This is a genomic window from Modestobacter sp. URMC 112 (assembly GCF_053502575.1).
The window spans coordinates 4641885-4699555 of sequence record NZ_CP199957.1 but is presented as its reverse complement, the minus strand read 5'-3'; the positions used below and the strand labels follow the sequence as shown (position 1 = coordinate 4699555).

The 57671-nt window shown below is 70.2% G+C and carries 49 protein-coding genes (2 of these 49 cut by a window edge); 24 read left to right on the top strand and 25 right to left on the bottom strand.

The genetic code is table 11. The features are described from left to right. The 3 genes from ACWIX6_RS22340 to ACWIX6_RS22330 all read right to left on the bottom strand — a co-directional run. Positions 1-747 carry the 5' portion of a glycosyltransferase family 2 protein gene (locus ACWIX6_RS22340; protein WP_448614639.1) on the bottom strand. Its footprint begins 81 nt before the window's first position, so 747 of the gene's 828 nt are visible here — the first part of the coding sequence; its start codon is at positions 745-747; its stop codon lies off the left edge, out of view. A gap of 1440 nt (positions 748-2187) precedes the next feature. Further along, positions 2188-2703, bottom strand: a complete 516-nt coding sequence (locus tag ACWIX6_RS22335) for a diguanylate cyclase domain-containing protein (RefSeq protein ID WP_448614638.1) — start codon at positions 2701-2703, stop codon at positions 2188-2190. Between the two features lie 130 nt (positions 2704-2833). Next, a complete protein-coding gene (locus ACWIX6_RS22330) occupies positions 2834-3514 on the bottom strand; it encodes a hypothetical protein (protein ID WP_448614637.1) in 681 nt (226 codons plus the stop codon). A 485-nt stretch (positions 3515-3999) separates the two neighbouring features. Here ACWIX6_RS22330 and ACWIX6_RS22325 point away from each other — a divergent pair, with 485 nt between their 5' ends. Then, entirely contained in the window at positions 4000-4614 is a 615-nt protein-coding gene (locus ACWIX6_RS22325; protein WP_448614636.1) for a dTDP-4-dehydrorhamnose 3,5-epimerase family protein, read from the top strand. Here ACWIX6_RS22325 and ACWIX6_RS22320 read toward each other — a convergent pair. The 4 genes from ACWIX6_RS22320 to galE form a co-directional block, all read right to left on the bottom strand. Next, positions 4608-6122 (bottom strand): sugar transferase, encoded by a 1515-nt coding sequence (locus ACWIX6_RS22320; protein ID WP_448614635.1) that lies wholly within the window; start codon positions 6120-6122, stop codon positions 4608-4610. The two genes, ACWIX6_RS22325 and ACWIX6_RS22320, sit on opposite strands and share 7 nt — an antisense overlap. 204 nt (positions 6123-6326) lie before the next feature. Further along, on the bottom strand, positions 6327-7214 hold the full coding sequence (gene rfbD / locus ACWIX6_RS22315) for a dTDP-4-dehydrorhamnose reductase (protein WP_448614634.1): 888 nt from the start codon (positions 7212-7214) through the stop codon (positions 6327-6329). Next, the gene (gene rfbB, locus ACWIX6_RS22310) at positions 7211-8206 is read right to left on the bottom strand and encodes a dTDP-glucose 4,6-dehydratase (protein WP_448614633.1); all 996 of its coding nucleotides are present in this window, start codon (positions 8204-8206) and stop codon (positions 7211-7213) included. The genes rfbD and rfbB overlap by 4 nt, the downstream gene beginning before the upstream one ends. A 121-nt stretch (positions 8207-8327) precedes the next feature. After that, positions 8328-9290: a UDP-glucose 4-epimerase GalE gene (gene galE / locus ACWIX6_RS22305; protein WP_448614632.1), complete on the bottom strand. Its 963-nt coding sequence runs from the start codon at positions 9288-9290 to the stop codon at positions 8328-8330. A 140-nt stretch (positions 9291-9430) separates the two neighbouring features. Between galE and ACWIX6_RS22300 the strand changes: the two genes are divergently transcribed. The 4 genes from ACWIX6_RS22300 (at position 9431) to ACWIX6_RS22285 (ending at position 13584) form a co-directional block, all read left to right on the top strand. Further along, on the top strand, positions 9431-10402 hold the full coding sequence (locus ACWIX6_RS22300; protein WP_448614631.1) for a UDP-glucuronic acid decarboxylase family protein: 972 nt from the start codon (positions 9431-9433) through the stop codon (positions 10400-10402). After that, entirely contained in the window at positions 10399-11235 is an 837-nt protein-coding gene (locus ACWIX6_RS22295) for an ABC transporter permease (protein WP_448614630.1), read from the top strand. Before ACWIX6_RS22300 ends, ACWIX6_RS22295 begins: the two co-directional genes overlap by 4 nt. 208 nt (positions 11236-11443) lie before the next feature. Further along, complete coding sequence (locus ACWIX6_RS22290; RefSeq protein WP_448614629.1) at positions 11444-12637, top strand: ABC transporter ATP-binding protein; 1194 nt, start codon at positions 11444-11446, stop codon at positions 12635-12637. Then, positions 12634-13584, top strand: coding sequence for a glycosyltransferase family 2 protein (locus ACWIX6_RS22285; protein ID WP_448614628.1), 951 nt, complete (start codon positions 12634-12636; stop codon positions 13582-13584). Before ACWIX6_RS22290 ends, ACWIX6_RS22285 begins: the two co-directional genes overlap by 4 nt. Here the strand turns inward: ACWIX6_RS22285 and ACWIX6_RS22280 are convergent. Together ACWIX6_RS22280 and ACWIX6_RS22275 are read right to left on the bottom strand one after the other, a co-directional pair. Next, on the bottom strand, positions 13561-15396 hold the full coding sequence (locus ACWIX6_RS22280; protein ID WP_448614627.1) for a glycosyltransferase: 1836 nt from the start codon (positions 15394-15396) through the stop codon (positions 13561-13563). The genes ACWIX6_RS22285 and ACWIX6_RS22280 overlap by 24 nt on opposite strands. Then, positions 15393-15956, bottom strand: a complete 564-nt coding sequence (locus ACWIX6_RS22275; RefSeq protein ID WP_448614626.1) for a class I SAM-dependent methyltransferase — start codon at positions 15954-15956, stop codon at positions 15393-15395. Before ACWIX6_RS22275 ends, ACWIX6_RS22280 begins: the two co-directional genes overlap by 4 nt. Before the next feature lie 291 nt (positions 15957-16247). Here ACWIX6_RS22275 and ACWIX6_RS22270 point away from each other — a divergent pair, with 291 nt between their 5' ends. The 4 genes from ACWIX6_RS22270 to ACWIX6_RS22255 all read left to right on the top strand — a co-directional run bounded on the left by ACWIX6_RS22270 (position 16248) and on the right by ACWIX6_RS22255 (position 21578). Continuing rightward, entirely contained in the window at positions 16248-16934 is a 687-nt protein-coding gene (locus tag ACWIX6_RS22270; RefSeq protein WP_448614625.1) for a polysaccharide deacetylase family protein, read from the top strand. Beyond that, positions 16931-18547, top strand: a complete 1617-nt coding sequence (locus ACWIX6_RS22265) for a glycosyltransferase (protein WP_448614624.1) — start codon at positions 16931-16933, stop codon at positions 18545-18547. Before ACWIX6_RS22270 ends, ACWIX6_RS22265 begins: the two co-directional genes overlap by 4 nt. Positions 18548-19045: 498 nt before the next feature. Beyond that, the gene (locus ACWIX6_RS22260; RefSeq protein WP_448614623.1) at positions 19046-19723 is read left to right on the top strand and encodes a glycosyltransferase family 2 protein; all 678 of its coding nucleotides are present in this window, start codon (positions 19046-19048) and stop codon (positions 19721-19723) included. A 397-nt stretch (positions 19724-20120) separates the two neighbouring features. Beyond that, positions 20121-21578, top strand: coding sequence for a flippase (locus ACWIX6_RS22255; RefSeq protein ID WP_448614622.1), 1458 nt, complete (start codon positions 20121-20123; stop codon positions 21576-21578). Positions 21579-21597: 19 nt separating this feature from the next. On the opposite strand, the gene ACWIX6_RS22250 is transcribed toward ACWIX6_RS22255, so the two are convergent. Then, positions 21598-22527: a glycosyltransferase gene (locus ACWIX6_RS22250; RefSeq protein ID WP_448614621.1), complete on the bottom strand. Its 930-nt coding sequence runs from the start codon at positions 22525-22527 to the stop codon at positions 21598-21600. Between the two features lie 162 nt (positions 22528-22689). Here ACWIX6_RS22250 and ACWIX6_RS22245 point away from each other — a divergent pair, with 162 nt between their 5' ends. From ACWIX6_RS22245 to ACWIX6_RS22230, 4 genes are read left to right on the top strand one after another with little or no spacing between them, the layout of a single operon-like run. Then, positions 22690-23718, top strand: a complete 1029-nt coding sequence (locus ACWIX6_RS22245; protein ID WP_448614620.1) for a glycosyltransferase family 4 protein — start codon at positions 22690-22692, stop codon at positions 23716-23718. Beyond that, a complete protein-coding gene (locus ACWIX6_RS22240; RefSeq protein WP_448614619.1) occupies positions 23706-24749 on the top strand; it encodes a glycosyltransferase in 1044 nt (347 codons plus the stop codon). The genes ACWIX6_RS22245 and ACWIX6_RS22240 overlap by 13 nt, the downstream gene beginning before the upstream one ends. After that, a complete protein-coding gene (locus ACWIX6_RS22235) occupies positions 24743-25810 on the top strand; it encodes a glycosyltransferase family 4 protein (protein WP_448614618.1) in 1068 nt (355 codons plus the stop codon). Before ACWIX6_RS22240 ends, ACWIX6_RS22235 begins: the two co-directional genes overlap by 7 nt. 29 nt (positions 25811-25839) lie before the next feature. Further along, the gene (locus ACWIX6_RS22230) at positions 25840-26655 is read left to right on the top strand and encodes a glycosyltransferase (protein ID WP_448614617.1); all 816 of its coding nucleotides are present in this window, start codon (positions 25840-25842) and stop codon (positions 26653-26655) included. A 451-nt stretch (positions 26656-27106) separates the two neighbouring features. On the opposite strand, the gene ACWIX6_RS22225 is transcribed toward ACWIX6_RS22230, so the two are convergent. From ACWIX6_RS22225 to ACWIX6_RS22215, 3 genes are all read right to left on the bottom strand, one after another. Continuing rightward, positions 27107-28483, bottom strand: a complete 1377-nt coding sequence (locus ACWIX6_RS22225; protein ID WP_448617018.1) for a polysaccharide biosynthesis tyrosine autokinase — start codon at positions 28481-28483, stop codon at positions 27107-27109. A gap of 190 nt (positions 28484-28673) precedes the next feature. Further along, positions 28674-30236: an O-antigen ligase family protein gene (locus ACWIX6_RS22220; protein ID WP_448614616.1), complete on the bottom strand. Its 1563-nt coding sequence runs from the start codon at positions 30234-30236 to the stop codon at positions 28674-28676. Next, the gene (locus ACWIX6_RS22215) at positions 30233-30778 is read right to left on the bottom strand and encodes a class I SAM-dependent methyltransferase (protein ID WP_448614615.1); all 546 of its coding nucleotides are present in this window, start codon (positions 30776-30778) and stop codon (positions 30233-30235) included. The genes ACWIX6_RS22220 and ACWIX6_RS22215 overlap by 4 nt, the downstream gene beginning before the upstream one ends. 800 nt (positions 30779-31578) lie before the next feature. Between ACWIX6_RS22215 and ACWIX6_RS22210 the strand changes: the two genes are divergently transcribed. Then, on the top strand, positions 31579-32214 hold the full coding sequence (locus ACWIX6_RS22210; protein WP_448614614.1) for an arsenate reductase/protein-tyrosine-phosphatase family protein: 636 nt from the start codon (positions 31579-31581) through the stop codon (positions 32212-32214). A 28-nt stretch (positions 32215-32242) separates the two neighbouring features. Here the strand turns inward: ACWIX6_RS22210 and ACWIX6_RS22205 are convergent, their stop codons facing one another. Further along, complete coding sequence (locus ACWIX6_RS22205; RefSeq protein ID WP_448614613.1) at positions 32243-32842, bottom strand: arsenate reductase/protein-tyrosine-phosphatase family protein; 600 nt, start codon at positions 32840-32842, stop codon at positions 32243-32245. A gap of 146 nt (positions 32843-32988) precedes the next feature. Here ACWIX6_RS22205 and ACWIX6_RS22200 point away from each other — a divergent pair, with 146 nt between their 5' ends. Next, on the top strand, positions 32989-33759 hold the full coding sequence (locus ACWIX6_RS22200; protein ID WP_448614612.1) for an SGNH/GDSL hydrolase family protein: 771 nt from the start codon (positions 32989-32991) through the stop codon (positions 33757-33759). Positions 33760-33792: 33 nt separating this feature from the next. Here the strand turns inward: ACWIX6_RS22200 and ACWIX6_RS22195 are convergent, their stop codons facing one another. From ACWIX6_RS22195 to ACWIX6_RS22180, 4 genes are all read right to left on the bottom strand, one after another. Further along, positions 33793-35403: a glycosyltransferase gene (locus ACWIX6_RS22195; RefSeq protein WP_448614611.1), complete on the bottom strand. Its 1611-nt coding sequence runs from the start codon at positions 35401-35403 to the stop codon at positions 33793-33795. A 3-nt stretch (positions 35404-35406) separates the two neighbouring features. Further along, positions 35407-36579, bottom strand: coding sequence for a glycosyltransferase family 2 protein (locus ACWIX6_RS22190; protein WP_448614610.1), 1173 nt, complete (start codon positions 36577-36579; stop codon positions 35407-35409). 18 nt (positions 36580-36597) lie between these two features. Next, positions 36598-37608: a glycosyltransferase gene (locus ACWIX6_RS22185; RefSeq protein ID WP_448614609.1), complete on the bottom strand. Its 1011-nt coding sequence runs from the start codon at positions 37606-37608 to the stop codon at positions 36598-36600. A 96-nt stretch (positions 37609-37704) separates the two neighbouring features. After that, positions 37705-37878: a hypothetical protein gene (locus ACWIX6_RS22180; RefSeq protein ID WP_448614608.1), complete on the bottom strand. Its 174-nt coding sequence runs from the start codon at positions 37876-37878 to the stop codon at positions 37705-37707. Positions 37879-38045: 167 nt separating this feature from the next. On the opposite strand from ACWIX6_RS22180, the gene ACWIX6_RS22175 reads away from it, so the two are divergent. The 3 genes from ACWIX6_RS22175 to ACWIX6_RS22165 all read left to right on the top strand — a co-directional run bounded on the left by ACWIX6_RS22175 (position 38046) and on the right by ACWIX6_RS22165 (position 39837). Beyond that, positions 38046-38789 carry a 3'(2'),5'-bisphosphate nucleotidase CysQ gene (locus ACWIX6_RS22175; RefSeq protein ID WP_448614607.1) on the top strand — a complete coding sequence of 248 codons (744 nt, stop codon included), beginning with the start codon at positions 38046-38048 and terminating at the stop codon, positions 38787-38789. A gap of 501 nt (positions 38790-39290) precedes the next feature. After that, on the top strand, positions 39291-39443 hold the full coding sequence (locus ACWIX6_RS22170) for a hypothetical protein (RefSeq protein WP_448614606.1): 153 nt from the start codon (positions 39291-39293) through the stop codon (positions 39441-39443). 160 nt (positions 39444-39603) lie between these two features. Next, on the top strand, positions 39604-39837 hold the full coding sequence (locus tag ACWIX6_RS22165) for a hypothetical protein (RefSeq protein WP_448614605.1): 234 nt from the start codon (positions 39604-39606) through the stop codon (positions 39835-39837). Here the strand turns inward: ACWIX6_RS22165 and ACWIX6_RS22160 are convergent. Further along, on the bottom strand, positions 39827-40933 hold the full coding sequence (locus tag ACWIX6_RS22160) for an LCP family protein (protein ID WP_448614604.1): 1107 nt from the start codon (positions 40931-40933) through the stop codon (positions 39827-39829). The genes ACWIX6_RS22165 and ACWIX6_RS22160 overlap by 11 nt on opposite strands. 481 nt (positions 40934-41414) lie before the next feature. Here ACWIX6_RS22160 and ACWIX6_RS22155 point away from each other — a divergent pair, with 481 nt between their 5' ends. Next, positions 41415-42992, top strand: a complete 1578-nt coding sequence (locus ACWIX6_RS22155; protein ID WP_448614603.1) for a sugar transferase — start codon at positions 41415-41417, stop codon at positions 42990-42992. 5 nt (positions 42993-42997) lie between these two features. Continuing rightward, positions 42998-44053, top strand: coding sequence for a glycosyltransferase family 2 protein (locus tag ACWIX6_RS22150; RefSeq protein WP_448614602.1), 1056 nt, complete (start codon positions 42998-43000; stop codon positions 44051-44053). A 76-nt stretch (positions 44054-44129) separates the two neighbouring features. On the opposite strand, the gene ACWIX6_RS22145 is transcribed toward ACWIX6_RS22150, so the two are convergent. Together ACWIX6_RS22145 and ACWIX6_RS22140 are read right to left on the bottom strand one after the other, a co-directional pair. Then, positions 44130-45458, bottom strand: coding sequence for a hypothetical protein (locus ACWIX6_RS22145; protein WP_448614601.1), 1329 nt, complete (start codon positions 45456-45458; stop codon positions 44130-44132). Positions 45459-46470: 1012 nt separating this feature from the next. Next, entirely contained in the window at positions 46471-47814 is a 1344-nt protein-coding gene (locus tag ACWIX6_RS22140) for a hypothetical protein (protein WP_448614600.1), read from the bottom strand. Positions 47815-48166: 352 nt separating this feature from the next. Here ACWIX6_RS22140 and ACWIX6_RS22135 point away from each other — a divergent pair, with 352 nt between their 5' ends. From ACWIX6_RS22135 to ACWIX6_RS22120, 4 genes are all read left to right on the top strand, one after another. Next, entirely contained in the window at positions 48167-49297 is a 1131-nt protein-coding gene (locus ACWIX6_RS22135) for a glycosyltransferase family 4 protein (protein WP_448614599.1), read from the top strand. Continuing rightward, the gene (locus ACWIX6_RS22130) at positions 49294-50448 is read left to right on the top strand and encodes a glycosyltransferase family 4 protein (RefSeq protein ID WP_448614598.1); all 1155 of its coding nucleotides are present in this window, start codon (positions 49294-49296) and stop codon (positions 50446-50448) included. The genes ACWIX6_RS22135 and ACWIX6_RS22130 overlap by 4 nt, the downstream gene beginning before the upstream one ends. Beyond that, the gene (locus tag ACWIX6_RS22125) at positions 50435-51556 is read left to right on the top strand and encodes a hypothetical protein (RefSeq protein WP_448614597.1); all 1122 of its coding nucleotides are present in this window, start codon (positions 50435-50437) and stop codon (positions 51554-51556) included. Before ACWIX6_RS22130 ends, ACWIX6_RS22125 begins: the two co-directional genes overlap by 14 nt. A gap of 110 nt (positions 51557-51666) precedes the next feature. Beyond that, positions 51667-52425: a hypothetical protein gene (locus ACWIX6_RS22120; protein ID WP_448614596.1), complete on the top strand. Its 759-nt coding sequence runs from the start codon at positions 51667-51669 to the stop codon at positions 52423-52425. A gap of 60 nt (positions 52426-52485) precedes the next feature. On the opposite strand, the gene ACWIX6_RS22115 is transcribed toward ACWIX6_RS22120, so the two are convergent. The 4 genes from ACWIX6_RS22115 to ACWIX6_RS22100 all read right to left on the bottom strand — a co-directional run. Further along, positions 52486-53814: an O-antigen ligase family protein gene (locus ACWIX6_RS22115; protein WP_448614595.1), complete on the bottom strand. Its 1329-nt coding sequence runs from the start codon at positions 53812-53814 to the stop codon at positions 52486-52488. A gap of 220 nt (positions 53815-54034) precedes the next feature. Continuing rightward, positions 54035-55240, bottom strand: coding sequence for a hypothetical protein (locus ACWIX6_RS22110; RefSeq protein ID WP_448614594.1), 1206 nt, complete (start codon positions 55238-55240; stop codon positions 54035-54037). Further along, a complete protein-coding gene (locus tag ACWIX6_RS22105; RefSeq protein ID WP_448614593.1) occupies positions 55237-56340 on the bottom strand; it encodes a hypothetical protein in 1104 nt (367 codons plus the stop codon). Before ACWIX6_RS22105 ends, ACWIX6_RS22110 begins: the two co-directional genes overlap by 4 nt. A 67-nt stretch (positions 56341-56407) precedes the next feature. Then, on the bottom strand, positions 56408-57671 hold the 3' portion of the coding sequence (locus ACWIX6_RS22100; RefSeq protein WP_448614592.1) for a fibronectin type III domain-containing protein. 1163 nt of this gene lie beyond the right edge of the window; 1264 of the gene's 2427 nt are visible here — the last part of the coding sequence; the start codon falls outside the window, past its right edge; the stop codon is at positions 56408-56410.

The window sequence follows — 57671 nt, the reverse complement described above, 5'->3', positions numbered from 1 at the left end:
CGGGGGGATCTGATGGCTGGCGCTCCAACGTCGCGGCGGGGCGGTGTTGTGCATGCCCACCCCGTTCACGCGTTCCACGAGCAGTGCGCCGAGCACCCGGACGCCGTCTCGCCAGGTGTTGAGGTTGCTCTGCCCGTAGATCCGCTGGGACTCGAAGCTCGGCACCTCGGTGATGGTGAGCTTCGCCTTGGCCACCCGCGTGTTGATGATGGTCTCGATCTCGAACCCGTCCCCCCACCGCTTGGCCGTCTGGTCGCGGTCGCCGACCTGGAGCGCCAGCAGTGGCAGGCAGTGTGCCCAGAATGCGTTGTAGCCGTAGCACAGGTCGGTGTACCGGGTCCCGAAGAGGCCGTTCACCGTCTTGTTCAGCCAGCGATTTCCCCACGCACGAGTTCGCGTGATGTCGTTGCTCCCGCCACCGCGGGCGAAGCGGGTGCCCTTGGCGAAGTCCGCGCCCTGGGTCAGCGCGGCCACGAAGGAGGGGATCTCGCGGGGGTCGGCGGAGCCGTCGGCGTCGAGCATCACCACGATGTCGCCCGTGACCACGGCGAAGCCGCATGCCATGGCGTTGCCCTTGCCGCGGCGGTTCTGCATGACGATGCGAGCGTCGGGGCGCAGCTCACTGGCGACCTCGACCGTCCGGTCGACGCTGTGACCGTCGACGACGATGACCTCGAACAGGCCCTCCGGGAGCCGGCCGAACACGTACGGCAGGTTCTTCGCCTCGTTGTACGTCGGGATGACCACACTGACGCGCGGCGGGTCGCTCGCCGTCGGAGCAACCGCGAGGGGAGCGACCTGCACGGGCGTCGGGCTCGGTGCGTGATCCCGGCGGGGGGCCGTCCTCCGGGGGCGGAGTCCGACCAGTCTGAAGCTGGACATGGGCGTTCCTCAGGTCATGTCGCTCGAGACGGGGTCGGTTTCGCCTCTGCTCACCGCTGGGCTGTGGCGACCAGGATCGCCCGGCGGATCATCGCTCGCCCGTGTTGATTTCCTCGTGCGACGGGCGCTCGGCCCGTCGCACGGTGGACAGTCACGCGACCACTGCTCACGGATCAGATGTGCGAACTCCCCCCGTGACCGTTCCCAGTCGCAATTCACCCGCCCATCGTCGCGGAGGCCACGACGTGGAGGATGATCTTCATTTGCTTCACCTTTGATGGAGCGCGTGATGTCTACCGCAGTTCCCGTACGGTTGTCCACCACTTCGTTGAGCTTCTTCTCGTAGCCGGCAATGGTGCGATCCGGGCCGATTCGTTAGGTTGACGAGCCGCTACTCAGTGTCATTCTCACGAGCACCAGCGCTGGTCCACCGGGCGGACGGGTCGTCCCGACCTGCGCAAGGGCGGAGGGTCACGGTTGCATCGGGGGTCGAACTCGGGCGGTGTGACGCCTCCTGGACATCGCATGGCTGCCTCTGCGTCAGCAAGCAACCGCATAGGGCGATCGGGAAGACCGACGTGGCTGCCGGACCGCCGACCGTGACGACGAACACGCACGGAGGACGGACACCCGCGCTGACTGGACGGTTGCCCTCTCAGTCGCGCGACCGAAGACGGAGGGCCGAGACGAAGGTCCGCACCACAACCAGGCCATCGGAAATCCCGTCCGGATTGCGGTCGAGGAACCATTCCGACCTCATGGCCGGAGCGCTGTTCCCAAATTTCGAGGGTGTCGTCGAACCCATCTCCCACGTCGAGGAAGAAGCGAGTCGGAGGATCCTCGATGTTCCTCACATGGCAGGCGAAATGGCGGGAAGATGGCTGCCCGACGGGCTGAGAGCGAAAACGTCTCGTGCAGGACGGTCACTTTCCCGCCCGCAGCCGATCATGCTGTCGTCGTCCTCCCCCGCGGGGTCCTGGGCGGAGCGCTGGCATCTGACCTGTGGGTACGTGATGAGCGGCTGCACGAGCGGGTCCGGTCAAGCTGGCCGAGTCGTTGCGTGTGGCTCGGCGGGCTCAGCCGCCCTCGGTGCGGTGCGCCTCCCGGCCGAGGACGCGCCGTCGGGTGATCCCCCGGAAAAGGCTCACCTCCGTCACCGTGGCCATGTTGCGCTCATGTGACGAGAGTCCGTTCGAGGGTCCTGACGACTGGTCAGGACATCTGCCCGAAGCCTCGCGATCTCGGATCTCTGCTCGCTCGAGGTCCGGTCCCGGCCCGCCGCGCTGCCGCAGGCGGGCCGGGAGGTCAGCGGGTCCCGCGGTAGCGGATGACCGCACCGGCGCCCACGCTGCGGGCGGCGGTGAGACAGAGGTTGGCCCGGCGGTGCATCTCGCCAGCGCTGACCCCGGGCTCGAGCGTGGCGATGCCCGCGGCGGCGGCCAGCCCGGCGATGCCGGTCTGCGCGACGCTGGCAGCCAGCCGGAAGGCGGCCGTCTCGGCGCTGTCGGCGCTGCCGTTCAGCACGAGGGCGAACTCGCCGGTCCCGGAGCGGGCCAGCCAGTCGTCGCCACGCAGCGATCGGGCGATCAGCGAGGTCACCTCGCCGAGCGTGCTGCCCGGGGTCGGCCAGCCGTCGTCCTTGCGCAGCAGGCCGAGCAGGACCAGGGAGACCGGGGACCGGCCGGCAGCGGCGAGCTCGTCGAGGCGGAGGAACAGGTCGGCCCGGGTGGGCAGCAGCGTGGCCGCGTCGACGAGCGACTCCTCGCTGGTGCGCGGCTGCGGGAGCCCGAGCGCGTCGCGGACGGTGGCGGCGAAGGGCATGGGCAGGGGATCGGCTCGATCCGGGGCGGTGGTGAGGCCCGCGCCGGGTGGTCTCCCCCCAGCGGGGGACGGCGGTCCTCGCGCGGGTCAGGCGCAGGTCAGGCCGCCGGGCGACTCCGGCTCGGGCGGTTCAGCGGGAGAAGACGTCGCAGAGCTCGGGCAGCAGGTCGGCGCAGGTGGGCACCGCTGCCGTGGAGGAGGCCCTCGACTCCTCGTCGTCGTCCTCGTCGTGGTCCGACTTCGGTCCGGCTGACGGGGAACCGGCCGTCGGGGACCCGGGGGCTGTGGTCTCCGGGGTGGGCCGGGTGGGCGGAGTCGGGCTCGGCGGGGCGGACGACGTGGGGGCGGTCGACGGCGCCTCCGCGGCCGTCGCCGTCCCGGCCTCGGTGGCGGCGCCCGGTGCGGACGCGGCCGGGGCGTCCGGGTCGGCCGGCGCGGTGCCCTGCGGCGCGGTCTCCTGCGGCGCGGGGTCGGTGGTCGCCGGCGCGTCGTCGGCGGTCGCCGGTGCGGTGTCCTCCGCCGTCCGGCCGGCGGCGGGACCGGGGGACACCGGCTGGTCCACGACGGGGGCCGGCTCGTCGGTCCCGGCCGACGGGGAGGCGGGCGGGGGAGCGGACGGCGGGTCGGCCGGCGTCGTGGGCGACGGACCGGCCGCTCCCGCGGGGGTGTCGCTGGGTCCGGAGCCGGTCGGGAGCCCGCCGTCCGGCTCCGGCCCGGCGGTGAACTGGGCGGCCAGGGAGTCGGGGAGGCCCAGCTTGCCGGTGGACTGGGCGACGACCGGGCCACCGACGACGGCGACCAGGGCGAGCACCGCCAAGACGAGGCGCAGGTGCCGGTGCGGCGCCGGGACGGACCGGGAGCCGTGCCGCCGCCGGCCGGAGGAGGCCGCGGGACGGTCGGCCGCCGGGCGGGCGGCGTGACGACGGCGGTCGGACGGGGCCGCAGGGCGGTCGGCCGCCGGGCGGGCGGCGTGCCGACGGCGAGCCGGCTGCGCGGTCTCCTCGGCAGGGGCGACCGGCGGAGCGACGCTCGGCAGGGGCCGCGTCAGTGGGGGGACAGGGGGTCGGGAGGTGATCAACTGCGGCATGCGATGCCGGCCGACCGTGTCCGGCCCAGGTCCTGCGTGGTGCACTCGTACCCCCGTTGTCGCGCCGGCTCGGTCGCCGGCCTCAGGCAAGGTAGTTCGCGTAGTCGGATGTGCACAGAGCGCCACCGCGTGTCCCAGGGCGACACGCCGGGGATCGCTCGGTCCCTCGTCGTCCGAAGGGGGAACCGCACTCCACTACCGTCCCCTGGGTGAAGATCCGCGAGCTGGCCGTCCCCGACAGCTACGTCCTGGACCTGGTGCCGCACGGGGACTCCCGGGGTCGGTTCACCGAGTGGTACCGGGCCGACGTGCTCGCCGAGGCGACGGGCTTCCCGCTGACGCTGGCGCAGGCCAACCACAGCGTCTCCGGCCGCGGGTCGCTGCGGGGGGTGCACTTCGCGCTGGTCCCGCCCGGGCAGGCCAAGTACGTGTACTGCCCGGCGGGGAAGGTGCTGGACGTGGTGGTGGACGTCCGGGTCGGGTCGCCGAGCTTCGGCGTGCACGACTCGGTGCTGCTGGACAGCGAGCGGCCGCGCGCGGTCTACCTGTCCGAGGGGCTCGGGCACGCGTTCCTGTCGCTGACCGACGGCAGCTCGGTCACCTACCTGGTGTCGTCGGGGTACTCACCCGGCCGCGAGTTCGGCGTCCACCCGCTGGACCCGGCGCTGGACCTGCCGTGGCCCAGGGACGTCGAATTCGAGCTGTCCGCCAAGGACCTGGCCGCGCCGACCCTTCAGCAGGCCGCGGACCTGGGCATGCTGCCGACGATGGAGCAGTGTGCGGCCCGCTACGCGGAGCACCGCGCACGCGCAGCCGGTCAGTAGGCCCCGGAGCCGCGCACGACGGCACGGACGGTCTTGACCAGGATCGAGACGTCCAGGGCCAGCGACCAGTTCTCCACGTAGCGGACGTCGGCGCGGACGGTGTCGTCCCAGGAGAGCTCGGAGCGGCCGGTCACCTGCCACAGGCCGGTTAACCCGGGCTTGACCAGGAACCGCCGGTGCATGTCCCGGCCGTAGCGCTCGACCTCGCTGCCCAGCGGCGGGCGGGGGCCGACCAGCGACATCTCACCCCGGACGACGTTGATCAGTTGCGGCAGCTCGTCGAGCGAGTAGCGCCGCAGGAACCGGCCGACGCGGGTGACGCGCGGGTCGTTGCGCATTTTGAACAGGACGTCGTTGCCATCGCTCCCTGCGGCCAGGTCACGCACCATGTTGTGGGCGCCGGGGACCATGCTGCGGAACTTCAGCATGGTGAAGCCCCTGCCGCAGTGGCCGACGCGTTCCTGGCGGAAGAGCACCGGCCCCGGGCTGGTCACCTTCACCGCGACCGCGATGCTGAGGAGCACCGGCGCGAGCAGGACCAAGCCAAGAATGGCGGCGGTGCGGTCCACCAAGCCCTTGGTGAACCGGCGCAGTCCGGTCAGCTCCGGGCGTTCCATGTGCAGCAGCGGTAGGCCCGCCACCGGGCGGATGTGCACCCGCGGACCGACGACGTCCGTGATCGCCGGCGCCACCAGCAGCTCTGCCTCGGTGTCCTCCAGTTGCCAACCCAGGTCCCGCAGCACCCGACCGTCGAGTTCCTCGCTCGGCAGGACTGCCACCGTGTCCACCCCGAACCGGGTGACCACATCCGCGACGTCGTCGACCCCGCCGAGCACCGGCAGGCCGTTGAAGGCGTCGAACACCCGGGACTGCTGATCTGAGGGGAGGCAACAGCCGATGACCCGGTAGCCCCGGTCGGCCGCCCGGTGCAGTTGCTCGTCCAGTGCAGCGACAGCGCGGCAGTGCCCGACGAGGAGCGTCGTCTGCTGGTACCTGCCTCGGCGCCGTTGGAGGTGGAGCCAACGCCGGTGGCCCCACCGCTGCACCAGGGTGAGGAACGTGGCGAGAGGCAGGGAGAGGACGACGAAGCCGCGGGCCGGGGCCAGGTGGAAGGCCAGCGACACGGTGCCCACGGCGGCGAGCAGCAGAACGGCGGCGGAGAGCACCCGGCGGTACTCCTCCACCCCGACCCAGAGGAACCGCTGCTCGTAGGCGCGGGCCAGCAGCATGGCGAGCACCCAGACCAAGGGCAGTGCGAGCATGATCCAGAAAGGTGGCCCCGGCGCGCTGTCGACGCGTGGACCGAAGAAGAGGGTGTGCCCGATGAGTGCAGCCACCGCGGCGCAAACGAGGTCGAAGAACGCAGCCCGACGCACGTACCGCGGTCTCCACGCCCGCCGAGCTTCCGTCCCCTCGCCACGGATGGAGGCCGCGAAAGGTTGCCAGCCGTCGCCCGCCGATCCGGCACCGGAGGATCCCGGCCGGTCGATCAGGTCGATCGAACCCATGTATCAGTTCCCTGACTGCTCGCGTCACAGGTCGGGGTGAGCGCGCGCGTAGACAGCCAGAACTGTCACCCGCCGGCCCCCCGTCGGCGGCTGAATGGTCTCACGCCGCATCCATCTGGAACATGTCGTTCAGCGCCGCATCAAAGAGTTTGCCCGGCCGGACAGTTGCTGTCGGCACGTCTGCGACGTGCAGTTCGTGGTCGGTCACCCAGCGCTCAACTGCGCCACACAGAGGCGCAGTGACTCCTGCCAGCTCGGCAGGGGCGTCAGGCCTGCGGCGAGCCAGCTGGCCGAGTCCAGCACGGAGTACGCCGGCCGGGGCGCCGGCCGCGGGAAGGCGTCGGTCGTCGTAGCCAGCACCCGCTCCGGGTCGGCGCCGGCCGCCTCGAAGACGAGTCGGGCGAGGCCGTGCCAGGTCGTCTGCCCGGCGTTGGTGGCGTGCAGCACGCCGTGCGCGGGGGAGAGGGCTGCCTCCACGAGCCCGCGGGCCAGGTCGCGGGACCAGGTCGGGGTGCCGGTCTGGTCCGCGACCACGGAGACGGTGTCCCGCTCGCGTTCGAGCCGCAGCATGGTGCGGACGAAGTTGGTGCCGTGGGCGGCATAGACCCAGGCGGTGCGGACGACGACGGCGTCGTCGTCGACCTGGGCGATGGCGCGCTCGCCGGCGAGCTTGGTGCGTCCGTAGGCGGTGCGCGGGGCGGGGGCGTCGTCGACGCCGTAGGGCCGGGTGGCGGTGCCGGCGAAGACGTAGTCGGTGGAGACGTGCACCAGTCGGCCGCGGCCGGCCAGCTCCTGGGCCAGCCAGCCGGGAGCGGCACCGTTGACCACCCGAGCCGTGTCCTCGTCGGTCTCCGCGGCGTCCACCGCGGTGTAGGCGGCGGCGTTGAGCACCACCGGTCGGGCACCGCGGGCCTCGGCGCCGGCCAGCCACTGCCGGACGACGATGCGGACGCCGTCCTCGTGGGTGAGGTCGACGTCTGCCCGGGTCAGCCCGGTGACGTCGTCGTCTCCGCGTCCGGCCAGGACGGTGAGCAGGTCGGTGCCCAGCTGGCCGGCAGCGCCGGTGACCAGCCAGGCGGTGGGCCCGGTCATGCGCGGGCGGTGGCCGCCGCGGCCTTGAGCGGTTCCCACCAGGCGCGGTTGTCCCGGTACCACTGCACGGTGAGGGCGAGACCGTCCTCGAAGGCCATCCGCGGGGCGTAGCCGAGAGCCGCCGTCTTGGAGTAGTCGACGGAGTACCGGAGGTCGTGGCCGCCCCCGCGGGGGTCGACGATGTTGTCCACGTAAGACCAGTCACGGCCGGTGGCCTCGAGCAGCTTCTCGGTGAGCTCCTTGTTGGACAGCTCCCGGCCGCCGCCGATGTTGTAGTACTCGCCCGGCTCGCCCCGCTCGACCACGAGCTGGATGCCGCGGCAGTGGTCGTCGACGAACAGCCAGTCGCGGACGTTGGCGCCCTCGCCGTAGAGCGGCACCTTGTGCCCGTCGAGCAGGTTGGTGACGAACAGCGGGATGACCTTCTCGGGGAAGTGGTACGGCCCGTAGTTGTTGCTGCACCGGGTGACGGAGATGTCCAGCCCGTAGGTCTTGGCGTAGGCGCGCGCGATCAGGTCGCTGCCGGCCTTGGCGGCGGAGTACGGGGAGTTCGGCTCGAGGAGGTGGTCCTCGGTCCAGGAGCCCTCGTCGATGGAGCCGTAGACCTCGTCGGTCGAGACGTGCACGACGCGGCGGACCCCGTGCCTGAGGGCGGCTTCGAAGACCTGCTGGGCCCCGAGGACGTTCGTCAGGACGAAACCCGCGGCGCCGGTGATGGAGCGGTCGACGTGCGACTCGGCGGCGAAGTTGACCACCACGTCATGGCCGGGGAGGGCGGCGTCCAGGTCGGCGGGAGCGCAGATGTCCCCCTGGACGAAGCGGTAGCGCGGGCTGTCGGCGACCGGGGCGAGGTTGGCCAGGTTGCCGGCGTAGGTGAGCTTGTCGAAGACCGTCACCTCGGCGTCCTCGTAGCCCGGGTAGCCGCCGGTGAGCATGGTGCGGACGTAGTGCGAGCCGATGAAGCCCGCGCCGCCAGTGACCAGGACGCGCATGTGACGGAACGCTAGCCAACTCCAAGCGCCACGGGGGTCTGCCGGGCCGAAGCTCCTACCGCCGGGTGAGTCCCCGCGACGGCCGCGCACCGGTCCGACCAGCGGACGGCTGGGATGATGGTCAGCCGGGTTCGGCGGCCCAGGCGCTGCGGACCATGTCCAGGAGGTCGTGTCGCGCTCGCCAACCCAGTTCCTTCTCGATGCGGTCCACGCGCCCGACGATGGCGGCCGGATCCCCGGGTCGCCTTCCGTGGACCTCGTGGGTGAGCGGTCTGCCGGTCACCGTGCGGACTGCCTCCAGCACCTCGAGCACGCTGCTGCCGGTACCGCGCCCGACGTTGTAGGTGGCCGTCATCGCGTCCGACTCCAGCGCCGCGGCGGCCCGGACGTGGGCGTCGGCGAGGTCGCGGACGTCGACGTAGTCGCGCACGCACGTGCCGTCCGGGGTGGGGTAGTCGTCGCCGAACACCCGCGCTGGCTCTCCGTCGCGGAGCGCGCGGAAGACGAGCGGTACGAGGTTGTACGCGCCGCGGTCCCGCAGCTCGCGATCGGCGGCGCCCACGACGTTGAAGTAGCGCAGGTTGATGACGCTGACGCCATGGGCCCGTGCAGTCGCGGTCAGCACCCGCTCGCCGTAGAGCTTCGACTCGCCGTACGGGCTCTCGGGGACGGTGGGCGCCTCCTCGTCCACGAGCTGGTCGACCGGGGTGCCGTAGACCGAGCAGCTCGAGGAGAAGACGATGCGGGAGCAGTCGGTCCGCCGCATGGCCTCCAGCAGGCTGACCACGCCGCCGACGTTCTCCCGGGCGTAGAGCAGGGGGTCGGACATCGACTCGGTGGGCGACTTCTTCGCCGCCAGGTGGACGATCCCAGTGGGGCGGAGACGCTCGAGGGCCAAGGTGAGCGCGCTGGTGTCCAGCACACTGTGGTCCAGGAGCTCGACGTCGGCAGGGAGCCGTGACGGGAGCCCGGTGGAGAGGTCGTCCAGCACGACTGGCGTCCGGCCGGCGTCGAGCAGCGCTCGGACGACGTGGGCGCCGATGTAGCCGGCCCCCCCGGTCACCACCCACTGCTCTCCGGACATGGCGTGGACTCTAGAAGGCGCCCACCGTCATCGTGGGTGGATCCTCGTGTCCGAACTTGCTGGTGGGCGACGGCACTACCCACAATGAGCGCCGCTCGACACTCGGAGACAACGCCGACCCGGCACGAGAGGCTCTTGCGATGCGAGTGGTGGTGACCGGCGGCGCCGGGTTCTTGGGGTCCCACCTGTGTGAACGGCTGCTCGAAGACGGGTTGGACGTCATCGCGATTGACAACCTCCTGACCGGCAACAAGGCCAACCTCGAGCACCTCGTCGCCGAGCCGGGATTCCGGCTCGTCGAGTACGACGTCACCAACTACGTGCACATCCCCGAGGACGTCGACTTCGTGCTGCACTTCGCCAGCCCGGCGTCCCCGGTCGACTACCTGCGGCTGCCCATCGAGACGTTGAAGGTCGGGAGCATCGGCACCCTGCATGCACTGGGCCTGGCGCGGGAGAAGCGGGCACGGTTCCTCCTGGCGTCGACCAGCGAGACGTACGGGGACCCGAAGGTGCACCCACAGCCGGAGACGTACTGGGGGCACGTCAACCCCGTAGGCCCACGTGGGGTGTACGACGAGGCCAAGCGCTACGCAGAGGCCCTGACGACGGCTTACCGCTCCTTCCACGGCGTGAACACCGCGATCGTCCGGATCTTCAACACCTTCGGTCCGCGGATGCGGCCTGATGACGGCCGAGCGATCCCGACGTTCATCCGGCAGGCGCTCGCCGTAGAGCCGCTGACCGTGGCCGGCGACGGGAGCCAGACCCGGTCGGTCTGCTACGTCAGCGACCTCGTGGAGGGGATCGTCCGGCTCCTGCACTCGGGACATCCCGGGCCGATGAACATCGGCAACCCGGGGGAGATGTCGGTCCTGGCGCTGGCCGAACTGGTGTTGGAGGTGACCGGCTCGTCTTCTGCCATCACGTTCGTGGAGCGCCCCCAGGACGATCCCCACGTGCGGCAGCCGGACATCTCCCTCGCCCGCGACCTGCTCGGCTGGGAGCCCAAGGTGCCAGTCCGGGACGGCATGGCCCGCACGGTGCAGTGGTTCCGCGACGTGCTCGACCCGGGAACCCCGTACTCGTCCCCATCCCGGACCGCGCCATGAACGTCGAGGACGAGCAGATCCCATGGCGGACGAACTCTCCCCAGGGCGTCGCGGGACAGCGCAGCTGGAGGGCGCTGTGGGACTCCCGGGAACTCATCGCCTACTTCGCGCTCCGCGACCTGCGGCTCCGGTACCGCCAGGCCGTGCTCGGCGTCGTCTGGGTGCTCGCCCAGCCCCTCGCGAGTGTCGCCGTCTTCACCTTCGTGTTCAGCCGGTTGGCCGGAGTGGACAGCGAAGGTGTGCCCTACCCGCTGTTCGCCCTCGTCGGCATGGTGACGTGGACCTACTTCTCCAGTGCGGTTTCGTCTGCAAGCGGGGCGCTGGCGTCCAACGTGAACCTGGTGACGAAGGTGTACTTCCCGCGGATTGCTGCTCCGGCCGCCTCGATGGTCCCGCCGGCTGTCGACCTCGCGGCCTCCCTCGTGCTCGTCGCCGCCGCAGCGCTGTACTACCAGGTGGGATCCGGCGTGCGGCTCCTCGCCGTCCCGCTCTGGCTGCTCGCTCTGGTGATGACGGGTTTCGGTGTCGCACTGTGGCTGTCCGCTCTGAACGTCCGTTACCGCGACGTCCAGCACGCCGTGACACCTCTGTTGCAGCTGTGGCTGTTCGCCAGTCCCATCGCCTACCCGGCGAGTGCCCTCTCTGGATGGCAGGAGATGGTGTACTCGCTCAACCCCGTGGTAGGCGTCGTCGAACTCGGCCGATGGGCGCTGCTGGGCACGCCGTGGCCGGGCTGGTCACTGGTGGTCTCGATGGGGGCGGCGTCCGTGGTCCTGCTGAGCGGGCTCGTCTACTTCAGTCGGGCCCAGCGCACGTTCGCCGACGTCATCTGAGCGGATGGTGTCGTGCGGTCAGGGATCGCTGTCGAGGACGACGCCAGAGCGCCGGAACAGACGGGTCCGCGACGTCAGCATCCGGCACGAGGCTGGGATACTACCTTCCGTGATCACCGTCGGGTCGGCAGGCCAGGGAGAACGGGTGCTGGGCTCGCTGGGCTGTCACCGCTGCCGCCTCGCGTCCGAAAGTCATGGTCGTTGACCCGTGGACCGTGTGCAGCTCGAGAGCGTCAGCAAGCGGTACGTGCTGGGACACCACCTCAACGCGCGCGAGGCGCTCCACGCGGCGGCGCGCAAGCTGGTGGGACAGCAGCGCGAGGACCCGCAGGTCCTGTGGTCGCTGCGAGACGTCACCTTCTCGGTCGGGGATGGTGAGGCTCTCGGGATCGTGGGCAGGAACGGGGCCGGGAAGAGCACCGTCCTCAAGATCCTCGCGGGGATCACCTCACCGACCAGCGGTATCGCGAGGACGCGTGGCCGGGTGGCCGCACTACTCGAGGTGGGGACGGGCTTCCACGCCGAGCTCACCGGACGGGAGAACGTGTACCTCAACGGTGCCATCCTGGGGATGTCCCGGCGGGACATCGTCGCCCGGTTCGACCAGATCGTGGACTTCGCCGGCACCGAACGCTTTCTCGACACACCCGTCAAGCGATACTCCAGCGGGATGCACCTGCGACTGGCCTTTGCCGTGGCAGCGCACCTGGAGCCCGACGTACTGGTCGTGGACGAGGTCCTCGCGGTCGGCGACGCGGAGTTCCAGCGGAAGTGCATCGGGCGGATGGCGGAAGCTGAGGAGGAGGGGCGGACGGTCGTCTTCGTCAGCCACGACCTCGAGACGCTGACGCGGATCTGCCGCCGTGCGTTGTGGCTGGAACAGGGCCAGACCCGTCAGTCCGGCCCCACCCGCGACGTCGTCCATGCATATCTGGCGTCGGGGTTGTCGTCGGCGTCCTCCGGCTCCCTCCTGAGTGGCGGTCCCGTCACGGTGAGCGCCGTCCGCGTCGTCTCCGACGAGGGTGGCCCCGGTCGGGCCCTCATCCGCGACGTGCCACTGCGGATCCAGGTGGACTTCACGCTCGATGCAGAGGTGCCCGGCTTGGACATGGCCGTCTACCTCACCACCCGGAACGGAGTCAGGATTTTCGACGAGGCGTTGAGCGACCGCGGGGTCACGAGCCTCAGCCCAGGCTCCTACTGCGCGGAGTTGTCCGTGCCGGCGGTGCTGAACGTGGGCGAGTACACCGTTGGCCTGTGGATCGGCACGGTTCACGAGGACCTGGTGAACGAGCCGGCCGCCGTCTCGTTCACCCTCAGTGGCGCGGAGCAAGACCGTCCGGACCGGCTGTTGGCCCTCGGGCTCCCCTTCGTGGTCCGACCCGTCACGACGGCTCCATGACAACCCGGCAGGCCGCGCCGCTCATCACGGTGATCATGATCTTCCTCAACGGTGAGGAGTACATGGACGAAGCGATTGCCAGCGTCGTGGCCCAGGAGGGCATGGACCACTTCGAACTTCTGCTGTGTGACGACGGTTCCTACGACCGGAGCACCGCGATCGCTCAGAGCTGGGTGGCGCGTGATCCCTCTCGCGTGAAGTACCTGGAGCATGAGGACCACGCCAATCGCGGCATGAGTGCCACCCGCAATCTGGGCATCGCCGCCGCGGAAGGTGAGTACATCGCCTTCATCGACGCCGACGACGTCTGGCGGCCGAGGAAATTGGCCGAGCAGGTCACGCTCATGGACCGCTTTCCCGAGGTGGGGATGGTCTGCGGCACCGTCCGGTACTGGCGCTCGTGGGCCGGCGGGCTGGACGACATCGTGCCCACCGGTCACGTGCAGGGAAGAGTCGTGCACCCCCCGGAAGCGTCTTTGGCCCTGTACCCGCTGGGACGGGCGGCTGCTCCCTGTCCCTCGGACGTCCTGGTACGCCGTCGTGCCGTCGAGTCACTGGGCGGGTTCGAGGAACACTTCACCGGCCCTAGGCAGGCCTACGAGGACCAGGGGTTCTTCGCCAAGCTGTACCTGGCCTGGCCGGTGTACTTCGCGGACGAGGTGTGGCTGGACTACCGCCAGCACGGCGACTCCATCGGTGCGACGGTCGGTCGCGCCGGCCAATACCACGACGTCCGCCGCTACTTCCTCGACTGGTTCGAGGGCTACCTGGACCAGCTACCGGATCAGCCGCCTGCAGCTGTCCGTGCTGCCGTCGCGCGGGAGCTGCAGCCCTACCGCAGACCCAGGGCGTATGCGCTGTCGTCCTTCGCCCGTCGGCTCGTGCGGAAGACCCGTTCGGGCGTTGGATGGCTCGGCAAGGGGCTACGCAGACTCGGGGGCGCTTGAGTTCCTCAATCCGCGGATCCCGCGGGGGATGGCCCTCACGAACCGGCCGCCCCTGCTCCGTGCGCGCCGTCCTGTGGTCACGACGCGCCGATGTGCGGCCACGGTCCTGGCATGGGCTCGAGGCGCGAGCAACTTGATGAGAAAGAGCAGGCCCCGATCGGAACGGAGGACCTCCACCCGAGGGACGCGCATGAGGTCCGTCTTGGAGTTCGTCAGGCCGGGGTCGATGGCGAATGCGGCGGTGAAACCGAAGGCCCGAGCCCGGGCTCGTACCTGTTCGTCGTGCTCCCCGTACGGGTATGCGAAGAAGCGGATCGGACCAAGGCCCTCGGCCTCGAGGTCGTCGACGCAACCTCCCATCTCGTCCTCGAGCACTTCGCCCGGCTTCCCGGCCAAGGACTGGTGGGTGCGCGAATGGCCACCGATCTCAACGCCTGCCGCACGCAGGTGCGCCAGGCCGGCTGCCCCGAGGAGCGCTCGGGGAGGCCCGCCGTAGTGGCTGTCCCATTCGTTCGTCCGGCCGAGGAGATGACTGACGGCGAACGCCAGGGCACGGTGACCCTCGGCGCGCAGCAGCTCGCCCGCCTGTCGGAGGTCGGCGTAACAGTCGTCGAAGGTCAGCAGCACGGCACGACGCGGGAGTCCCTGGCGGCGCTCGACGAAGCCGGCGAACTCCTCCGGGGTGATCAGCGTGAAGCCGTGCGAGCGGAGGACTGCCAGCTGGCGTCGGAACCGGTCGAGGGGCACCCCATAAGGCCGCAGGACCGGAGGGTCCTGCACGTCGGAGATGGCGTGGTAGGCCAGTACCCGGACAGTCGTGCCCGTGGGGATGCCGCCCGCCTCGTGGACGCCCCGCCAGTACTCCAACGACCGGGCCCGGAAGAAGACGAACCCGGGCATGCGTCCGCGCCGGTCGCCGACGAGCACAGCGAGGGACCGTGCGGGCCAGGTGATCGCGGACCAAGCGGGGACGGCTGCCAAGGGGCGGGCAACCCGCTGGGCGAACGGAGTGTGCAGCCCATTCAGCTCGAACAGGTCGAGAGCTTCCGGCGGGTGCTTGCGGGCGAAGCGGACGTCTGCGCTGCCTGCCTGACGCCATTGCCGCAGGTGCTGTCGGGGTGTGACGACGTACCGCTGATGGCTGACCGCGGCTGGGTTGAACCGGATGTCGTAGTTGCCTCGCAGCAATCGGTGGCCGAAGTCGACGTCCTCGTTGCCGAAAGACCCGCCGTGCGTGAAGGCGGCATCGAAGCCGCCGATGTCGCGGAAGACGGCCGTCGACACAGAAAGCTGCCCGGTCAGGAGGTCGTGCAGGGTCAGGACCGCGCCCGGCTGGGACAGCCGGACCAAGCGCTCGAGGGACCAGCTCTGCACGGCGTCACTGATGGTCGTCCGCGCCGACTCGGGGTGCAGGGGCATGTGACCAAGCACGGCGTCCGCGCCCTCCCGGTGCACACGGTCGTGCTCCGCGAGCAGGTGCGGGTCGGCCTCCATGTCGTCGTCCAGGAAGAGCACGATGTCGCCGCGAGCTTGATGGGCTCCGGCGTTCCGGGCTGCGGCTGCTCCGGCGTTCGCCTGCTCGAGCACGGTCAGTGGGAACGGGAGCTGCATAGCCCGTAGGGCCTCGGCGGTGCCGTCGGTGGACCCGTCGACGACGACGATGACCTCGTAGGCCTGGTCGTACACCTGGTCGGCGAGTGCCCGCAGGGCATCGGACACCACGTCCCGCCGCTGGTACGTGGGCAGGACGACGCTGATCCTGGGGTCGGCGCCTCCCGGAGGGCCGAGCCAGGGATCACGGGTGGGGGTCACGGGCGCCCGGACGGGTGGAGCACCTTGATGGTCCACAGGTACCCACGCTGGGTGGAGACCTTGGCGTGTGCGCGCGTCTGGTAATGGGCGTGGAGCCACTTCCAGATCCGGCGGGTGCGCGCGGTGTCGAGGCCGGCGAACATGGAGACGATTACGGAGCCGCCGGGCTCGAGGTACTGGTCGTATCGACGCACCAGCGCCAGCGGGTCGTCGAAGTACTCGAGCACCTCGTTGAAGACGATCACGTCGAACCGTCGTTCGGGGACGTAGGACTCGGCATCCGCACAGCGGAATGTCGTCTTCGCGTCGGCCAGCGCCTGTGCGCGCTCGATGGCCACGGCGGAGATGTCGATGCCCTCGAAAGAACTGAACGCCTCGTGCGCGAGGTGCTCGGAGAGGAAGCCCTCGCCGCAGCCGACCTCTAGGATGGACCCGCGCGGTGCTACGAGCCGGCAGTAGGACGCTACGACCCCGAACCGCGGAGCCTCGCCAAACGAACGGAGGTAGTCCCATTCCGCCGAGGCGTACTGCTCGTCGAGCAGTACCCCACCCTGGCCCATCGGCCGGTAGGGCTGGACGTAAGAGAGGAGTTTGCGTCCTCGGCGGTCGACCGCGGTGACCGCGCGCCTCACTCTCGCCTCCAACATCTCGACACTCCCCGCGATGCTCGGTGACGCGACGACCGTGGCGTCGAACGACAGTGGAAGCGCACGCTACCTCCATCCCGACGTCGGCAGCGGAGTACGAGGTCCTCCGCAGCGTTACCGTGTGCCCCGCACTGTTGCCGGACCACCGGCTCACCGCTGCTCACTCCGACATCGCCCAGCGGACGCCGTTGCTTGGAGGGACCCGTGACGTTCGTACGAGGCCTTCGACGCCGGATCCGTGCTCCGTTCCACAGGGGCCTACGGGTTGTCGAGGACACCGTCGCCGATGTGGGTCGCAGAGTGCCGGGCGGAGCGGTGGCGCTCACCTTCGACGACGGACCACACCCCGACTCCACACCGCGGGTCCTGGACGTCCTCCGTCGGCTCGACGTCCAGGCGACGTTCTTCTGCGTCGGTCGCAATGCCCGCGACCACCCGGCACTCGTACACAGGGCGCTGGACGAAGGACATGCCATCGGATCACACAGCTGGAGTCACCCTCACCCCGCCGAGACGCCGCGGCGACGCCTCTCACTCGAGTACTCCGACGGACGGGAAGCCGTCGCCTCGGTGGTCGGGCGAGATGTGCCGCTGTTCCGCCCCCCGCACGGCCACCTGAGCGTTGGGGACGCCCTCCTCATGCGACGACAACGGCTGGTGACCTGGCTGTGGACGGTCGACCCCGAGGACTGGCGCCCGGGCGTGTCCTCGTCCGACATCGTGTCCGTCGCCTCGCGCGCGGGTTCAGGCGACGTCGTCCTGCTGCACGACTGGGTGGAACAGCCCTGGGCCCCGCAGGCGCTCGACCGCTCGGCCACGGTTAAGGCGCTACCGGCGATCGTGGAGGCGGTCACTGGGCGGGGACTCCACTTCGTCACGCTGCCTGCATGAGCACCTCAGCGCCGCCACCACTAGTCTCCGTCGTGATGATCTTCCGGGACGCGGCGCGCTTCATCGAGGAGTCCATCGCCAGCGTCATCGCGCAGACGCATCCCGCGGAGTTGCTCCTGTGCGACGACGGATCGACCGATGAGAGCACGGAGATCGCTCAGCGGTGGGCTTCACGGCTCCCCGAGCGAGTGCGCTACCTGCACCACGACGACCACGCGCACCGGGGCATGAGTGCCACCCGCAACCTGGGGGTCCGGGAGGCGCGTGGCGACCTCATCGCCTTCCTGGACGCGGACGACGTCTGGGAACCCGGGCATCTGGCACACGACGTGGCCCTTCTCCTGCGCCATCCACACGTGGGGATGGTCTGTGGGCGTGCGTTGCTCTGGTACTCGTGGGCGCAGGACGGTCAGCGCGATCTGTGGATCCCGCCGGCTTGGCCGGCGGGCTCCGTCGTGCCCGGACTCCGCATGCTGGCGGCCACGCTTCGACGGAACGCGTACACGACGCCCACGTGCAACTTGCTCGTCCGAAGGACTCTGCTCGAGGACGTCTCGGGGTCAGAAGAGTCCTTCACCTCGATGTTCGAGGACCAGGCTCTTCTGGCCAAGCTCTACCTGAGGTCGTCCGCGGTGATCAGTGGGTCTACGACAGCCCGTTACCGGCAACATGAGGAATCGGCGAGCGCACGGGCGAAACGCCTTCGGACCTATGCCTACGGAGTCCCCAACGCGAGCACCGAGCGGTATCTGAGGTGGCTGGATGATCACCTCTCTGCACGGACGGGCGGGGACGGCGAGCTGGTGGCGGCCCTAGAGTCAGCCCTCGTGCCGTACAGAAGTGGGAATCGTGAGTGGCGATCGGTGGCCCGACGACGGCTACGCGGTGCGTTGCCCCCGCAGGTTCTGCGATTTGCCCGGAGCGCGGTGAAGCGAGCTCGCGCCGCCCGAGGGCGTCGAGTGAGGATGGGCTCTCTTCGTCGATTGACGCCGGTCAGTCGTCACTTCGGCTTCGACCGCGGGCTGCCGATCGACAGGTACTACATCGAGCAATTCCTCCATGAGAATGCGCTGGTGATTGCTGGGCGCGTGCTCGAAGTGGGTGACTCCGAGTACACCCGTCGCTTCGGCGGATCACGAGTCGTCCAGGCCGATGTGCTCAACGTGCGCGCCGGCCATCCCGAGACAACGTTCGTCGGTGACCTCGCCGACGGTGCCGGCCTTCCCAATGAGGCCTTTGACTGCGTTGTCCTCACACAGACCCTGCATCTCGTCTACGACCTGCCGGCGGCTGTCCGCACGCTGCATCGCATCCTCCGCCCCGGTGGCACGCTCCTCGCGACCTTTCCTGGGATAAGCCCCCTCAGCGATGATGAGTGGGCCGCTACCTGGCACTGGTCGCTCACCCCCGTCTCAGCTGCCCGACTGTTCGGAGACGTCTTCGGTACCGAGAACGTCGAGGTGGACTTCCGGGGGAACGTTCTTTCCAGTATCGCGTTCCTGCACGGTCTGGCTGCCCACGAATTGCGGCCCGGTGAACTCGCGTGGCCAGACCCTCAGTTTCCCATGCTCATCACCCTGCGCGCTGGCCGCTCGGTTGCGCCTCGCACCTGACCCGCTGGGACGCGGACTGATCAGGTCCAGCCGAACCCGACCCGGTGGCCCCGCGCTCCGTGGCTGGCCCGAAGGTCGGTTGCTTCGCTGGGAGGTCACATGACACGAGCTCCGGCATGAGTAGTGGAGGGACAGGCGCTGTCGGGCGACCCGTCACCGCCGCAACAGCGCTCCATCGGATACCGTGCGACGACCCTGTTTAGAGAGGACGCCTAATGATCCCGGTACCGACCGTGGCCACTTGGGGGGTGGCCGATCAGTATGGATCGCGCACGCACTCTGGCCACGACAGTGGACCCACCGGGACCTGCACCTATGTCTGGTGACTCAACAGCATCGCGCTCACTCCGAGCCATCAAGGTACTGAGGCAGAAACGGTTCGCTGCGCGATATATCAAGAGCACCCCCGCGAATGACCTGGCTTTGAAGTTCAGGCGCCTCCATCGCGCCGCCTTCTGGGCCGTCTGGGAGTGGCGACAAGTGCGCCGACTAGAGCGGATGGTGCGCCCGCTGCCGTCAGCGATGGTCGCCGTGGTGATCCCCACCTACCGGAGACCTGAGCTTCTGCCTAGGGCAGTGCAATCGGTCCTCGATCAGACATTTCAGGATTTCGTCGTTGTAGTCGTCGACGACGGGGGTGGCCAGATCGGCGACCTCCCTGAGGATCCTCGCGTTCAGGTGGTTCGGCTGAGTCGGAACATCGGCGTACTCGGGGTCGTCAACAACATCGGAATTCGTCTCGCCAGGTCCCGGTACGTGGCGCTGTTGAACGATGACAACACATGGCGAGAGGGACATCTGGCTCACGCCGTGGCTGCTCTCGAGGCGGGCGCGGACCTTGTCTACACTGGAATGCGAAGGCATCGACCGGATGGCTCCGACGTCGACGAGTTAGCGATCCCATTCGACCGTGATCTCATGCGTCAACAGTTCTTCACGGACAGCAGTACTCTGGTGGTGCGGAGGATCGCTAATCTGCACTTTGATCGTACACCCCGAGGGAAGAAAGATTCGATCAAGGAGGACTGGGAGTTCGTTTGGCGGCACAGTAGACATATGCGAACCCAGCTGGTTCCGTACGTCACCGTCGACTATCTCATTCACGACAATAGTTATCTGACGGACTGGTCAGGCTTCTGGGAGCAGCGCAGGGAGTTCGAGATCGACGAAGGGTAGTGACGCACTAGAGGTGCAGAGGGCGGAGTGCGAGCAGGGAGGCGGAACTTGGTAATCGTCGATCGACTCGAGGTTGAATAGAGCGTTCGCTCCGCTCTCCGAGGCCGAGCCCGGGAAGTCTAGATGCCTGATGACCGTTTTCTCCAATCGGCGTGCCACCTAACGTCAAGGAGTGCAGGCCTGCCGAGCGCGCGCGACCATCTAAGCCTGAGAGGGGGCCCTTCAGCGTGATAGGCCAGCGAACGCGATCACCTCAGGGCGACAGCTCCCTCCCGCTATGCAGTCGGGCCTTCACCTCTTCTTGGGCGCGCACACGAGTGCGGGCGAGCAGCCGGTGCCATCGTTGCTGCTTGGCAAGCATCACGCGGACCCAGGCAGTGTGGTTGTGGTGACATCCGTGTCCGGCCGACTGGCCCGCAGCATTGGTCAGCAAGGCGGCCTCCGTGTCATTGGACTGGTCATAGGCTTCGTCAGCCTCAGTCTCACGACGAGGTACTTGGCCACCGACGAGTATGGCCAGCTGGCGAGCGCGTTCGCGCTCGTCGGCCTGTTCACGCTCCTGTCCGATTTTGGCGTGAACAGTCTGGTCCTCCGACGAGCCAACACGGATGGGGAGGACTTGGTCCTCCTGACGCGGCAGTCTCTCGGCCTCACCTTGTGGTACGTGGCGCCCATCGTGGTGGTCTTTCTCGGCGTCGGGTACCTGTTCTACGACGGGACTTCGTATGACCTCCTGCATGCAGCGCTGCCGGCTTATGCAGTCGGCTTGGTCGCGACGTGCCTGTCGACGTCGTTGAGGCCGCTGTACCAGCAGCAAATTCGTTTGGGTTACACGGCGGTGGTAGAGGTGGTCATCACGATCACCACGGTGGTCTCCTACCTGCTGATCGTGTGGTCACAGGCTCCAGCAGTCACGGTCTTCTACGTGCAAGCGCTGTACCCTGTGCTGGGCTTGGTCCTGCTCGCCGCGGGGCAGCGCCAGTTCCGACTGACGCCAATAATGGAGATTGCACTCGCGAGACGGCTTCTTGTAGAGGCTCTTCCCATAGGAATGGCGATGCTCATCGCGGGCATCTATCTACGCATAGACGTCCTCATCCTGGCTGCGATTGTCAGTCCAGCGGCGGTGGGTGCCTACGGTGTCGCCTACAGGATCTTCTCCTCCATCACTGTCTTGTCTGTGTACATCGGGTCCACGCTGTACCCGCGACTCGCCACTCTTAGGCGCGATCAGACAAAGTACCGAACAGCGTACACGCGAGCCCTCTGCGCTGCGTTGGCGCTGGCACTCCCCATGTCCGTCGGAGGTGTGTTGACAGCCGGGCAAGCGATTCTCTTGATTTCCGGTCAAGGCTATTCTGATGCGGTTGTGCCGCTGGCGATACTCTCCGCGGCGCTCGTTCCCGTGTTCCTCAACGGTCTGATGGGCAACGCCCTTGTGATCGCCGACAAGGCAGTCTGGTTCCTCCGGATGTCGACCGTGTGCCTAATCATCAATGTGGCCCTCAATATGGCATTGGTGCCTCATTTTGGCATCGACGCGGCCGCGTGGGCGACGTTGGCAACGGAGTCGCTGACTTTGGTGACCATCGGCTGGGTGCTCCGCGCCGACGTGGACATCGACGTGTTTCTGCCGCTCCTCGCCCGAGTTCTGGCATCGACCGCGGTCATGGGGGTGGTCGTCGTCGCGTGTCTCAGCGCGATCACACTGCCGGCGACAGTGCTGCTGGGGGTTGTTGCCTATGCCGTCGCGATCGTGCTGCTCCGCGTTCCGGGCGCCCTGGGGATGCGCCCACTAGGGCGCAGGCCAACTCCCGAGCCACATGGCGACCGCTCAGATGACGATCCTCGCTAAGTGCTCACGGCGCAGAGTGTCAGGTGATGAGGTCGGTGATTGAGAGGCGGTCCGCTTCGCGCGCGCGAGCGAGACCTCGATCAGCAAGCAAGGTCGCTATCTGTTCCTGGTGGTCATCGATGTGCTCGTTGTGCTCCGCACGACGCGGCACAAGTATTGTGTTCGTTCCCCGGGCGAGAGCCTCAAGGGCGGTGCCCACACCTGCGTGTGAGATCAGGACGTCGCACCACTCGAACAGGGCATGCATCTCCGGGCCGGGCAGCGACGCCTCCACGCGCCCAGGCAGGTCCTGCCTCAGCGTCGTGCCTAACTGCCATACGACTTCATGATCGCCCGAGTTCAGTAGTCGACAGACCCCGTCGACGAGCCTGTCGAAGCGGTATGGCCGAATGGTGCCCAAGGAGACAAAAATTCGCGTCTTCCCGTCCGTCTTCGGGCGCGGTGGTCTTCTAGGGACGACGGCCAGCTGGTCCAAGACAGAGGCATCGTATCGCCAGCGTGAATCACGCCAACGCTCGTGCTGCGTGAAGGTGTTCACCCAAGGCATAGCGGAGACCATGCGCCCGCTCGCCGACGGCCCGAGGGTGCGGGAGATGCTCTCGACATAGAAGAACGGTATGGCGCAGCGTCTTGCGGCTATGGCCGCCGGAACTGCGATCGCCGCGCCCGTGCTCATCACCGCATCAACGTCGGTGGACTTCAAAAGCTTCAGTAGCGGGATGAACGCCAGCGCCGCCTCCCGTAGACCCCGTGGAGGTATGTACGGCAGGAAGTGGTGGCTGGTCGCGCTGAGAAGATGCCGACTTTGCTCATTCTCGAACGTGACCCAAGTCGAATCATCCCTGAAGTCCAGGAACTGTCCCAGCATGTGTGCCTGGAGTAGGTGCCCGCCGGTCGAGGCGGCCACCAGAACCCGCCTGCCGCGCGGCAGGCGGTCGCTCCGCGTCATGTCGACCCACCTCCAGGGCAGTGCTAGGTCAGCGTGGGCGGTATGGTCCTGCGCTGTGACCCGAGAGAAGCTCGCGGGTCAGCCGTCGCGCCCGACTCACCATACGGCTTGGTGGCCTGGGCCGCGTCCGGCGAATGACCAACCATGGGGGCTGCTGTGCGAGTGCTCATCCTCGCCTCGTGGTTCCGCAACCTCGCTCATGTGCATGCGGCGGCACTTGCGAGCGCGGGAGCGACTGCACACATCATATCCACGGGCGGGCAACTGGTCGCGCAACCGACATCGGCAGCCGACGAGACGATCTTGTCCCCCTACCTCCGTGGTCGGGGGGTCGTTTCGGAATTGGTGCGTGCGATGCGGGCGGCCAGGCGGTTTCGACCAGATGTGGTGATCGTCGATGACAGCTGGGATCCGCGGTTTGCACTCCTGGCCCGGGTATGTCCCCGACGCCTGGTGATCGTCCATGACGCTTCTCCTCATGATGAGCAACATGAAGACAACTGGTGGAAGCGCAGGGTGCGGGAAGGTCTGCGGCGATCAGCCACCAGCATCGGAACCTTCAGCGAATTCGTCGCCGGCCAGCTGACGTCCCTTGGCAAGCCCATGAGCGCGTTGGCGCTGCCGAGCGAGTTCTCGACGGCCGATCCGCAAGGGCAGGACCATGGGCGTAGATCCGACTTCTTGTTCATGGGCCGGCTCAGTCCCTACAAGGGCCTCGAGTTCTTGCTGGACAGTTGGAAGTCCGGCAGACGGTCGCTCCCACCGGGGGAACGTCTGCATCTCTTGGCCTCGGGCAATGGCCCGATCCAGGCGGGGCCCGGGGTCGTCGTGCAGAGGGGACGGTACGACGAATCGCAGGTGAGCCTGTTGTTGAGCAGGGTTCGTGCCGTGGTACTGCCTTACGCAGAAGCCTCCCAGAGCGGGGTCCAAGTGCTCGCGATGCAGTTCGGGGTTCCGACGATCGTGACAGACGTCGGCGGTCTGCCAGAGATGCAGCCAGTCGGAGCCCCCGTGGTCAGGTTCGGGGACCAAGCCGGGCTGATCCATGCGATGGCCTCGATGGTGGACCCAGAGGTGCAGGAGGCGCTGGCAGCGGCTGCCCGGCACAGGTACGCCACTCATCATGGCAACAGTGAGGTCTCCGTGAGGCTCCTGAAAGCGTTACGAGGAGTGTCGGCGTGCCACGAGTGATTATAACCACCAACAAGCTTGATTACGGCGGTGCGGAGAGACAGCGAGTGACGCTCGCAAATGGTCTCTCAAGGTTCGGGCGTGATGTCGAGATACGCCTGCTGCAGTCGGCCGGGCCCCTGCTGGAGTTGGTCGACGGCGCTGTGAGTGTGCGCCAGTTGCGACGCTACTGGTCAGGTCTGGTGTCCGTACGACGTCGAGTACTGATCACGGGGACCACCAAGACGGAGGTATGGCATGGGTTCCTGGCGAAGTTCTCGTCGCTCGGACGCGACCGCTGGATAGTCGCGGTCCACAATCCCATCCCGCGCGGTGAGCGCCTGTTCGGGAGGCTCCGCACAGCGCTGATCAACATGTCTGACGTCGTCGTGCACTTGAGTCCTGGTCAGGCACAGGAACTGCTCGCCAACTCCCGGGTCCGAGGACGTCGATCCGTGGCCATCGCCAATGGCATCGAGACTGACGGGCTGTTGAGGGCCCTGGGTGATCGGGGAGTCCGTCGATCAGCAACTCCCGTCGTGGTCTTCGTGGGCCGGATCACCGAGCAGAAGGGCCTGGACGTGATGCTGACCGCGCTGCTCCAGTGCACCGATCTGGACTGGCGGGTCATGATCGCGGGCGATGGGCCGCAGCGCGGAGCATTGGAAGCCGGCGACGCCGCGCGCGAACTGGGAGCTCGCGTCACCTGGCTTGGTTCGGTACCAGTAGCGGACGCCTTGATTCAAGGTGACGCGCTCATCCTGCCGTCCAGGAACGAGGCCTACCCACTCGTGCTCCTGGAGGCGGCCATCGCCGGCTTGCCCATCATCGCCACGGATGTGGGGGCGGTCAGCTCCATCATGGATCGTGCCGTCGGGCTGGTCTGCCCGCCGAATGACGCGCTGGCGCTGGGCGCAGCGGTCCGGGAGTTGCTCTCGGACTTGTCCCACTTCGGGGCGGCTGCCTCGGCCCGTCGCGCTGAGCTGGTGGAGGAGTTCGGTGCCGATAGGATGGTCGAGCAGTACGACAGGTTGGTCAGGTCCCTGTGTTGACGGGCGAGGGGACGCGCGTGCTGCACTTGGCGGCCTACCTCAACAGGGTCGGCGGGGTGGCCAGTGTGGTGTCGACGTACGTCGACACTTCCGGCATGGCCGGCCTAGCGCATCGCGCCAGGTCCACGGTCGATGGCCGTTGGCTGCTCCCGGTGGATGGAGCCACGTTCCGGGCTCTTGCCGCTCTCCTGGCCGGCGGTCGGGACGCCGGCGACATCGCACACATCCACATGACGCAGCGTGGGTCCCTGCTTCGCGAGGGCACCTTTGCGCGGATCAGCCAGATGCGCGGTCTGCCGATCGTGGTGACGATCCACGGTTCTTCCTTTCCTCGGTTCGCTCGCCGGCACCTCCGCGTTGTGCGTTGGGCCCTGGGGCCGGCCCGCGCAGTGCTCTGTCTGACCGATGAGGCTGCGAGCATCGTCCGTGGTCTGAATGGTCGAGCCCAGGTCCTCGTCGTGGACAATCCTGTCGATACCCGGGTAGGCGCTGCGCGGTGCAGTAATGCCGAGCCCACCGCACTGTTCCTCGGCGAGATCGGGCTCCGAAAGGGCATAGATCGTCTTGCTGCAGCATGGGCGGAGGTCGTCACGGCTGTTCCCGAGGCGCACTTGATCCTCGCCGGCCCCGTGGCCAGCGACGGGCGGGCTCATCTGGCGGAGCTGCTACAACTCCGCGGGGTCTCTTATCGAGGGGTGGTGGGGGGTGCTGCAGCGCGTGCGTTGATCGAGGAGTCATGGTTGACGGTGCTGCCCTCACGAGCCGAAGCGCTTCCTCGTGCTCTGCTCGAGACCATGGCCGCCGGCAGGACAGTCGTTGCCACGGACGTCGGCGAGATCAAGAGCTTGGTCACGAGACGAACCGGGGTGCTCGTGCGCGAGGAGACCTCGTTGTCGGAAGCTTTGCGGACTGTTTTGTCCGATGCCGACCGGGCAGACCAACTGGGCAGCGCGGCACGGGCTTTCGTCCTGAAGCGCCACGCGCTCGACGGCCACCTCCAGTCACTTGCGGCCGTGTACGCCAGCGTCCTGGTCGCCCACCGCGCGGCGGGTGCCATCTGATGCGGAGAGTTCCGCCCGCGGTCCTGATAGTGAGCTACCGACGGCCCGATAAGCTGCGTCTCTGTCTCGAGTCACTTCTTCGCCAGCATCCAGACTGGACAGTTAAGGTCCTCGACAACCGGTCCGACCAGTCGAACGAGATCCGTGCGCTGTCCAGCGCATTTCCGGCCGTGCACTGGACCTTTGTGGCAGAGAACCTCGGGTTCGCCCGTGCCGTCAACATGCTAGGTCGGGGCGTCACGACAGACCTGCTCCTGCTCAACCCTGACGCAGTGGTCCTCGAGTCGTTGATGCCGCTGGTTGACACCCTCAGCGCGGCGCCTCGAGTCGCGGCGGTGGGACCGTGGACATCGGACTTCGGGCTCCGCCCGTGGGATGTCGCGCATCGATCGATCAACCCACTGCGCGCTGCCGTCAGCGCGTCGGGCTATTCGGCCCGACTCCGGTGGCTTCCTATATCAGACCTTTACCCGCACAGTCCCGCCGGTGCGGTCGGCTATGTCACCGGGTCCTGCCTGTTGATTAGCTCCGAGGCCTGGGCGGATGTGGGGCCGTTCGACGAGCGCTTCTTCCTGTACTCGGAGGAAGTCGATTGGGCGCGACGTGCCGCCAAAAGAGGCTGGGAGCTTCGCGTTCACCCCGCTGTGCTGGTCTCCCATCAATCTGGCGGGACGATATCCGACCTGGCGACGGGGTCAGCGGTGAGCCGCGAGTATCTAATGGAGTCACAGGCAAAATACCTCGCGAAGCACTATCCCTTGTGGGGTTCCAGCTTCCTCAGTGCATCTATGGCGCTGATGCGGAGGCTACAGCGGAGCAAGCGCTGGGAGCGCGTGGCCCAATGAGGGCGGTCTCTGTCGGGAGAACGGCGTAACTCGGGCCTGGCTGTGACGGCCCTACGCACGTCGATGGGCGGGATCGTGGCGAAGCCTTCAATGGGCGTTGCGCCAAACGAGTTGCACGGGCCTATAACCGCCCCGAGTGCTGTCGCTCAACTCGTCACCTGCATAGTGTGGCGGTGCCTGCGTGCTGGCAGACCGGCAACTCAGAGGCGGTCCATTTCGGCTGGTGACCTTCTTCGTTCTCCCTGAAGCACCGACACGACGCCATCACTCGCCTCTTCGCCGACCCGACTGTGCAGTGATACTCCTGCTGGCCTGCGTTGGCACCACTGGTGAGTGTGCGGGAACTGCAAGCGATGAAGCGTATGGTGACATTGGCCGGCCTACGCTATGGATAACTCCCATCCAATCGCGAGCGCTTGGCGAGGTGGGTGACCTCATCGAGGAGCGACCGTCACGGGGGAGAGACACGCTCGGGGTCGTAGCCGTAGGCGTAGCCATAGCCGTAGGCCGAGGTCAGCTCCGCCTGGGCAGGAACGATGTTGAGGACTACGCCGAGAACGCGAGCGCCGATGCGTTCAAGAGTCAGTCCCGCCTCCCGCAGTTGCTCCTTGCTTGTGCTGCCGTAACGTATCGAAAGTACAACACCATCTACCATCACAGCGAGACCGCTAGCGTCCGCGACGGGAAGTAGCGGTGGAGCGTCGATCAACACAAAGTCGTTCTTGGTTCGGAGGTCGTCGAGGAACGTCAGCATATGACTAGACGCCAATAGTTCGCTCGGGTTGGGTGGTGTCGGACCTGCACCGACGACCGCCAGTTGGCCCCCACCGTGTCGCTGCAGGACGTCGTCCAAGTCCGCGGTTCCTGCCAGGATGTTGGTGAGCCCCACTCCGCCGACCATGCCCAAGTAACGGGTCACTCTCGGGCGCCGCAAATCGGCCTCGACCAATACCACCTGGCGGCCCGTCTCGGCGAGGGTCAATGCCAAGTTGACGGCGACCGTCGTTTTTCCCTCAGAGGGCACGGCGCTCGAAATCATAATTACTTTTGGTGGCTCGTCGACGTTCAAGAACTGCAGATTGGTGCGGAGTTGTCGGTACGCCTCGGCCGTTCGACTGTTGCTGTTTCGGTCGATGGTATGCTGAGTCAGCAGGTTATCGTCTCGCAGAATCACCCCAACGACGGGCGCGCCCGACAGTTTCGAGGCGTCCTCTGCACTTCGAACCGACCGATCTAGGTGCACTCTTGCAACGGCAAGTGCGGCGCCGAGCGAAACTCCCACAAGAATGCCCATCGCAAGGTAGCGCCGGAGGTCGGGCGCGCTCGGTGAAATGGGCAGTTCCGGAGCGTCAGTAACCGTCACTTTGACCGGGGAGGTTCCGCCACCAGCAGGGGATTCAAGTTCCTCGACCAGGGCCACGAACTCCTGCCCCAGCGTGGTGGCGACAAGTTGTGTTCGGGCTGGGGAGGGATCCGTCACCGATACATCGATGAGGACGGTATCGATGGCGGCTGTCGCCGTTATTTGGGTCACCAGGTCCTGTGGCGAGACGTCCAGATCAAGCTGATCAACAATGCGTTGAGCGAGGTCGTCACCCGTCAAGAGTTCCGCATACGACGTCACTCTCTCCTCAGAGAACTGACTTCCTTGAAAGGCGTCGTAGGTTGTGTCTGATGTGTTCGTAGAGACAAAGAACTGCGTGTGTGAGGTGTATTGCGGCGTTTGAAGTAGGCTGGCCAATAGCGCGGCAGCGGCACCAACCAGCAGGCCGATCGCGGGCAGCCACCATCCGGATCGCACGGCCGTGAGGATCCCTTTAAGTTCCATCTCGTCCCCGTCTGTAGAGTCGCGAGACCTCGTCGCCACACCTGGCGCGCCTGCCACCGCATCAGTGATGCGACGATATGCCATGATTCCTCCGGGGACGAGCGAGCTGGCCAGACGCTCGAACGAAGGGGTGCTGGCCGAAGCGCTACATCGGCGGTCGGGTGCCGCACGGTGAGGCCTTGAGGCACAATCAGGTCGTGGACGTCGGCTCGGATGGTTGCTGTCGGTGCTGCGGCCGCGCCTCATCTTGGAGCCCACCGGTGGAGTTTTCTTGGGGCGCACTGGCGGTGTCCATCTTGGATAACTCGCTGGAGCGGAGTTCCTTCGCGATGCCGGCGGCCAATCCCAACACCAGGCCATAAAGCAAGCTGTTGGATGCATCTAGAGGGAGCGGGGCCACCAGGCAGACTGCCGTAAGTCCAGCGCCCGTGGCAGCGGCTATGGAACCGTGCGGATCCTTCCATAGCCGTGCGTTGGCCAAGGGGGCAAGTAGGGCGACCGTAAACAAAATCGACAATGGTATGCCCCCCTTGACGAGGAGCCACAACCAAAAATTGTGTGCATAGTACGGGCCGACGGTCGCCGTAAAACTGCCAGTGTCGCCGAACGGCTGCTGATAGGCATATCCCAAGCCGTGCCCGAAGAAGGGACTGTCAAGCATGTGCGTCGTAAGGTTCTCCGTCTCCTGGACGCGCGCTTGTGCCGATGGGTCCCTCGTCAGTCCGCTCCCGGATAGTCCGCCGAAGACGCGCTCCTGGTAGGCCGTCCCCTGGCGACGCATCCACTCGCCGAGGACCGTCCCTTGGGTGAATATAAAGGCCACGCTCACGGTCAGGCTCAGCAAGGCTGACGCGGAAACCAGTCGCCTCAGCGAGGAGGATCGGCGGTCAGTGAGCATTATGGCGAAGCTGAGGGCGACGGCTAGACATATGAGGCTGTTGCGAGAGAAGGACAGTAACAAGATGAAAGAGGAAGGAGCCCAGAAAACGACAGTTTGTCGAGCCCTTACGCGTCCGGTGCAAATGCCCACCGCGCAGGCGGTGACTGTGGCGAGGGCCAGGAATACGGTGTTGGTCAACACCCGAGTGGCCTCAATGGCTTGATCGCCTAAGTGCGCCGCGCTGGCCCCTTCAATTCCTCCTAGACCAACCGCCGCGAGGCCCACCATGCTGGCTGACCACACTAGGACTCCGGCCACCACTCGCTTGATCCCGAGCCAGCTCCCTGATTTCACGACGCCAGCCGCGACATAGAGGCTGCCAGCTACATCTAAGAGCCAAAGCATCTCTTGGAGATTCCGGGCTGGGTTCGTGTCCCTGAGCCAGCCAATGATGGCCATTGCGCCGATGCAGCAGGCCACCAGCTGAGCCTGCCTGGAGACTTTGGGCCGTATGTCCAGAGCGGTGTGCACGACGCTAAAGAGAAGAAGCGGTTCGAAAAGAAATACGACGAGCGGCCCTGGGTGGACCGATGTCTGCACGAATGAAGGTAGGGTGGCGAGACCCAGGATGATGGCCCCATAAAGTGCGGCTTGCGGCCATACGATAAGCGCGGACGCGAGGATGGTGGCGGCGAGAGCCAGCGTTAAGGTTCCTGGACCTAAAATCATTTGCAGCGTTACGGCGCTGACCCCAAGAGCTGTCGCCGCCGCCCACATTGCTTCCCGGCCGGAGAAGGAGTCGGCAAGTCGAAGGCGAAAGGTTGCCAACTGAGCCCTGGCCCGGCCGGCACGAATGACGGTCCGTTCGATCATGGGTTTTGAGACGCCGCGATCAGCGTCATCCAGTTTGCTCGCACGACCCGGAAGTCGGGATTCAGCTCAGATAGGCCCCGTCGCCCGAAGAGCCAATAGTATGAAACATGCCAATATTGCACCCCCGCTCGCCGAAAAGCGGCGCTCTGCCAGCGCCGCGGGAGCCAGTGGAGGAATGGCACTTGCGTGTGAGTCTCCACTGGGAACCATCGATTCGGGGTTGTGTGAAATGCACCTTTGCGAGCCACGCGCCGACTTTCGGCCAGCATCTGTCGCGCCCGCTCGGGTCCGCCCACATGCTCAATCACCGCGTTGCTGAAGACGTAGTCGAATGTATTGTCCGCAAAAGGCAACGAGCAGGCGTCGCCGTAAGTCACCGGGCAGCCCAACTCCGGGTCCCCGCCGCTGTAGACCAATGCGTGTACATCAGCGAAGGAGGCGATTCCACGCTCGACGATGTTGTCGACTCCAATGCCGTTCGGCTCGACACCACTGACGCCTACAAGAAGGACGCTGCTGCCTGATTCGATGTGCTGACGCATCCACTGGACCTTGGCCGTACGGGATCGGCTGGAGACAGCCGCGGCTAGACGTCTTCGCATCAATCCTCCTGCGCCGTGGGCGCTCCGTATAGTACGCAGGCTGCGCCGAGCCTCGGTCGTCCTCCATCGTGCGTCCATCCGCGCTGATCCAGGCCTCGTCCGCGGCCTGCCTGACCCACTACCCGACCCGGTCAACCAAATCCCTGGCGAGCTTCGGCTGCAGTCGGCGCGGCTACAGGATGCTTGGCTTGGGTCCGGTGCTCCGCTGAAGCGGCTGGAGCCTTCAGTACATCAGGGCTGACCTGCTAGATGGCGGCCGGCTGGGGGCAGTGACTCGATAAGGGGGCCTTCGAGCGCACCGCTGACGTCCTCGACTTCCCCGTCCTGCAGGTCTTACGGGGTGGGGGTAGCGGTAGCCGTTGCTTTGCCGGCTCCGGCGGAGGCACCCACTGCGAGCGGAGGGTTGGTTATGACGGAGCAGGCGTCTGACTGGCGGGTTCCTGTCCCCATAGTCGGAAGCGCTGCGCCCGGTCGCATCGGGTTGCACCTCAGTCGCTGGCGGGTCCGGCGCGCCGCTGCAGGCCAGAGGCTGAGCGCTAGTCCTCCAACTTGCACAGCGCATGATCGTCGCGCCGGGCATCGCTGGCCTTCCACAGACCAGTCCCAGCACCTTCGGTGCCCAGGCATTGACCTGTGACGTTCCGCCCCGTCGAGGACGGCGGGCGCCCTAGTCCGTGATACAGGTACCTGCTGAATTATCGGTCAGGGTGCCGCCGGCATCACCGGGGGACACTGGACAGATGGCCCGGCACTGGTCTCCCGACCCCACGTTCACGGTGTTGTTCGTGTGCACCGGGAACATCTGCCGGTCCGCGCTTGCTGAGCGACTCTCGCGCGCCTACCTCGACGACGCGCTAGGTGCTGACGCTTCGACCGTCGTGCTCCGTAGTGCAGGAACCCAGGCGGTCGTCGGGTCGGGCGTACACCGCAAGACCGCCCTGGTTCTCGCCGGTCTCGGGGGCGACCCGACTGGGTTCTCCGCCAGGCAGCTGTTGGACGACATGGCCATCGACGCCGACCTCACCCTGACCCTCACCCGGGCCCATCGCAGGGCTGTGTTGAGCGCTGCGCCGCGGGCTCTGTCCCGTACCTTCACGCTGCGCGAGGCCGCCGACCTGGTTGGGCTCGTCGACCGGGACGGCCCGCTCCCTGGCAAGACCTCCGCCGACCGGTGCCGCGCGTTGGTCAAGCAGTTGTCGGGCGTGAGAGCCCGTCGGACGTCCGGCTCGGCCGATGACGTCCCGGATCCCATCGGGCAGCCGCTTGACGTGCACCAGCACGTGGGCGAGCTGATCGCCAAGTCCCTCATACCGATCCTGGACAGGTTGGTGTCGGCGCACGACGCCTCCCGGCGGTCGGCCGTGACACGTTCCTAGTTGTCGTGGCCGAGCTCCCGGGTCAGGGTCACGGCCTGTCGACGACAGCGGGCAGGGGGCTGAACAGGACCTCGGCCAAGGGACGGAGATCGAGCGCGATGCGCGCCGCAACGTCGAGGTGGACTTCGGCGGGCCGACCGATGGGGTCGGGCATGTCGTCACCGTCGCTGACCCGGCGACGGGCCCGGGCAGCGTTCAAGCGGAACGCCAGCTCGCCGGCTCGCGCCTCGAGCGGCAGCTGACCGATGGACGACGCCTCCACCGACTCGAGGAGTGCGGCGGCCTCGGGAACTGTGAACGTGCGCTTCAGTGCCCGCGGCGCCATGCCGAGCACGGTGCGGCGGTGCCCCCGGGTCATCGTCAGGACGAGGTCGGCGCAGTCGATGTCGCTCTCGACCAGCCGGCGTGCTCGATGCTCCCCCAGCCGCTCGGGATCTCCACCGACCTGGCCGAGCGCCCAGCAGCTGTCGGTGTCCATCGGCCGGCCGACGGCTGCGGCGACCCCGGCACTGTCGATGAGCACCTCGGCCGACTGCTGCCCCAGCTCCGCGGCGACCCAGGTGGCCATCAGGGCAGCGGCCACGGGGGAACGGCAGATGTTGCCCGTGCACACGAACAACAACCGCATGGTGTGACGGTAGGAACGGTTGGCCGTCCCGACGCCTGGTCGAGCCGTCCGGTCACCCGGACGGGGGAGCGCGGGGAGGATCACCACCTCCAGCCGCGCTGCTCCGGGCCCACCGGGTCCCTGACGGTCGCGTAGCCTCCGGCACCATGTTCGGCGGTTTGGAACGCCCGCCCTTGTGGGCGACCATCGTCATGGTCGTCGGCCTCGTCGCTCTCGTCGTGCTCACGCCCATCGCGATTAACCGTGGCGAGGTGTCCGCGGAAAGCCCCGTAGTTCCGTCGCGCCCGGACGCCGGCGAGCCGTCCACGTCGACGCCTGCCCCGACCTCAGCCACTCCGACCCCGGACGCGCCGGAATCGCTCGCCGTCCTCGGGGACGAGTACTCCACGGGTACGGGCGCGGACACCCCCGACCAGGGCTTCGCCGAGCTGCTGGCCGAGGGCCTGGGCCTGACGCTGGCCGTCAGTGCCGGCGAGGGCGCCGGGTACACGACCGGGAGCCCCGGCGGGTTCCTCGACCTGGTTCCGCAGGCGGTGGCCGCTCAGCCCGACGTCGTGCTGGTCCAGGGCGGCATCAACGACCGGCGGGCCGACCGGGCGGACATCGAGCAGTCGGCCGGTGCGACGTTCGACGCCATCTGGGAGTCGGCGCCTGACGCCCACATCATCGCCCTCGGAGCCCCGTTCGTCCCGGACCTCAACGCAGCGGCCATCCAGACCACCAAGGACGCGGTCCGAGCGGCTGCGGTCGCCCGGGGCATCCCGTTCATCGACCCGGCGGACTGGCTGGCGGTCGACGACGCCACGCTCTGGGCCGACGGGGTCCATCCCACCTCGGCAGGCCACCGGGTGCTGGCCGACCGCCTTGCCCAGGAGTTCCCGTCAGCGCTCGCCGTCGCGGCCGGCGCGAACGAATGACCGGTGCACTCGCCGGGACCAGCCGGTGGTGGATCAGCCGGCGGGCATCGGGTCGGTGCGCAGCTTCTGCGCGCGCGCGGTGACGACCACCGGGTAGGCCGGGTCCCGGGCCTCGAGCTTGCGGGTGTCGACTTCCTCCACAGCCAGTCCCTGCAGAAAGGTCGTGGCGGCGTAGGCGTTGCCGTGGGCCTCGACGGACACGGCCTCGTCGCCGAAGACGTCGCCGAGCAGCCGCTGGGCTGACGCCGGCGTCAGGGACCAGAACCAGGTCGACCCCCACTCGCCGCGGTCGAGTTGGCTGATGCCCGGCACGGTGAGGAGGAGGACACCGCCGGGCCGCAGCGAGGCGTGCAGGTGCGCCACAGCAGTCGGCATGTCGTAGACCAGGTGCAGGGTTTGGGTGAGGACGACGCAGTCGAAGGTCGACTCCGGCAGCACACCGGCCGTGCTCAGGTCGCCCACGATCGTCGCGTCCGGGCTGCCGGTGACGTGCAGGACGTCCTGGACCTCGATGCGGTCGGCGCCGAACCGGCGAGAGTAGCTGGCGTCCCCGACCTCGAGGACGTGCCCGCGGACGTCCTCCGCGGAACGGTGCAGGAAGCGCTCGACGTAGAAGCGGTCGACCGGGGTGCCTCGGTCCCACCCGAAGTCCGCGCTCACCGGGGCGACCCGGTCGAGGTCGCCCAGCCGGACCCGTCCCAGCGGCCGGGACCGGCCTTCCGGCAGTGCGCGGCCCACCGTCCTGCCCAGCGGGCCCGGCAGGACGTCCGCGAGTTGCCGCGCAGCCCGCGCTGCTACCGACCGGACCAGCCAGCGCGGTGCCAGCCGGCCCGCCGACAGCGCACCGGACGCGGGTCGGCGTCCTGCCGCCCGTGCGACGGCCAGGACCTCCTGGGCGTAGTACCTGCGCCAACTCCGGCGTCCGGTCCGCCACGCGCGGGCGGTGTCCGAGGTCCGCGGCGCATCGGGCCGATGGGCCCGGTGCAGGGCCAGTACGGCCCTGAGCATGGTCCGGGAGCGGGCGGACATGTTGTCGCCGTGCCACCGGTACAGCGCGGTCTCTACCGGGTGGGAGGCCAGCGGGTGGGACCGGGCCAGGCGGAGGTAGACGTCGTAGTCCTCGCAGAGCCGCAGGCGCTCGTCGAAGCCGCCTGAGGCGAGGAGGACGTCCCGTCGGTACAGCACGGTCGCGTGCATGGCGATCAGGTTGCCCGTGAGCAGGCCCGCGAGCGGGTCCCCCGTCACCGGCTCGTACCGTCGACCGCCGATCGGCGCGCCCTCCACGTCGATCCGCCGGTGCGCGCCGTAGACGAGGGCGGCGTTGGGATGGCGGTCGAAGCAGGCCAACCCGGCCGCGACGGCGACCGGGGTCAGCAGGTCGTCCGCGTCGAGGAACAGCACGAAGGAGGACCGCGCGGCGCGCAGCCCGGTGTTGCGCGCCGCTGCCAGGCCGCGGTTGTCCTGGCGGATGAGCATGACCTCGGGCCAGCCGGCCACGACGGCGCCGGGGTCGTCGGTGGAGCCGTCGTCTACGACGATGACCTCGTCGACGGGGCGGCTCTGGGCCGCAACGCTGGACAGGGCGGCGTCGAGGAAGTGCGCGTGGTCGTACGTCGTGATCACCACCGACACGCTGGGGCCCATCGATCAGGACCCTGCGCGTGGCCGTCGGGCGGCACGCGTCCACAGGTAGTAACCGACGCCGGCAATCGAGCCCAGCACCTCCTGGTCGAGGGTCGACCCGGCCGGACGCCGGCCCAGGAGCCGGCCGAGCAGCTTCCGGCCGTAGGACAGCGGCAGCCAGATGAACACGCGGAACAGGTTGCCGACGTCGCCGGTCCGCTCGTACTGGACGAGGAGGGCGGCGACGTGGCCGCGCATGTAGTGGAAGATCTGCCTGCGCAGACCGTCCACCTGTCGCCGGTGGTGGTGGAAGACCACCGCGGACGGTTCGTACCGGCAGGTCCACCCCGCCGCCAGGATTCGGTACCAGTACTCCGAGTCGCCCGAGCAGCCGGCGGCTCCGACGTCCAGTCGTTCGTCGAAGAGGCCGACCTCGTCGACGACCGTCCGCCGGAAGGCCATGTTGGCTCCCGCCCCGATCTTCCAGGCCGGCGTCCCGCGCGAGCGGGTGCGGCGGTAGAAGTCGGGCCCGAAGTCGGTGCGGGTGAACCCGCGGCCGAAGCCCCACTCCGTCTCGAAGGTCCACTGGGCCTCGGTGTCCAGGCTGGCGGGGAGCACCAGGCCGGTGACGGCCAGGACGTCATCGCGATCAAAGGCGCCGGCGAGGTGCTCCAGCCAGCCCGGGTGCAACTCCGTGTCGTCGTCGGTGTAGGCCACGATCTCCGACCGCGCGGCCAGCAGCCCGGTGTTCCGGGCGACGTCCAGACCTGGCCGGTCCTCCCGGACGTAACGGACGCCGGCGCGCCCGGCCACCTCACGCGTCTCGTCGCCGCGCGAGGCGTTGTCCACCACGATCACCTCGTCGGGGGGCCGTCGCTGACGCGGCAGGCTGTCGAGGCACCGCGCCAGCTCGCCGGGTCGGTCCCTGGTGCAGATCACCACGCTGACCGTGGCGCGGGCCCTGCCTGATGCACCCTCGGCCGGCGACGTCGTGGGCGTCGGCGGGGGACCGCTCAGGACGGTTACCGGGTCGTCGTCGGGCAGGATCCGGACCTGCCCCACCGGTCGGTCGTCGTCCCAGAGGACGACCAGCGCTCTCATCCCCGGGGCGACGCTCGGACCAGGCTGCTCGCCGGCCCCCAGACGCACGTGGACCACCTCGGCGAACCGCTCGGGCCGGGATGGCCCGAGGGCCATCGTTCCGCTGTCCACGGATCACAGGCCCTGATAGGCCGTCAGCCAGGTCAGCTCGGCCTGGTCGATCTCGGCCACGGACCGGTCGAGGGGTGGACCGGATCGTTGGATCTTCCGCCGGACGGCGCCGAGGAGAGGGGCCGGACCGCGCCGCACCAGGCCTTGCGCGAGCAGCCGCACCATCGACCGTCGGTCGCCGAGGCGGTTTGCCATGCCTGCCAGCCGCATGTACCAGAAGCCGTGGTCGAGTTCGAACCTCCCGGCGCCGTCCAGGTCGCCGTGCTTCCTCTCCATGTACAGCAACTCGTGCAACAGGCCGAGCGGGTCGTGGTACATGCTGTCGGCGTGGACGTAGTAGCCCAGCAGCGGCTCGTCGACGGCCACGACCGGAGACCGGCGACTCAGGCGTAGGTAGAACTCCCAGTCGGCGAGGATCGACATCGACTCGTCGAACCCGCCGACCTCCCGGGCCAGGTCCGTCTCCACCAGGACGCCGGATCCGCCGCCGGGAATGGCATTGCGACTCCGCAGAGCCGTACAGAGATCACCCGGCACCGGGGTCGGGCGGTAGCAGAGCGGTGTGAGCTCGGCGTCCACGTGGACCGCACCGACGCAGCACCAGCGTGTGCCGCCTCCCTTCCGGAGCGCCGCGAGCTGCGCGGCGAGCTTGCGCGGTGCCCAGATGTCGTCGTCGTCCACGAAGGCGACGTGCGGGGATCGGGCCGCTGCCAGGCCAGCATTCCGGGCCGCGGACACGCCGCGGCTGTGCTCGTGCCGGATGACGCGGACGTTCGCCAGCCCGTGGTGGTTGAGGGCCTGCCACGTGCCGTCGGTGCCGCCGTCATCGACCACCACCACGTCCAGGTCGACGCCCTCCTGGCGGAGCACCGAGAGCAGCGTCCGCTCCAGGAGCCGGCGGCGGTTGTGCGTCGGGATCACCACTGTCGTGGAGGGGGTCCCCGTGTCGGTTCTCGGCTCGGGCCACGGAACGGAGGAGAACCTGGGCGGTTGCACCTCGACGTGGTCCCGCACGCGAGAAGGTTAGCCGTCACGCCTGCGACGTCGAGTCCTTCCGCGGGCTCTTTGTCGGGGCTCGTCGGGGCAAGGCGGGACGGCGACCCCGACGGGTCAGTGCGCCCGCGGGCCGTCCGGGATCGAGGCGACCGGGGCGTCGCCGGCCGCCGGGACGGAGCCCCGCACCCGCGCCGCGATCCCACAGGTGGCGATGGTGGCGAGCACGTCGAGGTTCTCGGCGACCCACACGTTGAGCGCCAGCCAGGTGGCTCCGAGGACGAAGGTCATGCGGGCATCCTGGAGCCGTCCGCGGTCGGTGCCGGGGACCTCGCCGAACCCGGGAGACCAGTGGGGCTGGACGGTCGTCCGTGCACGATGATGTCCACCGGGCCGGCCTCCCGGCGCCGAGGTGGTGTCAGGACGTGCCCACGACCGTCGCCGTTGGAGGACCACCGTTGACCGCATCGGACCACGAGCTGGCGGCATCGCTGGCGGAGGACGCCGGAGCCCTGCTGCTCGGCGTCCGCGCCGGGGACCATCCGGACGCCGCGGCGAGGAAGGCCGCGGGGGACGGCGAGGCACACCGGTTCCTGGTCGACCGGCTGGCCGCCGAGCGCCCGGACGACGCCGTCCTCTCCGAGGAGGGTGCCGACGACCCGATCCGGCTGGTGTCCGACCGGGTCTGGATCGTCGACCCGCTCGACGGCACCCGCGAGTTCGGCGAGCCCGGCCGCGGCGACTGGGGGGTGCACGTCGCCCTCTGGGAGCACGGTGGGCTCGTCGCCGGCGCGGTCGCGCTGCCCGCCGAGGGCCTGACGCTGAGCACGGCCGTGCCCCCGCGGGTGCCGGCCCGACCCGAGGGACCGCTGCGGCTGACCCTCAGCCGCAGCCGGCCCCCCGCCCTGGTCACCGGGGTCGCCGCCCGGCTGGGCGCCCGGTTGGTGCCCCTGGGGTCCGCCGGTGCCAAGACGATGGCCGTGGTCCGCGGCCTGGCCGACGCCTACCTGCACGCCGGCGGGCAGTACGAGTGGGACTCCGCGGCTCCGGTGGCCGTCGCACGGGCCTGCGGCCTGCACGCCAGCCGGCTCGACGGCTCGCCGCTGCGGTACAACCGCCCCGACCCCTACCTCCCCGACCTGCTCGTCTGCCGCCCCGAGCTCACCGACCAGCTCCTGGAGACGCTGCGCCGGGTGGGTTGAGAGCGCGTTGCGGACGAATGCGTCGCACATCGCTGGGCGCGAATCACCGTGCGATGCGACGCGCCCGGGCACGTAGACGGACTCTGTCGTGGACCTGCCGGTTCGTGAAGCGTTCCGCCAACGCGGCGAGCACGAGAATCAGGGACGACGCCGATGGCGTGGTGGGAATGGCTGGTCATCTGGTGGGGCGCCGCAGCTGCGCTGAGCACCTTGGTCTTTTGCGGCGCCTGCACCGCGGGCAAGCGCCGACGGGCGACCCGTTCCTGGTACACCGAGCCGCTGCTGATGGAAATCGAGGAACGCCCGTCACCGCTGGGCGTGCCAGGTGACGCCCCGGTCCCACCACAGGGGTCCAATCCGCCGGACCGTCGCTTCCGGCGCCCGTCTCGCGGGTCCCGGCGGCTGGGCCTCTGACGGTCGGGCGGTGCCCGGCTGGCGCACGTGGTTCCCAGCGGCTGGGTCCACGCGGGCGGGCAGTACGAGTGGGACTCCGCGGCTCCGGTGGCCGACGCACGTGCCTGCGGCCTGCACGCCAGCCGGCTCGACGGCTCGCCGCTGCGGTACAACCGCCCCGACCCCTACCTCCCCGACCTGCTCGTCTGCCGCCCCGAGCTCACCGACCAGCTCCTCGAGGCGCTCGACGGGGCCGGCTGACGGCCGGGCCCCAGCACTCCGTTCCGGCTCGTCGCACGCCGTTCGTCCGACCTCACGCTGCGCCCCGACGCGCGCCGTTCCAGGAAGGGCGGGCTTGCCTGGCGGCAGGTGGTCGTGCACCTTGTCGCGGACGGTGCGGCGCGACGGTCAGGACGATCCGATGGCGTGGTGGGGATGGCTGCTGGTCTGCTGGGGTGTCGCGACGGCGTTGGCCACGCTCGCCTTCACCGTCTCCTCGTGCATCGCCAAGCGACAGTGCTGGACGCCGTCCGGTCGCACCCGCCCGGTGCCGCGGCGCCGGCGGTGGTCCCTGGTGGACCGGCTGGTGTCCGTGCGGGCCGGTCGGCGCAGCGAGGGATCGACCGAATCCGCGGCCAGCGGGTTCAGTTCGTGACCTCGGGCAGCGCCTCGTCGGCGAAGTCGTCGGCGTTCTGACCCAGCGAGTCCGTCTGCAGGTAGCCCCACATCCGCTGGCCGGCCACCTGGTCCAGGTAGACGACGCTGGCCGGGCCCTCCCGGCCGGTGCCGAGGACCGGCGCGGTGAAGAACTCGACGTCGTCGGGCCGCAGGTCGCGCATGGAGTAGGCCAGGGACACCAGGCCGCCGTTGCTCAGTCCGTCGTCGATGGCGACGGCGTCGGTCACCGAGAGCAGGGTGGCGTCGAGCTTGCCGGGGCTGGTGAAGACGTCCTGGCTGAAGAGCTTCCCGAACATGGCGCGCAGGTAGTTCTGCTGCCGGCGCACCCGGTCGAAGTCGCCACCCGGGAGGTCGTACCGCTGGCCCACGTACCAGCGCGCCTGGTCGCCGTCGAGGTGGTTGCTCCCGGCGGTGAACGTGTACGGCCCGTTGCTGGTCGTCTCGGACACCACGACGTCGACGCCGCCCAGGTCGTCGGTCACCTGGATCAGCCCGTCGAAGTCGATGGCCGCGTAGTGGTCGATCCGGACGCCGGTCAGCTGCTCGACCGTCTGGATCAGCAGTGTGGGACCGCCGTAGGCGTACGCCGCGTTGATCTTGCTCATCCCGTGGCCGGGGACGTCGACCCACGAGTCCCGCGGGATGGACACCACCTGGGCGTGCCGCCGGTCGGCCGCGAACCGGGCGATCATGATCGCGTCCGAGCGGGCGTCGGGCAGTTCGCCCTGGGCGACGTCCGCCCGGGTGTCCGACCCCACCAGCAGGAAGGTGACCGGGTCGGCCTTCGCCGTGGACTGCTCGGCCGGCGTCGGCGCCGCAGGCCGCGCCTGCTCACTGAGGCCGGCGAAGACGTCGCCGACCCGGTCGATGTTCCCCCCGTACCGGTTGGCCAGGTAGAAGGTGCCGCTCCCGATCGCCAGCGCGGCGACGAGCCCGAGCGTGCCCAGGACGAGGAGGGCCCGGCGCCACGCGCGGCGCGGCCGGACGGTCGGCTCCGGGTCGGTGGACGGCGCCGGCGGTGCGGCCCTGTCGACCGGCTCCTGGACCGGACCCGCGGTGCTCGGCGCAGACATCGTCCTCCTCGTTCCCGTGGTGATCGTGACCCACGGTCCTCGATCGCCGGGACGAACACCATGAGTGACGACGCAATCCACCCGGGCGGGCGACTGTCTGTGACACTCCGCAGTCATAAGGAAGCGGAACGGCAGCAACCACGTTCACCGCGGGTCGTCCGACCACGTCCGTCGACCCCGCGGGGGCGTCTCGCGGGGATTGCGGGCCCGTGTGGCGGGAGGGGCTGATGTGACCACCGGTGCGGCGAGGTCGTCGGGTCGGGGCGGCCGGCTGCCGGGCTCCGCGGGCCCGCGGACGGCCCGTCGTCGCTGGTCGGAGGCGTGACCTGGACCGGCGCGCGGGGTGAGGCGACCGGCGGCTCCCGCCCGAGGGAGAGTGAGCCCACGGCCGGAACGCGTTTTGGCGACCGCTGCGGCGGCTACCCCACCCGAGGCGCACGACGCATCGGAGCTCTGTGAGCACGCTCCGTCATCGAACCGTATGAGCCCCGTCGCACGAACAGGTGACGGGTGCCCAGATGGTTGCGCTCCGTGTGCGGCATTGCCATGCTGCACCTTCCGCGACACGACCAGGGGGAAGGACAGCGTGGCCGATCTAGATCTGAGATGGTCCCGGCTGGCATCTCGCACCACCGAGACACCACCGGAGCCGTCTCCGCTCCTCGGAGGGCCGGCTGTCCCCGCTCTTGTCGAGCGGGAGCGCGAGCGACGGGCAGAGCAGCGCCGGACGAGCCAGCAGGCGATCTGGGCCACCGCCCTGGTCGCCACCGACGCGACCGCCGCCGGGCTGGCGTGGCTGGTGGTCCCCTCCACCAGGTGGCAGGTGGTCCTCGCCGCATTCGCGCTCACCGTGCTGCTCTTCGCCAACGGGGGTCTCTACCGCTCGAAGCTGTACCTGTCGGTCCTCGACGAGGTCCCGAGCCTCGTCGGCCGGACCATCCTGGCCGGAGCCCTCGCCACCGTCATCGGCGTGTGGGGGGACCAGTGGGCCAGCCGGTACATCCTCTGGTTCACGGCCGCGTTCGCCGGGACCCTGGTCCTGGCGCGGGCCGTCGCCTTCGCCCTCGCCCGGTACGCCCGCGCGTCGGGCCGGATGCGGCACCGGACCCTGATCATGGGTGGCGGGGAGGTGGCCGGTCTGCTGGCCCGCACCCTCATCGACCGGCAGGAGATCGGTCTCGACCCGATCGGCTTCCTGGACGACGACCCCCTGCTGGCACTGGACGACTGGCCGGTGCCCCACCTGGGCGGCAACAGCGACCTCGCCGAGGTCGTCACCTCGCTCGACGTCGACCACATCATCGTGGCCTTCGGCTCGGCCCGTGAGGCCTCCGTCGTCGACGTGCTGCGCACCTGTGACCGGCTGGACGTCGAGATCCTCTTCGTCCCGCGCTTCTACGAGGTGCACTCGACCGCCCGTGACATGGAGCTGGTCTGGGGCATCCCGCTGGTGCGCATGCGCCGGGCGCCGTTCCGCAGCCTCATGTGGCGGCTCAAGCGGCTCACCGACATCGCCTTCTCGGTCTTCGCCATCGCCCTGCTCGCGCCGGTCCTGGCCGTCTGCGCGCTGGCCGTGCGGATCAACATCGGCTCGCCGATCCTCTTCCAGCAGGAGCGGGTGGGCCTCGACGGCCGGCCGTTCACCCTGCTCAAGTTCACCTCGCTGCGCCCGGCCAGCGCGATCGAGTCCGCGCAGAACTGGAACATCGCGCACGACGACCGGCTCACCTTCGTGGGCAAGTGGCTGCGCCGCACCTCGCTGGACGAGCTCCCGCAGTTGTGGAACATCCTCCGCGGCGACATGAGCCTGGTCGGCCCGCGGCCGGAGCGGCCCTACTTCGTCGACGAGTTCACCCGTCAGTTCCCGCGCTACATGGCCCGGCACCGGGTGCCCGCCGGCCTCACCGGCACGGCGCAGGTGCAGGGCCTCCGCGGCGACACCTCGATCGCCGACCGGGCGCGCTTCGACAACTACTACATCGAGAACTGGTCCCTCTGGGAGGACGTCAAGATCCTCCTCCGCACCTTCTCCCAGGTCATCCGAGCAGCAGGCAGGTAGAGCACATGACCCACCCGACCGCCGATCCGGCGGCCGCCCCGTCCGTCGACATCTCCGCCGAGCTGGTGACCGTCGTCATCCCGGCGCGCAACGAGGAACGGTCCATCCGCGACTGCGTCGCGTCCATCCAGGCGCAGACGCACCGCAACCTGCAGATCATCGTGGTCGACGGCGCCTCGGACGACGAGACCGCGAGCATCGTCAAGGAGATCGGCGACGCCGACCCCCGTGTGCAGCTGCTGATCAACCCCCAGCGGGTCATCCCGGTGTCGCTCAACATGGCCGTCGCCGCCGCCGAGGGGCCGTGGCTGGTGCGCGTCGACGCGCACGCCACCGTGCCCCCGGAGTACGTCGAGCGGGCCGTCCGGCACCTGGTCACCGGCCAGTGGGGCGGCGTGGGTGGCCGCAAGGACGGCGTGGGCCGCACCGCCGCCGGCCGGGCCATCGCCGCCGCCATGGCCTCCCGCTTCGGCGTGGGCGGCTCGACGTACCACCACGGCACCACGGTGCGGACCGTGGAGCACGTCCCGTTCGGCGCCTACCCGCTCTCGGTGATCCGGGAGCTGGGCGGCTGGGACGAGCGGCTGCGGGTGAACCAGGACTTCGAGTTCGACTACCGGGTGCGCGAGTCCGGCCGGGACCTGCTCTTCGACCCCGAGCTGCGGATCGACTGGGAGTCCCGGCAGACCATCGGCGACCTGTACCGGCAGTACAAGCGCTACGGGTCGGGCAAGGTCCGGGTCGCCCGGCTGCACCCGGCGTCCCTGCGGGTGCGGCACCTGATGGCGCCGGCCCTGGTGGCCGAGCTGGCCCTGGCCGCCGTCACGGCGCCGCGGCACCCCGCCCGTGCGGCCGCCATGGTGCTGCCGTACGCGGTGGCGCTCGGGCTGGCCAGCCGGCGGACCGCGGCCGAGCTGGACGAGGAGGCCCGGCCCTGGGTCGCGCCGGCCTTCGCGGCCATGCACGTCGGCTGGGGGCTGGGTTTCTGGCAGGGCGTCACGGAGACCGTGCGGGACGTGGTCCGCGGCCGCGGCCGGACGGACCTCAGCACCCCGCGCTGACGGAGCACTCCGCGCTGACGACACGACGGCGGCCCGGGTCCTCGAGGACCCGGGCCGCCGTCGTGTCGTGCAGTGGTCAGCCGAGCCAGTCGCTGAAGCCGAACTGGCGGCCGAAGCCGGCCTTGGAGGCGACCGGGCCGAGGCTCACGCCGTACGCGGCGTTGATCTCGTGCGGGATGTACTGGTTGACGCTGTACCGGGGCGCGTAGCCGCCGTTGTCCCGGAGGAAGGTGGCCGCGCGCAGCAGCCCCTTGTTGCCCCACGACCACACGTCGGTGTAGCCGGCCCGCTCGAGCAGCCGGGCGCTCATCGTGGCCCCGCCCAGGACCTCCCACGAGTAGGTCAGCCCGGTGGCGTCGATGGAGGGGTACGCGCCGCTGCGGCTGATGTCCTCGACGATGGCGCCGCCCTTGGCCCCGCACGCCGCGTTGATCGGCGTCCAGGTCGCCTCGCCGCAGCTCCAGGCCGGGTCGTAGGCATTGGTGTGCCGGAAGCCGGCGTAGGAACCCCGGTCGCCGACGAACCCGCGGAAGACGACGGCCGCCCGGTGCAGGTCGGTGGTGTCGCCCAGGTAGGCGCTGATCGCGATCCTGCTGGCCATGGCCCAGGCCCCCCAGTTGCTGGGGCTGTCCTCGCTCGTGCCGGTGAGGGTCACCCAGCGGCCGTGGTTGCCGAAGTCCTTCGTCCGCATCCCGCCGATCCAGGACCGGAAGGCGGCGTCGCGGTAGCCGACCAGGTCCGCAGCGATGGCGTAGCCACCCAGCTGGCGGCCCACCGAGAGGGCGCGGGCGCCGCTGAGCGAGGCGCCGGGCAGGCGCTGCAGGCTGCTGACCACCGCGGCGCGCTGGGCGGCGTCCCCGGTGCGGGCGTAGACGAGCGCGGCGGCCAGCGTCCGGGCGGAGTGGGTGTTGTCCTGGTTCACCAGGTCCACGCCGCCGGACTGGTCGTTGGCGGCGCTCAGCAGCGTCGTCCACGCGGTGCCGGACGTGGGCAGCGAGGCGACCGAGGCGAGCATGCCCGCCCCGGCGTTGGTCTGCGGGGCCACGGCCGCCACGGTAGCCGGGGCGGACGACGTGGAGGTCGCGGAGGTCGACGAGGTCGAGGACCGTGAGGTCGACGACGAGCTCGTGCTACCCGCGGCCGCGGAGGTGCTGCCGGCGGTCGTGCTGGGCGCGCTGCTGGTGGTCCCTGCGGCGGTCGTCCCCGGGGCGGTGGTGGTGCCCGCGGCGGTGGTGCCCGGGGCGGAGTTCGCGATGGTCACCGAGCCGGCGGTGATGGCTCCGACGACCAGCTGGTCGATGGTGAGGGTGCCGCCGCCGGCCGGCGGGGCGGCCGTGGTGGCGCCGGCCGCGGTACCGGCCGCGGTCGGGTCCGCGACGCCCGGGACGCCCGGGACGCCCTGCACGCCCTGGACCCGCTGGGCCCGGCTGACCTGGTCGCCGGCGGGGCGCTCGGCGATCGTGAGCCCCGCCTGGGGGCCGGTGGACCGGAGCTTTCCGGCGAGGAGCGCCTCCGCCGGGCCGCCGGGGACGGCGACGAGTGCGAGGACCGCGCAGGCACCTGCTGCGACGAGTCGACCGCGACGGGGCCGGCTGTCGGCGGCGGGGGGTACCGGTGTGCCGGCGGCACGCCGATGGGGAACCCGGTGGGGTGCGTCGTCGTCCTGCTGCTCAACGCTGACGGGGCAGTGTCGGCCCATGCCGGGATCTCCTGGTGCACTGGCTGGTCGGGGAAGGACGACGCGACCAGGGCACCCTCGAACACGGCGTGGGACCGGTGGCCGGTCACACGTCGTGTCCGTTCGGAGGAACCCGCCGTGGCGGGGAGGGTTGCTGCTCTGCTGGGCCCGGTCCGTACGAGGGACCGGTCTGCCAGCCGGCTGGAGGGCTGCTCTGGCCTGTCGCTGGGCAGAACCGTACGGCCGGGACGGCAGGCAGGGAAGGGACGAGAGCCGGGATCTGTGACCGGTCCGTGATGCAGGTGTCACGGATCGTCACTGAAAAAGGCGCCCTGTGGGCGTCCTCAGGACAAAAGCGCAGGTTCTGCTGCCGCGCACGGAGCGGAGTGTCGCCGTTACGGCGTGCTACTGGACCGGTGGTCACATTCCGTGATGTGCAGGTCGTGAGCGCACCAGTCACCCGAGTCACACGAGTCACAGGGTCGGCCCGGGCTGCCGTGCTGCCGGGGCGGTCCGAGGTCGGCAGACGTGGCTCCGCGGGCCGATGCCCGGGCGCGGAGGGCAGCCGCAGCGTGCACCCGCCCTCAGTCACGTCCGGTCTGCCGACCGGGCGAGCAGCACAGCCGGTGCGGACACGGGCCGTCCGACGGGGGGGGGGGTGGGCTGTGTGGTGGTGCGCGAACGAGCGCGGCGCGGGACCGGACCGGTCCCGCGCCGCGCTCGTTCGGTGAGCTCCCCGTCAGGCGGGGAGGGTTGCTGCCCTGCTGGGCTCGGTCGGGACGAGGGCCCGGGTCGCCAGCCGGCTGGAGGGCTGCTCCGGCCGGTCGCTGAGCACGACCGTGACGGCCGGGATGTCGGACAGGGAGCCGACGAGCGCCGTCAGCTGGGACGCGTCCGTGACGCTGGTGGTGCCGACGGTCACCAGGACCAGGACGGCGTCGGCGTTCCGGAGCAGGACCCCGAGACTCTGGTGCCGGGAGGGGATGGGCGCATCGACGACCACCCGCGCCCCGGCATCGAGCTGCGACAGCGCGTGACCCGCAGAACCGGATCGCACGGGGAGGTCGAGTCCCGCGGGCAGCACCGTCAGCCCCGCGGCGGGGCCCTCCTCGGCGAAGACGAGCGCCTCGTCCGGCGTGAGGTCGCCGCGGACGCACTCGGCCAGGCCCACGGACTTGTTCAGCCCCAGGTGGCGGGTGAGCCGGCCGGTCTCGAGGTCTGCGTCGACGAGGACCACGGGGCCGTCGCCCTGGGCCAGCGACCGGGCGAACTGCACGACGAACGCGGAACGCCGGTTGCCGGACTCGGGAGCGATCAGCAGCGTGCGCCGGGGGACGCCCCGGGTGCCCAGCGCCGCGGGCAGCGTGCTGGTCAGGGCGTCCATGACGTCGGCCGGGTGGACCAGCGAGCGCTTGCGGTCGGTGGTCACCGGGCCGGCGAGGGCGAGGGCGGGCAGGCCGGTGGCCTCCTCGGCGTCCTGGACGCCGCCGACCAGACGGTGCTGCTGGCGGTAGAGCACGGCGCCGATGACGCCGATGATCAGCCCGAGCAGGGCCGCGATCAGAGCGTTGCGCAGGATCGGGGAGGGCATCTCGGTGGTCAGCACCGTGCCCCCGCCCCACGGCTGGATGGCGTAGTTGGGAGCCAGCTGGCCGGCCTGGCCGGCCTCCAGCCGCGTCACCTGCTCCTGGAAGACGGGCAGGATGGCCTGGGCGGTCGCGATGCTGCGTGCCGCGTCGACGTCGACGTAGGTGACGGTCAGCACCGACGACCCCGGCGGCCGCTCCACGCTCAGGCTCGCCGCGATCTCGTCGGCGGGCAGCGGCGAGCTCACCCGCTCGCGCAGCGCCTCGCCCACCACCTCGCTGTTGACGAGGGCGATCATGGTGCGCACCAGCGTCTCGGTGTCGTTGGCCCCCGCGCTGGTCTGCACGACCATCGTGACGCGGGACTGGTGCTCGGTCGGGGTCCGCTGGGTGACGAGAGCCGCGATGGCTGCCGCGCAGAGGGCGAGGGTGAGCACCGGCAAGGCGAAGCGCCGTAGCTCGGCCATGATCCGGCGCATCGAGCCGGACGGGCGCATGGTGCTGGGGCTGTGGACGGTGCTCAGTTCATGCTCCTGGGGTGCAGGTCCGCGAACCGGGTCGAGGAGGTCGTTGGCAGGGAGTGGGAGGATGGGGTGGCCACTGGGCATCGATGCTCAGGGAGAGCGACCGGGGACCGCCTGGTGCGGTGCGTTGCCGTCGGTGCGCTCGTCGGGTCCACGGCTCCGGGGCACCGGCGAGGTGGCCTGCGCTGCACGGAACGGTGACGATGCTGTGGACGAAGGGCCTCCTCTCGGCCCTTAGGATACCGAGACCGCATGGCATCTCCGGTCCTGCGCGCGAATGCCACACTATGGAGGTACGTCTGTGCATGCGAGGGCCGATCGTCGGGTGGAGGTCGTCCTCGTGGGCCAGGCCGCCCCAGCGCGGGGCGGGATCGCCTCGTTCATGGCCAACCTCTTGGGCGACGGTGACCTTACCCGCCAGGTGGACTACCGACTGCTGAACGTGACACGTCAGGCAGAGCGGTCGGCGGGAGTGCTCTCGGTGGAGAACGCCCGCCACGCCGTCGAGGACGCCGTCCGTTGCTTCCGCGCCGCGCGTTCCGCCGACGTCGTCCACGTCCAGACGGCGCTGCTGCCCGTGCTCCCCCTCGTCCGGGCGCTCGCCCTGTGCGGCGCCGGGCGCCTGGCCGGTGCCGGTGTGCTCTGCCACGTGCACTCCGGCCGGCTCAACTCCGGGCAGGAGGAGGCCTTCCAGCCCACCCGCGCCTACCGGGTGCTGCTGCGGCTGCTCCGGGCGGCCACCCACCGCGTGCTCACCGTCGCCGCTCCGGGTGAACGGGCCCTGCGGGCGCTGGTGCCCGAGCTGTCCGTGGCGACCGTGCACAACGCGGTGGACGCATCGGCCTACGCGGCCGCCGACCCGTCAGTGCAGCCGCCCGTGGCCGTGTACGTGGGCACGCTCAGTCGCCGGAAGGGGATGCACGACCTCGTGGCGGCACTGGAGCTGCTCCGGGACCGCGGCGTCACCCTGCCGCTCGACGTGGTCGGCGGTGGGCACGAGGTGGGGGAGGCGCAGGCGGACGAGCTCCGGCAGCGGATCGCGGCCTCCGGCCTGCCCGTCCGACTGCTCGGCTCCCAGCCACCGGACGAGGTGGCCCGCCTGCTGCAGCGCGCGCAGCTCTTCGTCCTGCCGTCGCACTGGGAGGGGCAGCCGATCGCCATCCTCGAGGCGATGGCCAGTGGCCTCCCCGTCGTGGTGACCGACGTCGGCGCCAACTCCGACGTCGTCCGGGACGGGGTCGACGGCCGGGTCGTGCCCAGTCACGACCCCGGAGCCCTGGCCGACGCCCTGGAGGAGCTGGTCCGCGACGCCGACGGCCGCGTCCGGATGGGGGCCAGTGCCCGGGCCCGCGCCCAGGAGGCGTACGACCGGCCCGTGCTGGCCCGGCGGATGGTGCAGGAGTACGCGGACGTCGCCGCCCGCGGTCGGCGCTCGCGGAGGTCCTCGCGCGCATGAGGCTGCTCGTCGTCGCGGAGAGCCCGCCCACCACCGACCCGGTGCACGGCAACGGGTCGACCATGATCACGGCCGAGGTCCTCCGCCGGCTGCCGGACGACGTCGAGCTCGACCTCGCCTACTTCGCCGACCGCCCCGGCGCCGTGGACCCGGCCGTGCTCGCGCGCGCCGGACGGGTCCTGCCCCTGTCGCTGCGCGACGGCCGTGTCGCGCTGCTCGCCCAGCCCGCCACCAGGCTGCCCCGGGCGTCCTGGCAGCGGGCGGGCCACCGCGCCGACCTCCAGGACTGGCTGAGCCGCAGCGACGTCACCTACCTGCACGGACTGCACACCTTCCTCCTGCTGAGCAGGGCGTCCGGCCCCGTGGTCGCCAACGAGGTGGACCCGTGGTCCGACTACTGGACCGAGCGCGCGCACGGGCGTTCGGGTCCGTCGGCCTGGTACGACCGACTCCAGGCCCGGCGGGCCCGGCGGCTGGAGATGCTGGCCGGCCGCCGGGCGGCGGCCGTCGTCGTGGTCAACCCCGCCGACGCGGAGCGCCTGCGCGCGCGGACCGGCGGCAACGTCGTCGCCATCCCGAACGGCATCAGCCGGGTCGCACCGGCGGGGGACGCCGTGGCGCCCGACCCGAACACGATCGCCTTCGTCGGGACGCTGGACTACCCCCCCAACGTCGAGGCGGTGAACCGTCTGGTGCGCGACGTGCTGCCGCTCGTGCGCGAGGAGGTGCCCGACGTGCGGGTGCTGCTCGCCGGACGCCGACCCGTGCCGGACGTGCAGGCGCTCGCCGGGCCAGGCGTGCAGGTCCTCGGCGACGTACCGGACGTCGGGGCGGTCTTCGCCCGGGCCCAGCTCGCGCTCTACCCCGGGCGCACCGGTCGCGGCACCAAGAACACCGTGGCCGAGGCGGTGAGCGCCGGGTGCCCGGTGGTCGCGTCGGTGGAGTCGGGGAGGGGCCACGGGACCGGCGAGCACCTGCGGGTCGGCAGCACCGACGCCGACCTCGCCGGCGCGGTCAGCGCCCTGCTCGTCGACCCGGCGGCTGCCCGCCGGGCCCGGCAGGCGGCGGCCTCGACCGCCCTGGGTGGCTGGGACGACGCGGCCGCCCGGTACGTGGAGCTGTTCAGGTCGGCTGCCGATGCCCGTTCCTGACCCGTCGCGCGGCTGGCTGGGTCGACGATCCGCCAGGGCGTTCCTGGTCCTCACCGTCGTCGCGCTGGCGGTGATCGGCATCGTGCTGCTCACATCGCGCGGAGGGGAGCAGCCCGGCGGCGGGCCGGTCGTGAGCAGGCCGACCGAGCCCACGGCGCCGCCGATCGTCGGGGAGGAGTACGCGGTCTCCCCCGACGGGGACGACGAGGCGAGCGGTTCTCCGGACGACCCGTGGCGCACCCTGCAGCACGCCATCGAGCAGTTGCGGCCCGGCGACCGGCTCACGGTCGCCGACGGACGGTACCGGGAGAACGTCGAGGTGGAGGTCCGCCCGGGCAGGGAGGACGCCCCCGTGCAGGTCGTCGCCGCCGATGGGGCGCGCCCGCTGGTCGTCGGTCTCCTCTGGCTCGAGGACCTGGACTGGTGGGACGTCCGCGGGGTCAACGTGACCTGGGACGACGACAACGGGGACAGCGACCACATGGTCAAGCTCACCGGCGGTGTGGGCTGGCGGTTCGCCGACGCGGAGCTGTGGGGCGCCAGGTCGACCGCCGCGCTGCTCGTCGCCGGTGAGCCCGAGGACTTCACGCTCAGCGGCCTCTACGTCCACGACACGAAGCCGACCAACGACAACAACCAGGACCATCTGATCTACCTCAACTGCGGCACCGGGGGCGGGGTCCTGGAGCGGAGCATCCTCGCGCACAGCGACAACGGCCGGGCCGTCAAGGTGGGCACCGCCGACGAGGGCGACGGTGAGGTCGGCAACATCGTGATCCGGTACGTGACCATGGTGGACAACCAGGGCCCCTCGAACGTGCAGCTCGCCTGGGAGGCCTCCGGGGTCACGGTCGAGAACAGCATCATGGTCGGCAGTGCCGAGGGCCGGAACAGCGTGACCGCGTTCCAGCTGGACGGGACCGACAACGTCGTCCGCGACAACGTGAGCTGGGACTCGGCCGGCGTCCTGGACGACGACCCGGGGCTGCAGGACGGCGGCGGCAACCTCCGGATCGACCCGCGGCTGAGCGGTCCGGATGCCGAACGGCCGTACTACCCGCGGGCGCCCGAGGCCCAGGCCTACGGACGGTGGGCCGCGGACCAGTGACTGGCCTCCCTCGACCGGGTCGGCGTCCCCGCCCGTCGTCACGGAGAGCCACTACTGTCGCCTCCGTACCGGGGCCAGCGCCCGCCAACAGCAGGAAGAGGACCCCTTCGGTGTCGATCACCTCATCGGTCGCCCAGCGCGTCACGGCCGCGCAGGAGGTGTGGCACCGCAGCCCGGGAGTCCGCCGCGCCGCCGTCCTCTTCCCGGTCGCGGTCGCGGTGGTCGCGCTCCTGCTCTACGCCGTCGCGCCGTCCGCCTACTTCTTCTTCGTGATGGACTACTCGGTCGTGGAGGACCTGCAGTTCCTCTTCTACCTGCTCGGCTCGGTGTGCGCGGTCGTGGTGTCCCGCCGGCTCTCCCGCGGCGGGCACCGGTCGGTGGCGTTGCTCTACGCGGTCGGTGCTGCCGCGTTGTTCCTCGTCGCCGGCGAGGAGGTGTCCTGGGGGCAGGAGCTCTGGGAGCGGGTCATCCCGGGCTTCCCGGACTCCGCGGACCTCATGAGCGTCAACGCCCAGGGCGAGACGACGCTGCACAACCTGCATGGTGTCGGCAAGGTGCTGAACGCGGTGTTCTTCCTGATCTCCGTGTACGGCGTCCTCAGCCCCCTCGTCCGGGGCGCCACCCGGCGCGCGGGCACCCGCTCCCTGCTCACCTTCGGTCGGGAGACCCTGCCGTCGTTCGCCGTCGCCGCGTCCTTCTTCTCCGTCTACTACGCCCTCATCCTGTCCGGCGTGATGGAGACGCTGCGGGAGACGAGCTACGAGACGACGTACCGGGCCGTCCTGCGGTACCAGGAGGTCGCCGAGCTGGGCATCGCCTTCGGGATCCTGCTCCACCTCTGGCTGCTCATCAGCGAGGACCGGACGTAGGTCCTCCCCCGGACGCCGGTTCCCCGGCGCCGCCCGGGGGACGGCCCCGGGCGGCGGTGCTCAGCTCGACGGCGCGGCGCTCTCCAGGGCCGGGTCCGCGGTCGGGCTCTCGCCATCGGCAGCACGCGGGATGGCGCTGAGCGCGGCCGCCAGGCCCGCGAGCATCCACAGCAGCTTGCTGTTGGGGATGGACAGGAAGAAGGCCGCGACGCAGAAGGCGACGAGCATCGGCAACAGCGCGGCGACGGCCGCGCTGCGGTGGCGCCGGGCGGCCTGGTAGAGGTTCCACCCGGTCAGTGCGAGGAACAGCACCAGCAGGCTCAGGCCGAACACACCCGTCTCGGCTGCCGCCTCCAGGTAGATGTTGTGCACCGAGATGCCCTCGCCGAACAGCAGGTGGCTCTTCACCAGCTCGACCCCGGGCTCGGTGGTCAGCAGCTCGATGCTCTGCGTCTTGAAGCTCCCGGAACCGATCCCGAACCACGGGTGGTCGAGGAACGAGCGCCAGGCCACCAGCCAGATGTCGATGCGCCCGCTGGCCCGGTCCGCGGCCACCCGCTCGGGGGAGTAGCGGTAGTTGGACAGGACGACGGCGAGCACGCCCCCGGTCATCGCCGCGGCCGTGAGCGGCAGCAGCAGCCACCGGCGGCGGTGCGTGCCCGCCTGGTAGAGCGCGGTGACGACCAGCGCGATGAGGGCGCCGCGCGACTCCGACGCCACGATGGACGCCACGATGGGCAGCATCGTGAGGGTCCAGCCCACCCGACGTGCCCCGCCGGCCAGCTTCGCCAGCGCGATCGCGGCCGGGATGGCGGCCACCTGGTACAGCGCGAAGATGTTGGCGTCCCCCTGCAGCCCGACCGCCCGCGCGTCGGGCGTGAAGACCTGGGCCAGGCCGACGAAGGACGCGAAGGTGGCGCCGAGCACGTACGTCACGAGCAGCCGGTGGACGTGCTGGACCCGGGTGACCAGGAGGGCGAAGCCGGCGAAGTAGGCCAGCGCCAGGGCCATCGACCCGACCTCGAAGGCCCACTCGCCCATGGACCGGGCCCAGAGACCGCTGGTGAAGATGCCGAGGAACAGCGCCACCCCGGGCAGCCAGACGATGGGGCGCCAGTCGGGCAGGCTCAGCCGGCCGGACAGCAGCCGGAACCCGAGGACGACGACGATGCCGACGGCCATCAGCCGTCCGATGCTCGCCGGGCCCAGGTCCAGCCCCTCGATGAAGGGCGCGAGCGCGATGGCGTGCAGGATCCCACGCTCGGAGTAGTAGGTGAACAGGACGGCCGCGACCGCCCCGACCGCCAGGAGTACCCACAGGGCCCCGCCGAAGCCGACGGCCACCCCGGTGGCGAGCGCGGCGGTGCCGCCCATGAGGGGCAGGCCCACGTCCTCCCACCGCCTCTGCGGCAGAACGGCGCCGTCGGTCGGTGGGACGACGGGGTTCAGCGTTGTACGTTCCAGGGACATCCGGCACCCTCCTCCCGGACATCGTAGCCATGGTGCCCGGGCCATCCGGGGCGTTCGGGCGCCGGCCCACCCCCGAACGGGTGGCCGGGGCGGTCCCTGTCCGGACTGCCGAACGGGGAGTGACGACCCGCGCCCTGGGTCAACCGGTGCTGTCGGCGAGGGCGGCCGTGACCGTTGCGACGTTCCGGGCCACCCACCGGTCGTCGCGCGCCAGCGAGGGGTTGCGACGCAGGTCCGAGGCGAGCTGACCCAGCCACCAGGCGGTGCCCACGGTGGCCCGCGCCGGGGCGTCGGAGCCCCAGGACGGCCAGTGGCGCCGGGCCAGGTCGGCGAACGGGGAGGCGTCCCAGGGCCGGCGCAGCCACACCTCGCCGAGCGCCGAGCGGGTGCGGATCCGCTCCTCGGTGGCCAGCAGGTGCAACAGGTCGACGCCGGGCAGGCCGGCTGGGCTCCAGGCGTCCCAGTCGACGACGCCGGTGAGCTCGTCGCCCCGGGCCAGCAGGTTGCCCGCCCACAGGTCGCCGTGCCGGAGCCGGCCCTGGGCGGCCAGCGCCGACGAGGTGACCGTCCCGGCGATCCGGCGCACGTCGGCCGCACAGGACGGGACCGCGACGGCGATCACCTCGGCGTCGGCGGTGGCGTCGACCGGTCCGTCGGCACGGGGCAGCGCGGCGGTGAAGGCGGCGACCCGGTCGGCCAGCGCGGGGGACACGGCCGACGGGCGGCTGCCGGGCAACGCGGCCTCCAGGGACCAGACGACGTCGTCGCGCACGCCGGAGGCGAGCAGCGCGGGGACGTGCAGGACGCCGGCAGCGGCCAGCCGGCGCAGCCCGGCGGCCGAGCCCGACGGGTCGGCCGGGCCGCCGGCCAGCCCCATCCGGAGCAGGCCCCGGGTGTCCCCCCGGGTGACCATCGCGCGGACGGCGCCGTCCGCGCCGACCCCGAGGGGCGAGGCCAGGACCGCGCCGGCGTCGTCGAGGACCCGGTCGAGGACGACCGGGCGACCGGGCTCGGGGAGCGCGGCCACCAGTCCCCGGCCGGCGGCCCGGCGCAGCCGGTCACGGGTGCCGGGGGCCAGCGAGCCGCGGGTGGGCCGGACGACGGTGGGCCGGCGGCGGGCAGCGGCCGACGCGACGGCGACCGTGGCGGTGGCGCGCAGCCGGCGAGCGAGCTGGGACAGCAGCACCGGTGGCCCGCCCCCGGCCGGGGCCCAGGGCAGCGCCGCGAGCGGGGCCGCCCCCGGTCGGCCGTCGGCCGGGCCGAGCAGGTGCAGCAGCGTGGCGAGCTCGGCACCGGGCCGGGGGTGGACGCCGGACCCGCCGCCTGCCGGGGCGCCGGCCGTCACGCCGGTGGCCAGCCGCGCCGGCGGCCCAGGGCCTCCCAGAGCACGTGCCGGGCCCGCGCCACGGTGTCCTCGAGAGCGCCGCCGGCGTCGACGAGCGTGGCACCGCGGGGGACCAGGCGGTCCCGGTACCCCTGCCGCCAGCGCTCCAGCCGTTCGGGGGTGTGCTCGCCCTTGCGCCGGTAGAGCAGCTCACCCGGGGCGTCGAGCACCACGACGGCGTCCGGTGCCGGCACGACGCGGGTGGCCAGGAACCGCTCGACGGCCGACCCCACCGGGGTGCGCCGCGGCTGGACCGCGACCGCGTCCAGCGGGTGCCGGTCGGCCAGGACGACGTGGCCCCGCCACGCGGCCGTCTGGGCGCGGAGCAGTGCCGGTGCCCAGCCGGCCAGCTTGCGCAGCAGGAACCCCACCTCCCTGGCGGTCTGGAGGGGGCCGCTGGGCGGTGTCGCCGGGGGAACGGTGGCGGTGCCACCCGCGCCCGCCGCTTCGGCGGTCTGCGAGCGACGGTCACCGAGGTAGACCTGGGTGACGCCCACCGGGAGGGTGGCCGCCAGGGCGGAGGTGACGGTGCCCTTCCCGGCGCCGTCCGGACCCAGGACCGCCACGATGCACCCACGGCGCCGCAGCCCGACCGGCAGCGCGCGGGTCAGCCGCTCCAGCGGGGTGGTGACCTCCCGCCGGCCCGCGGCGCGGTGCTCGGCGTGCTGCCGGGCGTCGGACTCGGCGACCAGCCAGACCCCGTCCACCCGCCGCCGCCGGTCCAGCAGCGGCCCGGTCCCGCTGCGCTGCGTGCCGTACCGGAGCTCGGTGACCACGTCGAGCTTCACCCACGTGGCGTCCGCCGCCTCCCGCAGGTAGAAGCGGTGCCCCCGGTGGCCGGGGGCCCGCAGCTCGCGCCAGCCGGCCGCCGTCAGGGCGCGGTCGAGCCGCGCGAGGTCCGTCGGCCGGACCAGCACGTCCAGGTCGGCCGCCGGGTCGGTGACCGTCAGGTCGCCGTTGCGGAGGGCGTGCTCGACCCCGGCGGCGTCCAGCGCCGCCAGTGCGCCCCGCACCAGCGCCGACCTGCTGCCGGCCGCCTCCGTCCCGACCACCTGGCTCATCGTGGGTTCTCCTCCCGTGGTGCCGCTGGGGCCGTCGTCCGGCCCCAGCGGCTCCCGGGAGGGGAACTCAGGCGCCGGGCCGGAGTGCCAGAGTCTGCCCGATGCCCGCGGCGCTCCCGTTGGCAGTGGTGGTGAACGGGCCGGCCGTGGTGCCGCTGGTGGTGGTGTCCGCCGCGTCGGCGGTGACCTTGTAGGTCGCCGTGCTGGGCGTGGTGATCTCGCTCCGCTCGGCCAGCGGCGCTGCCGGGGCGAGCGTCGCGGTCCGGGCCTGGCCGGCGAAGGTCAGCACCCGGGAACCCGCCACGCTGGCCACGGCCGGACTGGTGATGGCCGTGCCGGTCGAGAGCGCGGAGCCCGAGGCCACCACCGGGTTGGCGGCGTCCACCCCCCGGTAGGCCAGCACCTGGACCACGTTGGCCTGCGCCGAGCTCAGCGTCCAGGTGGAGGCGTTGCTGGTGGTGGCCGGCCGGACGAAGACCGTCTGCTGCATCGTCGACCCGGTGGCGTCCCGGCGGACCAGGGTCCAGCCCGCCGGGGTGGCGACCGTCGGCGCGCCCCGGCTGGAGACCACGGCGACGAGGACGTCCCCGGTCGTCGCGCCGGCCGGCGCGGCCACCGCGGTGCTGTTCGTCGCCCCGGTCGCCGTCGCCGAACCCACGAAGGTGACCCCCGAGCCCGGCTGCTCCGTGCCCGCCTGCGTGGTCACCGAGGTCGCCGGCGAGGACTGGGCGGAGACGTTCCCGGCGGCGTCGACGGCGGCCACCGTGTAGCTGTAGGTGGTGGAGGCGGTCAGGCCGCTGTCGGTGTAGCTGGTGCCGGTCGGGGTGCCGACCTGGGTGCCGTTGCGGAACACCCGGTAGCCGGTGACGCCGACGTTGTCGGTGGACGCCGTCCAGGACAGCGCGACCGAGGTCGGGCTCGGCGACGAACCGGTGACGCCGGTGGGCGCGGCCGGTGCGGTGGTGTCCCCGGTCGACCCGCTCGTCGTGGTCACCGACGTCGCCGGCGAGGACTGGGCGGAGACGTTCCCGGCGGCGTCGACGGCGGCCACCGTGTAGCTGTAGGTGGTGGAGGCGGTCAGGCCGCTGTCGGTGTAGCTGGTGCCGGTCGGGGTGCCGACCTGGGTGCCGTTGCGGAAGACCCGGTAGCCGGTGACGCCGACGTTGTCGGTGGACGCCGTCCAGGACAGCGCGACCGAGGTCGAGGTCGGCGTGCCCTTGACCCCCGTCGGTGCCGCGGGCGCCGTGGTGTCCGGCGTCGGCGTCGTGCCACCACCCAGCGACAGCTCGCCGTGGTAGTAGCGGGCGGTGTCCTCGTCGCTGGCCAGCACG

What these genes read in the sequence shown, in the direction of transcription:
- ACWIX6_RS22335 (WP_448614638.1), bottom strand. Translation starts at nt 2,703, where the DNA reads ATGCCCTTCGCCGCCACCGTCCGCGACGCGCTCGGGCTCCCGCAGCCG.
- ACWIX6_RS22320 (WP_448614635.1), bottom strand. Translation starts at nt 6,122, where the DNA reads ATGGGTTCGATCGACCTGATCGACCGGCCGGGATCCTCCGGTGCCGGA.
- rfbD (WP_448614634.1), bottom strand. Translation starts at nt 7,214, where the DNA reads ATGACCGGGCCCACCGCCTGGCTGGTCACCGGCGCTGCCGGCCAGCTG.
- rfbB (WP_448614633.1), bottom strand. Translation starts at nt 8,206, where the DNA reads ATGCGCGTCCTGGTCACTGGCGGCGCGGGCTTCATCGGCTCGCACTAC.
- galE (WP_448614632.1), bottom strand. Translation starts at nt 9,290, where the DNA reads ATGTCCGGAGAGCAGTGGGTGGTGACCGGGGGGGCCGGCTACATCGGC.
- ACWIX6_RS22300 (WP_448614631.1), top strand. Translation starts at nt 9,431, where the DNA reads ATGCGAGTGGTGGTGACCGGCGGCGCCGGGTTCTTGGGGTCCCACCTG.
- ACWIX6_RS22295 (WP_448614630.1), top strand. Translation starts at nt 10,399, where the DNA reads ATGAACGTCGAGGACGAGCAGATCCCATGGCGGACGAACTCTCCCCAG.
- ACWIX6_RS22285 (WP_448614628.1), top strand. Translation starts at nt 12,634, where the DNA reads ATGACAACCCGGCAGGCCGCGCCGCTCATCACGGTGATCATGATCTTC.
- ACWIX6_RS22275 (WP_448614626.1), bottom strand. Translation starts at nt 15,956, where the DNA reads ATGGGCCAGGGTGGGGTACTGCTCGACGAGCAGTACGCCTCGGCGGAA.
- ACWIX6_RS22265 (WP_448614624.1), top strand. Translation starts at nt 16,931, where the DNA reads ATGAGCACCTCAGCGCCGCCACCACTAGTCTCCGTCGTGATGATCTTC.
- ACWIX6_RS22260 (WP_448614623.1), top strand. Translation starts at nt 19,046, where the DNA reads ATGGTGCGCCCGCTGCCGTCAGCGATGGTCGCCGTGGTGATCCCCACC.
- ACWIX6_RS22250 (WP_448614621.1), bottom strand. Translation starts at nt 22,527, where the DNA reads ATGACGCGGAGCGACCGCCTGCCGCGCGGCAGGCGGGTTCTGGTGGCC.
- ACWIX6_RS22225 (WP_448617018.1), bottom strand. Translation starts at nt 28,483, where the DNA reads ATGGAACTTAAAGGGATCCTCACGGCCGTGCGATCCGGATGGTGGCTG.
- ACWIX6_RS22220 (WP_448614616.1), bottom strand. Translation starts at nt 30,236, where the DNA reads ATGATCGAACGGACCGTCATTCGTGCCGGCCGGGCCAGGGCTCAGTTG.
- ACWIX6_RS22215 (WP_448614615.1), bottom strand. Translation starts at nt 30,778, where the DNA reads ATGCGTCAGCACATCGAATCAGGCAGCAGCGTCCTTCTTGTAGGCGTC.
- ACWIX6_RS22210 (WP_448614614.1), top strand. Translation starts at nt 31,579, where the DNA reads ATGGCCCGGCACTGGTCTCCCGACCCCACGTTCACGGTGTTGTTCGTG.
- ACWIX6_RS22205 (WP_448614613.1), bottom strand. Translation starts at nt 32,842, where the DNA reads ATGCGGTTGTTGTTCGTGTGCACGGGCAACATCTGCCGTTCCCCCGTG.
- ACWIX6_RS22200 (WP_448614612.1), top strand. Translation starts at nt 32,989, where the DNA reads ATGTTCGGCGGTTTGGAACGCCCGCCCTTGTGGGCGACCATCGTCATG.
- ACWIX6_RS22195 (WP_448614611.1), bottom strand. Translation starts at nt 35,403, where the DNA reads ATGGGCCCCAGCGTGTCGGTGGTGATCACGACGTACGACCACGCGCAC.
- ACWIX6_RS22190 (WP_448614610.1), bottom strand. Translation starts at nt 36,579, where the DNA reads ATGGCCCTCGGGCCATCCCGGCCCGAGCGGTTCGCCGAGGTGGTCCAC.
- ACWIX6_RS22180 (WP_448614608.1), bottom strand. Translation starts at nt 37,878, where the DNA reads ATGACCTTCGTCCTCGGAGCCACCTGGCTGGCGCTCAACGTGTGGGTC.
- ACWIX6_RS22165 (WP_448614605.1), top strand. Translation starts at nt 39,604, where the DNA reads ATGGCGTGGTGGGGATGGCTGCTGGTCTGCTGGGGTGTCGCGACGGCG.
- ACWIX6_RS22160 (WP_448614604.1), bottom strand. Translation starts at nt 40,933, where the DNA reads ATGTCTGCGCCGAGCACCGCGGGTCCGGTCCAGGAGCCGGTCGACAGG.
- ACWIX6_RS22155 (WP_448614603.1), top strand. Translation starts at nt 41,415, where the DNA reads ATGAGCCCCGTCGCACGAACAGGTGACGGGTGCCCAGATGGTTGCGCT.
- ACWIX6_RS22150 (WP_448614602.1), top strand. Translation starts at nt 42,998, where the DNA reads ATGACCCACCCGACCGCCGATCCGGCGGCCGCCCCGTCCGTCGACATC.
- ACWIX6_RS22140 (WP_448614600.1), bottom strand. Translation starts at nt 47,814, where the DNA reads ATGCGCCCGTCCGGCTCGATGCGCCGGATCATGGCCGAGCTACGGCGC.
- ACWIX6_RS22130 (WP_448614598.1), top strand. Translation starts at nt 49,294, where the DNA reads ATGAGGCTGCTCGTCGTCGCGGAGAGCCCGCCCACCACCGACCCGGTG.
- ACWIX6_RS22125 (WP_448614597.1), top strand. Translation starts at nt 50,435, where the DNA reads ATGCCCGTTCCTGACCCGTCGCGCGGCTGGCTGGGTCGACGATCCGCC.
- ACWIX6_RS22105 (WP_448614593.1), bottom strand. Translation starts at nt 56,340, where the DNA reads ATGAGCCAGGTGGTCGGGACGGAGGCGGCCGGCAGCAGGTCGGCGCTG.